Here is a 57,671-nt window from a genome sequence, read left to right as displayed (position 1 = left end):
GCGCGATTCTCATCTTCGTTTCTTATTCCTTATACATGTATCCGAGATATCCGGATGGCGCGCCGGAGCAAACCGAGCTTTTTCGATATTGGGGCTCTTTTGTGCTTATTCTCACTTTGGTGTCCATTATCGCGCACATCATCATCAGCATCGTGTTTAACCTCATCTACCGGATAACGACCAACGAGAAGGAGCCTTCGTTCGAAGATGAATTAGATAAGCTTATTGGGTTAAAGGCGTTCCGCAATTCTTTTTTTGTATTCGTCATCGGCTTTCTTCTTGCCATGGGGTCGCTTGTTATCGAGCAGCCGTCCCAAGTGATGTTCATGACGCTGATCGTCTCCGGATTTATAGCCGAGCTTACCGGCGCGGCAACGAAACTGTACCACTATCGGAAGGGAGTCTGACATGGGCAGAAATCTTGTCGGCAATCACATTCGAAAATTACGGTTCAATCATAACGAAATGACGCAGCAGCAGCTGGCCGACAAGGTCGGCGTAACCAGACAAACGATCGTTGCGTTGGAGAAGGGCAACTACTCCCCTTCTCTCGAGCTGGCATTCCGCATCGCGATCGCCTTCAACATGCCGCTAGAGGAAGTATTCTATTACGGAGAAATGAAAGAGGATTAACAGCAAATCCAAGGAGTGAGGTTATATGAAAGCTCTAGTCGCGACGAAATATGGCGGACCCGATGTTCTTCAGCTCCAAGAAGTGGAGACGCCCGTTCCGAAAGACTATGAAATATTGATCAAGGTGCGCGCGGCAGCCGTAAACGCCGGAGACTGCAGAATGCGAAGCTTTACCGTCCCCCGTATGTTCTGGCTCCCCGCTCGGTTCGCTTTAGGCTTCAGAAAGCCTAGAAACCCGATATTCGGCATGGAGCTGTCCGGAGTAGTTGAAGCTGTCGGCAAAGCCGTTACGCGGTTCAAGAAAGGCGACCGCATATTTGCGTCGACCTCGAATGTGAAATTCGGCGCGCACGCCGAATATAAGTGTATGCCCGAAGACGGGGCCGTCGCGATCAAACCGGATAATGCGACGTTTGAGGAAGCCGCCGCTCTATCGATAGGAGCAACGACCGCGCTTTCCTTTCTTCAAAAAGGACGGATCCAGCCCGGACAAAAAGTGCTGATCAACGGCGCGTCAGGCAGTGTCGGCACATTCGCGGTTCAGCTTGCCAAGCATTTTGGAGCGGAGGTAACCTCGGTATGCAGCGCCTCAAATATCGAATGGGTCAAATCGCTGGGCTCGGATTTCATAATCGATTACGCACAGGAGGATTTCACCGGGAACGGCGAGCGATACGATATCATTTTTGACGCGGTAGGCAAAACAACCTTCTCTCAATGTAAAAACTCTCTGACAAATAAGGGGTATTATCTTCATACAGGCATGGCAGGTTCGCGGCATAACGCGGCGTCGCGTTCCAAGACCAGCGGCAAGACCGTTGTCGGCGGCACCGTCGTTCCGCGAGCGGAGGATCTTTACTTGATCAAAAAGTTAACGGAATCCGGACAATTAAAGCCTGTTATCGACCGGTGCTACCCGTTCAAGCAAGCGGCCGAGGCGCACCGGTATGTGGACCAAGGCCGCAAAAAAGGAAATGTCGTCCTAACCATGCCCTAATTGATCTTCATCCTCATCCAAGCCGGAGGCCGCTCGAAAGAGCGGGTCATCCGGCTTTTCTTGTCCCGCTCCATCCGACGCCTCCCCTGGCCTGCATAAAATTGGGTAATCATAGAATACTAACACTTAACCCGCAGGAAGCATGAATCGAATATGACTGATCCCCCAAGGAATGATTGGATAGTGATGGACAATAACATGCCCCAGGCTGAACCGATTAAGGTCAAGCTTCAGCCCAATATCGATAAGATTCGAAAGGATCTAGGAAACAGCGATGATATCGTGATTCGCGAAATCGCATTCGGTGTCGCGCGCGCCGCGATTATTTATACGGACGGATTAGCGGATAAAAAAATGATTACCGATTTTATTCTGGAGACGCCCGATCAGACAACGGAACGGGATAACCTGCTGGAAGCCTTGAAGGAGCTTGCTCAAAAATTAGGCGACTACAAGGAAATCACAAATTTCCAGGAGATCTATTCCTCGATCTTGTCCGGCGGAACCGTTCTGCTCTTAGACGGCTGCTCGCGCGGCGTTTCAGCAAGCACGCAGGGCTGGAAAGACCGCAGTATTTCCGAGCCGATCTCGCAGGTTGTCGTACGGGGTCCACAAGAAGGCTTTACCGAGACACTCCGCACGAATACGTCAATGATTAGACGGAAAATTAAAAATCCGAACCTCTGGGTGGAGACGAGGCAAATCGGAAAAGTAACCAAAACCGACGTTGCCATCATGTACATAAACGGCATTGTGAACGGAAAAGTCGTCAAGGAGGTCCGGAAACGGCTCGATAAAATCAATATTGACGGCATATTGGAGAGCGGGTATATCGAGGAGTTGATTCAGGACGAGACGTACTCGCCCTTCCCGACAGTCAATAATTCGGAGAGGCCCGACAGCGTCGCGGCGGCTCTGCTTGAAGGACGGGTTGCGATTCTTGTCGACGGGACTCCATTTGTGCTGATCGTCCCTACTCTGTTCATCTCCTTCTTCCAGACGGCAGAGGATTATTATCAGCGCGCCGATATCAGTACGCTTCTGCGCATGATCCGGTTCATCAGCCTCTTTATCGCGATGGTCGGACCGGCGCTGTATATCGGCATTACCACCTTCCATCAGGAGCTGCTTCCGACGCAGCTGCTCATCAGCCTTGCCGCTCAGCGCGAAGGCGTGCCTTTTCCCGCGTTCATCGAAGCGCTGCTGATGGAAATTACGTTCGAAATTTTACGGGAAGCAGGCATACGCATGCCTCGTCCAATCGGACAAGCGGTCTCCATTGTTGGTACGCTTGTTATCGGGCAAGCCGCGGTCGAAGCCGGTATCGTTTCGGCGTCAATGGTTATCGTCGTGGCGATAACCGCGATTTCCAGCTTTGTCATTACGGGCTACAGCATGGCGATATCGGTACGTATGCTCCGATTCGTCATTATGGGACTCGCGGCGGCTTTTGGCGTCTTCGGGATTGTCGTCGCCTTAATCGCGCTGGTCATGCATCTTTGCAGCCTGCGTTCGTTCGGCGTGCCGTATATGAGCCCGTTCGCGCCGTTTATCCCGGACGATCATAAGGATACGATCTTTCGTCTGCCCCACTGGGCGATGACCTCGCGTCCGCGGTTAATCAGTCAGCGAAATATCATCCGCGAACAAATGTCCCGGCCCGCTAAGCCGCAGAAATAATAATTTTCTAAGAAGGTGAGCGCCTCATGATTCGCAAGTTGTCCGCGCTGATCAGCGTCCTCCTGTTACTGGTCCTCTTAACCGGATGCTGGAGCCGCAGAGAATTGAATGAGCTCGGCATAGCCGTTGGAATCGGTGTCGATAAAGCGGACAAGGGCTACCGGGTTACCGTTCAAATCGTGAGTCCCGGCGAGATCGTGTCAGGCAAATCAAGCGGAAACCGCACACCCGTCACGGTATATGAAGCTACAGCAGAAACGATATTTGAGGCCATTCGCAAAATAACGACGAAAAGCTCGAGGGAAGTTTATTTGGCTCATCTTCGCGTTCTGATTATCGGGGAGCAGCTGGCCCGCGAAGGCATGGAGAAAGCGCTCGATCATTTCTCCAGGGATCACGAGGTTCGCACCGATTATTTTGTTATCGTTGCGAAAGACACAACCGCCTCTAATGTATTAAAGGTACTGACGCCCATCGAGAAAATACCGGCAAATAATCTTTATCTGTCTTTAAATTCATCCGAGAAGCTGTGGGCGCCGACGGCAACGATTACGCTGGACGAGCTTATTTCGGATTTTGTAAGCGAGGGCAAAAGTCCTGTGTTAAGCGCCGTTTCCGTCATAGGAGGAAAAGCCGGCCATTCACAGAAAAATATCGAAAATATTTCGCCGACCGGCTACTTGAAATATTCAGGTCTAGCCGTACTTCAAGGAGGCAAGCTGGTCGGCTATCTAAATGAGAAAGAAAGCAAAGGCTACAGCTACATTACGGATCGTGTGCAAAATACGGTCGGTCTCGCCTCCTGTCCGAACGGCGGAAAGCTTGCGTTGGAAGTCATCTCGTCCAAAACAAAGGTAAAGGGCAAAGTCGTGAATGACCAGCCCCAAATCCAAATCGAAGTCAAAACCGAGGAGAACGTAGGCGAGGTCGAATGCGAGCTTGATTTGACAAAACGAGAGACGATCGCAGAGCTCGAGCAGCTGGCGAATCAAAAGGTTGCCTCGATTATTAAGACGACGGTCAAAAAAGTACAGAACGATTATAAGTCGGATATATTCGGCTTCGGAGAAGCGATACACCGGGCGGACCCTGCAGCTTGGAGGCAGCTGAAGGAAAACTGGCACGAGGTTTTTCCGAAGGTGGACGTCATCGTGAATGTGCATACGGAAATACGGCGCATCGGAACGGTAGCCAATTCTTTTCAAAACGAAAGGAAGGAATAGACGCCATGTGGATTGCCGCTGGGATAATCGCCGCAGCCTCCTTTTTCGCCTATCTCGAGGTTCCCTTGCTTATTAAAGCGAAGATGAAAAAGGAGCTGTGGGTATTCTCCATCCTTTTGCTGATCGGTACGATGCTTTCTATCGCGGTTTCCTTCGATATGGTCGTGCCGAATCCGCTGGACCTTATATACCTGATTTTCAAACCGATGAGTCAGGTGCTGGATGCCTGGCTTAAAGGCTAACAAGCAAGCGGAGGAGTTAGCGATGTCAGACACCGTGAAACTATCATTGCGGCAATTTACGATACTCATTCTGCTCTATTCGGTCGGCACGACCATACTCGTTATTCCGGCGCCTCTTGCCGCCGATGCCCGTCAGGATGCTTGGCTCGCCGCTATAGCAGGCTGGCTGCTAGGTTTAGTCGTGGTCGCCCTCTATGTTTCTTTGGCAAGACTTTTTCCCGGCATGACATTTACCGCTTTTCTTGAGCTAACTTTCGGGAAATGGCTTGGGAAGCTGCTGGCTCTGCCTTTTATCTTTTTTTCCTTCATTGGCTCCTCCATCGTTTTATATTATTTGGGGAACTTTATGACGACAGAGATTATGCCGGAGACGCCTATCGAGGCATTCGCCCTCTTATTTGCAGCATTGCTGGTGATGGGATTGCGGCTGGGTCTTGAGGTGCTGGCCCGCACTGCGGAAATTTTATTTCCATGGTTTATTTTATTGTTTACGGTCTTGGCGCTCTTTCTTACTCCGGAAATCGATTCTCAAAAAGTGCTGCCGATCCTTGAGTTCGGCATGAAACCGATCATTTGGCCGGCTTTGAACTTCGCCTGCACAGCTTCTCTGCCGCTATATGTCTTTTTAATGGTGTATCCGGTCTCATTCCAGCATAAGAAGAAGGCCGGAAACGCTTTTTTTACCGGTGTGCTAATTGGAGGAATCTTTGTCGTTATTGTTACTTTCTTGAGCATCACCATCTTGGGAGTCGAGCTTAGCGCGGAAAACCTGTACCCAAGCTACGCGTTGGCAAAAAAAATTAATATCGGAAACTTTATTCAGCGGGTCGAAATCTTAATGGCCGGCATGTGGTTTCTCACGATTTTTTTCAAAGCTGCTTTTTATGCCTACGGTTTTATAACGGGTATCGCGCAGCTTTGCGGCTGTAAGGATTACCGGCCGCTCGTTCTGCCGTGCGGGATGATTATCGTCGCATCATCCTTCGTTGTGTATCCAAGCGTTGCCGCTATGAGCGAATTCGAATCAACCGTCTACATCCCGTTTGCGATAACGGTTGGCTTCTTGCTTCCGCTGCTCATTTACATGGCAGGCTTGGTTAAAAAACGGATCAACCATCAAGAACTTCAAGGAGCTGGAACCGATGATTAACAGCACCAAAATTTCATTACGCCAGTTCACTATTCTGACCATGTTCTATACAATCGGCACGACCATTCTGGTCATCCCTTCTTCCCTGGCGGCTGACGCGAAGCAAAATGCATGGCTCGCCGCTGCCGTGGGCTGGCTGATAGGCTTGCTGATTGTTTACTTGTATATTTCGTTAGGCAAACTTTTTCCCGAACTCACGCTTTTCGGTTTCCTCGAGCGTACGCTTGGCAAATGGTTCGGCAAGCTGGTTTCCCTTGCCTTTATTTTTTTCTTTTTTACTGGCGCTGCTAGCGTCCTTTATTATATGGGAAATTTCATGACAACACAGGTCATGCCCGAAACGCCTCTCGGCGCCTTTGTGCTGCTCTTCGGCGGACTCGTCGTGATGGGCTTGCGTCTTGGGCTTGAGGTGCTTGCGCGCACCTCCGAGATTTTGTTCCCATGGTTTCTCATCCTGTTTACCGTATCCACCTTGTTCGTTTCGCCGGAGATTGACCTTGAAAAGATTAAACCTATTCTGGATGTCGGCATGAAACCAACCTTGAAGGCCGCTCTCTCCTTCCTTGGGACGGCATCCCTCCCGCTCGTGGCGTTCCTCATGTTTTTTCCGGCTAACCTGAATCATACGAAAGGCGCGGGAAAAGCGTTTTTCGTCGGAACTCTGCTTGGAGGAATTGCGATCATCATCGTCACTTTCATGAGCATTTCCGTCTTAGGCGCCGATTTTACAGCTAGAAACATGTACCCAAGCTATGCGCTGGCTAAAAAAATTAACATCGCCAACTTTATTCAACGGGTCGAAATTTTGATGGCCGGCATGTGGTTCATGTCGATCTTTTTCAAAACGACCTTCTACGCTTACGGCTTTATTACGGGGATTGCGCAGCTCTGCGGCTGCAAAGACTATCGTCCCCTTGTTCTGCCTTGCGGGATGATCTTTATCTCGTATTCCATGATTATCTATCCGAACGTTGTGTATATGATGGACTTTGATTCAACCGTGTATATTCCGTATGTAATCACCGTTTGTTTATTGCTGCCGCTGCTGCTTTATGCAACCGGACTGATGCGGAAGAGGATGGAACAGAAGCCGTCTGCCTCCGAATAACATTTTAATCCCTACAAAACCTATAGGAATTAAAAGAAAAAGGATTGACAGTACGACAATGACACCTTAATATGAGGGAGAGAAAGCCGATTGATCCTTAAGGAATAAAAGAAGCAACGTCCACTGGTCAACCAGAGACTTAACAGGTATGCATAAGCAGCCTTGTTAAGTCTCTTTTTTTTCTGCTAAGGGAATGAGGCGCTCTACACTACAAAGCTCACAGAGCGAAAGGGATGGTTAATCTATGAAGCAATTCGCAATACCTAAGCGCAGTCTAGCATTCATCCTTATTGTGCTGGCGTTTGCCGCATTTACTTACGCGGCTGTATCGGCTAAGGACAGCCCGCAAGACAACTCACCGGCAACAAAGCAGCCTTCTGCAGCCACGAGCGAAGCCGCTGTTCCGGTAAACGAACCGTCAGCAGCGAACCTGCAGCAAGCGCAGTCGGATTCCCCCGCTGTGAAGACCGTTTCAGAGAACAGCCAAACGCAAGTTGAATCTTCGGCTGCTCCTGCCGAAATTCAGCCTCAAGCCGCTGCCGGCAATGAAAGCAGCGCCTCCACGGCAGTACCAGCCGAGCAAAGCTCGGTCTCGAATACGGAAACAAAGAAAGCAGCCTCCGCCGCAGCGAAAGAAGCTCCTGCTGCCGAGATAAAGCCAACTGCGGCTCCTAAGGAGACAGCAGCAGCTAAACCAAAGGCAGAAACCAAACCAAACGCTTCCGCCCCAGCGGCTACTGCTCCGGCCTCTGCGCCGAAGGCGGAAGAGACGAAGAAGCCTGAAGCGCCTGCGCCTAGCGCGTCTGAAAGCAAATCGGAGGAGAAAAGCGCCGTAACCTTTACGAAGAAATCGAGCGTTCAGCCAAAGGCCAGCTCTTCCGATTCTGGACCCGCCGCCTCAAGCTCGTCTTCGGAAGCCGCATCCGGCTCGAGCTCTTCCTCGTCTAACTCCGGATCGGCGGCGCCAGCCCCTTCGTCCGGCTCGACGGAGCCGTCCGCCCCTGCCGCTCCGAGCACGTCTGAAGAAGAAATCTGCTAAGCAGATCATTGCCCGTACTCTTACATTTTATAACTGAAAGCGAGGTCAAGCTCTTGATCACGAACATGATTAAAAAGCCTAAACGTTTACTGCCGCTTTTACTAGCGGCAGTATTGACACTTTCCGCATTCGGAGCTGGCGCGAAACAAGCGAGCGCTGCCGCAGTAACGGCCTCGCCTGCAAGCCCTGTCAGCCACTACGATTACTTCAAGGATGCCTATCCGAGCCTGGCGAACGCGGATTCCCATGTTTTCAAAACCGTTACTTACGAGGATCTCGTTCGCCTTTTTGAAAGCCAAGGCACCTTTGCGATTTTAATCGGCGGCGCATGGAGCAATGAGACGCAAGCCGATATCGGCTACATTAACGAGGTCGCCAAGCAGTACGGCGTGACGACCATTTACAACTTCGATACGAAATTGGACGGCAAGGATGTCGAAATTGCCGATAGCGCCAATAAATATTCCCATTACTATGTGGATCTGGTCAACAAGTACCTCCCTAACCTTTCAACGATTTATGACAAGACGGACGGAGACCCTGCGCACCTTGTCAGTTATTCCGCTAACGGAACGCCAGTCGTTGCAAGCAAGCTGCAAGCCCCGTTCTTATTCGTCTATGACAAGGACCATAAAGCGGAGGACGGCGTGACGCCGGCTCCGGTCATCGCATCCTTGGAGAAGCATGGCGCTTCCGAAAGCTTGTCCTATGATGCGTCTTATTTCGCCAATTCTACGCTAATCGATAGCTACAAAACCAAAGTCCAAAACGTCTTAAGCCAAGTTCCAGCCACGGAATATGATACGCTGACCAACTGGGAATTCATCGGGGACGCCTTCAACCAGACGTTCTGGAGCGAAAACCCGACTTATAACCCAAATATCGCGGACGGCAACAAAAAGGTGACGATCTTTACGCAAGGCGTCGACAACTACGACGTGTTCGAGCATGTCACGTACGATCAGCTCATTCGCCTGCTGCAGACGAACGGCAATTACGTCATTCTGTTCGGCGGCTCTTGGTGCCCGAACACGCAAGCCGACATTCGGTTTATCGCGAACCAAGCGAAGTTAAAAGGAATCGATAAAATTTACTTCTTCGACACGAAGCTCACGGCCGGTATCGATGTGGCCAAAACAACGCATCCGCACGGCAACGAGGAGCTTCAAATCCGGACGAACAACCACGATTTAGCCTATCTGTACGGCGATCTGGTGTCCACCTATTTGACCAACATCAAAACCCAAAATAAATCCGCCGCGACGCCTGCCGTCATCTCCTATACGAAGGAAGGCGTCTCGTATACCGCTGACAGACTGCAAGTTCCTTATTTGTTCGCTTATAACAAAGAGAACAAGGACGCGGATGGCGCAGCGGCGCCAATTCTCGGACATATCGAATTGATGTATTCCTGGACCGGCGCTGCCTCGAACGTGGATCCCGCTTATGTATTCGGCGACGGCATCGCAGATGGCTTCAATAACGCGGCTCTTCTAAAAGGTCTGGATGCCCTCTATTCCCGATTGGAAGCCGTTCCGACCGGCCTTGCAGCCGTCAATGCTTCAACCAACAGATCGAATGACGGTCAAATTACGGGAATCAAAAACAAAGCGCTGGAGTATAAGAAGGCAAACGAGCCGGATACCGCTTACCGAAGCGCAGATTCTTCGCTTGACGCGATTACGGGTCTTCCTGCCGGCGCTTATAAGATCCGATACAAAGCAAAGCCAGGCTACCAAGGGCCCGTTACCGCATCCGGCAAGCCTAGAACGCCGGCTGAAGTATTGTATAATGCAGGCCAGTCCGTCGATATCGTCATTGCCGCAACGACAACGGTTCAGGATCCGCCGCCGGTATCCTCCGGTCCTTGGCCTACGACGCCTCCGAAAGTCGAGGATGCGGTGACGACGACGCCTGCTGCCGGCAATACCGATATTTTGAAAGCTAAGGCGTCTTCCGAAACGGACGAGACAACCGGCGAGACCCTTGCCACTCTCCCTAAGGAAACGTTAACGAGTCTCCTAAGTAAAGCAAAGGAATCCGAAAAGGCCGGCAAGTCCGCTGTTATTGAAATTGAAGTCGAGACGGCGGAGAAAACGCATTTGGCTCAGCTTACGATTCCTAAGTTATCCTTCGACGAGATCACGGCAGATACAGACGCTGAGTTAAGCATCTCCTATGCAGGTCTTGGAACCGTAACGTTAAACGCAGCCGCCCTCCAAGCCATCAGTACAGCTGACAGCACGGGAGACGTAAGCATCATCATCGCGAAGAGCGAGCTTACCCCTGAAGGCCAAGAAATTTTAGGAGACCGTCCGGTATATGACTTCACGGTATTTGTCGGCGATGAGCAGGTTTCTTCCTTCAACGGCGGCAGAGCTGATGTCAGCATTCCATATGAGCTGAAGGCTGGAGAAAAGGCTGAGGCCATTATCGTCTATTACGTCAATGACGAGGGCGGACTGGAAACGATTCGCGGACAATACGATGCGTCGAGCGAATCGGTCAACTTCGGAACGCCGCATTTCTCGCAATACATTATCGGCTATAACGCCGTCGCGTTCGATGATGTTCCGGACTCCGCCTGGTTCTCCAAAGCGGTAGGTTATCTGGCTGCGCGCGGCATCACGACAGGCACCGGCGGCTCGAGCTTCAGTCCGGAAGCTCCTCTTACAAGAGGACAGTTCATCGTCCTGCTGCTGAATGCCTATGGCATTGAGGAGGAAATAAGCGGCGCGGATAATTTCGCGGATGCCGGCAACACATACTACACCGGTTACTTAGCGGCCGCGAAGAAGCTTGGCATCGCAACGGGCATCGGCGATAACCGCTTCGCTCCGGAGCAGACGTTGTCCCGCCAGGAGCTGTTCACGCTGCTGTACCGTTCGCTGAAGGCGCTGGAGGAGCTGCCGTCGGAGCAAACGAACGCGGCCATTGATTCTTACAGCGATGCGGCTCATGTCTCGCCATTCGCGCAAGAAGCGGTACAGGCATTTGTCGAAAGCGGCGTGATCGCCGGCAGCAACGGGAAGCTGGATCCATTAGGCGTTACCACGAGAGCGCACGCGGCGCAGATTTTGTATAATGTCCTGTCCAAAAACTAGGAAGGGTTAGATCATCATGGGAGACATCTCCAACAACCTGATTACGGCAATCGAGACCAACTGGTACAGCTTTGTCACATCGCTTTTTGTCTTCTTCCTCCTGCTCACCTTGGCGAAGAAGCGCGTAGGCTTCGGCCTTCGCGTCATTACAAGTATGGCACTGGGTCTCGTGGCGGGCATTCTGTTTCAAAATCTAGAGTTTGAGACAAAAGGAATTACCGTCTTTGGCAGCATCTACGTCAACTTAATCCGAATGCTTGTCATTCCGCTCGTGTTCGTGCTTGTATTGAACAGTATTTCGTCACTGACGAATCTGGACTACTTGCGCAAGATCGGCGTCAAAACGTTCGCTTGGTTCCTCGGCACGACGGGCGTCGCGTCGGTCATCGGGTTGCTGGTCGCATTGGCCTTCAATCCGGGCAGCGGCATCCGGCAAGCCGTGCCGGAGGACTTCGCAGCCCGCGAAATCCCGACATTTACGGACGTCATACTCGAGCTTACGCCTTCGAATCCAATCAGCGATGCGGCCGAAGGCAAAGTCGTTCCGATCCTGATCTTCGCCATCTTCCTTGCGGTGGCGATCGTGAAGCTCGGACAAAAAAATGCCGACACCGTCAAGCCGGTTCGCGATTTAATCCAGTCCTTGACTCAGGTGATGCACCAGGTCGTCAAATTTGTCATTCGCCTGACGCCGTATGGCGTATTCGCCTTAATTGCGGGCATTACGGCAAGGTACGGCTGGGAGACGCTTCAGGAGCTGGGTAACGTCATCCTCTCCTCATACGTCGCGCTCATTTTGCATTTTGTGCTCGTGTTCGGCGGTCTCGTCTTATTGGTGGCTAAGGTGAACCCGATCCGGTTTTTCCGTAAAATCTACCCGATGATCGCGGTTGCCTTTACGACAAGAAGCAGCTATGCGACGCTGCCGATTAACCTTGAAGTGATCACGAAGAGGCTGCATGTATCTCCTCGGATCGCGAGCTTCATCGCACCGCTCGGCGCTTCCGTCAATTTCAACGGCTGCGGCGGCGTCTGGCCGGCGATCGTTGCGGTGTTTACCGCGCAAGTATTCAACATCGAGCTTCAGCTGTCCGACTATATTATCCTTGTTCTCGTCAGCATCATCTCGTCCATTGGGGTGGCAGGCGTGCCCGGTCCGGCTGTCATTTCGACAACTGTCGTGCTGACGGCGCTTGGCCTGCCGCTGGAAGGAATCGGAATCGTGGCCGGCGTGGAAGCCCTCATCGATATGGGCCGCACGACCGTCAATGCTACCGGCACGACCGTTACCTCCCTTCTCGTAGCGAACTCGGAAGGCGAATTCGATCGCGAAGCGTTTAACCGCGACGGCGAAGAGGAAGAGCTTTCGCTTAGTACTGTCTAATGAAAAAGAAGCTGATGCCGGTTTCCCTGCGTCAGCTTCTTTTTTAATGGCGTTCTCTTGCTTTAGTCGGTGAGCATTCGCAGCTCCCCCATTACAATGACGCGAGGTCTAGGGAAGCTGGACCCGTTTCTTAATGCGGCTCAATGACTCTGGGGTCATGCCCAAATAGCTTGCCAGCTGATGCTGCGGTACTCGGTCAAGAAGGTCCGGCCGGCTCTGCAGCATCGACTTGAAGCGCGCTTCCGGCGAGGAGGCGATAAATGCCGCGAATTCCTCCTGCATGTGGCCGAAGCTTTCCTCAATCATTTTGCGCGTCATAAGCTCCAATTGTCTATGTTTGCGGTACATTTCCTCTTCGGTATCCAAGTCGCCAGCAACGAGAACAGCGTCCTCCAGACAGGTGAAGGTATACCCGGACGGCTTGTCATGGCTGAACATCGAAATCGCTTGCTCTTCCGTATAGAAGTTCGACGTAATCTCTCTGCCCTCTTCGTCAACCGAATATTGTCTGACGCATCCCTTCAGCACGAAGTAGCATTTATCCGGAACGTCTCCCTGCCTTAGGAGCACCGTTCCTTTTTTATACGTCTCAACCGCGATCTCATCGAGGACCGCTTGCTGCTCTTCTGCGTTAAGGGTCGTATATCGGGTCAGGTATTTGAGCAAAATGCTTTTCATTTCAGTCCTCCTGTCCGCCCCGGACACATTTAGTTACGCCTCACGCGCTTATTTCGCCTGACTGCCTGCTTCAATCACATTTAGTTACGCCTCACGCGCTTATTTCGCCCGACTGCCTGCTTCAATCACATTTAGTTACGCCTCACGCGCTTATTTCGTCCGACTGCCTGCTTCAAACACTTTTAGTTACACCTCACGCGCTTATTTCGTCCGACTGCCTGCTTCAAACACTTTTAGTTACACCTCACGCGCTTATTTCGCCCGACTGGCGATCCGGACACTTAGGGGCTATTCGGATGAACGTGAAGCCCCCTCATTCGCCAATAAGCCAGCGTTCCGCTTCCTCCCTGCTGCCGAATGTTCTGAAGGCATTGCCTTTATTGGACTCCGCGAGCAGCTCCTTCGCTTTCCCCTTCACCGTATCCGAATTCTCTATGACCAACGCGGCTCTTCTTTGATAATTTACGAACTTCTGAAGAATTTCGCCCGCAACGCCCGACCTCAATTTGAAGAAATCGTCAGACAGCGCATCCGCATGAATGAGTACGAGATCGGTGTCATGCTCATACGTAATTGCAATAAGATCCAGCGCGTCTTGCCCTGTCCCGATCGGCGGCTCTGCAGATGAGCAGTATACCACCTTTTTGTTGTTTTTTTCGATAACTTGAACGTTCAATCCATTCGCCTCCTTCGCGTTTATGCCAAGCCCCTCGCGTATTTGCCTCAGCCACTGCAGTTCGTTCCTATAGTAGGAGCCCATATTTTCATGAATCATCGACCAGAGGTAAGCCTCCCGCTCCGTACGTTTCGGAGAAAAGGAATCTCTGCGCCTTTTTTCTTCATGAGCAGCCAATTGCAGCTGCATTTCCTCCTCATACTTCGATAATAGAGCGTCTAGCTCGGACGTGCTTAATATATCGGCCCATGCGAGCTGAACCAGAAACGTTTTTTTCAATTCAGGAGGCTCAGGGGCGGACTGCACCCATCGTTTCAGCTCGGAGCAGCCAGCGTCCGTTATCGTATAAATTTTTTTGGACGGCGAGCTCTCTTGATGCTGAACCTCGTTTGTTACATAACCGTCGTCGAGAAGCTCGACCAGCGCTTTATAAATTTGATTATTGTTACCCGACCAATGCATAAACGACGAATCCTGAATCATTTTTTTCAAATCATAGCCGGATAAGGATTTATAGCTTAGCAGCCCTAATATTGCAAAATTAATCGACAAAGCCGCTGCCGCCTCCTTTCGTATCATATGTTAATTGTAACATATGATAGTATAAACTCAATTACTTTGCAACAGCAGATAAAAAAAAGAGCAGCGGCTAATGACTCCGCGCTCTTTAAACGTATTGTCGCTATCACTCCTGCAGGGCTTCCTTTGCGGCCGGCTTTCCGGCTTCGATCAATTGCTTGTTGCCAACGAAGAATACGGCCAGAACGACGATAAGCAGACCGGTTCCGACCAGCAGCCATTCAATTTCCACCACATCCGCTAGCGGGCCGAAGATCAGCATGCCGATCGGCATCATCGATGTGGAGATCATGCCAAACACGCCGAATATACGTCCCAGATAGTTCGGGTCCACCTTCTCCTGCAGCATAACTGTCGTCGGCGTATTCGCCATCGGCATTGCAAGGCCGAATAAGGCCATCACGAACAAGTAAATCCAAAAGTTCGGAACGACGCCGAGCACTAAGGTGCATACGCCCATGACAAGATTGGCGAAGGTCATCGTGTGCACTTTGTTGCGGAAGCCGCCCCATGAGGCGATAATCGCTCCGCCAGCCATCATGCCGACCGAAAAGGCGATTTCAATCGCAGTCAATCGCCAATAATCGTCTCCGAAGCTGCGTGTCACCTGCAGCGGCGTTAAAAAAGCGGCCGGCGCCATCAAGACAAAGAAAAACGCGAAGAAGATAAAAAAGGCTTTCAAGAAGCTATGGTTTTTAATATAAGTCAGGCCTTGCTTAAAGTCGTCCAAATAGCTCGTCGATTGCCGATCCGACGCCTTTTGGTGCAAAGGAATTTTCAAGAAGAAGAATAGCGTAAAAATCGCGATCGCTGCTGTAACAACATCAACAAAGAAGATGACTTCGATGGTCGCCATGGTAAGCAAAGTCGCGCTTACAATCGGGGCAACGAACATCATGAGCGCCTGAAGCGTTCCGTTAATTCCGTTTATCTTCGTCAACTTGTCTTCCGGCACAATCTGAGGCAATATAGCCCCGACTGCCGGCGTCTGAATGCCTGCTCCGAGCGCGCGGACGGCGGCTATAACAAATAACAGCCAAGGCTCATCGTAGCCGAGCAAGAAGGTAATGGCCAGAAGCAGTGTAACAATCGCAATCATGGCATCGGCTATCATAATTAAATATTTTCGGTTGAACCGATCCGCCCATACCCCGGCAAACGGCGATAATAGAAAGGTAGGGATGAATCCGCAAACGATAAATAACGTCATCATCAGGCCTGATTGCGTCGTGAGCGTCACATACCACATGATCGCGTATTGGACTAACGCCGAACCAAATAGCGAAACGGTCTGACTGCTTAGAAAGAGAATAATGTCTCTTTTCCAATGCTTAAATTTCATATCCTCGTTTTGTGTCATCTTCTACACCTTTCTATAGTCATTCGATTAGTGGCGGTTACCTATTATCCCATTCTATCCGATATCGATACGATCATGCTTGAACGCCCTCGCCATCCTCTCTTTTCTAAAGTTTCATAAGCTTAATTTAGCATACCTGCGCAAGCAGCGTTTCTTAAGAATTGCTAAATTCGCCATTACCTAATTCGGCAAAAAAAGGACACTGCCCTGGGGCAATGTCCGCTCACTCCTTTGCCGGTTCATCACTCGCTTTCCTTACCCCTTCTCCGAGACGCGGCTCTGCGCCGCTTCACTTCCCAAGCCTCGCTCCATTCCTTAAACTGCAGGTAGTCCTCAGCTACCTGCTGCGAGTACGAAAGCGCTCTGTTCGCTACATATTCGCAGAACGCGTCCGTATCTTTGCCGATCGCCCGAACGATTTCGTCCTCGCTATGATAGTCCAGCAGCCCTCCGTCCACATCCGCATCCGCGCGGGCATGCAATTTGGCCGTAATTTGCCCCATACATTCCGCCGTTCTCACCCAATCCTTCAGCTCCCTCAACTTCTGCGGCTTAAGCTTTTTCTTGTACGGCGATCTTTCCCGCGCGTAGAAATGCCTTCCGTTCAGCGTCAGATAGCCAAGGTACGGGTCGGCCTCATGATGCATAGCCTGCTGGGTCGTAATAACCCGTTTGCCCTGATGGGCGAATTGCTCCCAGAATGCGTCATTATAAGGCATAAAGTACACCGGCACCGGAGCGCGCACTTCTTTAATTTCGATAATAATATCATCAAGCCCCTGATGCTCCGCTCCGCCTTCCATAAGCACGTAATACCGGTCCAGCCCGATCGATGCGGTGCCGGAGCCATGCTTGACCGCAACGTCCTTCATTTGATAATAGGAGATCGGATGCCCCAGCTTGGTGGATAATTGGCCCACATATTCTCTCCAGCCGTTCTCGATGAGCTCCCTCTCTTCATCCGTCGGCTTCTGAATCTCTTCCGACCAGCGGAAGGAGCGCCGCCCTTCCTCCAGCAGCGTTATTTTTTCGATGAAATGGCTCGATGCGAGCTGTTCCGTCTTTCTCAGCAGCTTACGGACGGGCCCTTTCGTAGATTGCTCGTCGAACACGAGAGCTCTAGGGTCTTCTTTGCGCTCGGCGTACCGCTTTATCTGCGCCACATAGGAAGACAGATAGGTGTTCACCGTAGACGATTGCTCTTCGATGGGAACGGCATTTTCGGACATGGCCAAAAAGAGACTGACCGACATGCGCAGCACATCGTATAAATACGATCCCATACATCCTTCGTCGAAATCGTTCACGTCGAATACGATCCGGCCCTTGCCGCTTCGGAACGCTCCGAAGTTCTCGAAATGCAGGTCGCCTTGAATCCATGTGGGCCGCTCCGGATCGGTATGATAAGGCAGCCACTCGTTGCCTAGATCGAAATAAAACAAATAAGCGCTCCCGCGGAAAAACAAATACGCGCTGCCTCTCATCTTTTGGTATTTCAGCATCCGCTTCTCGTCGCTAAGCCCCATGATCTCGCCGTCGAATTCCTCCAGCACCCGCGATAAGGTTAATCCTCTCAATTTGCGCTGCGTATGCTTCACCCGTTCCGTAATATCTTCTTCCAGCCTCATCAATTACACCTCCGGATTCATATAAAGCATAACGGACCACTCCTGCAATTCATTCAAACTTTCCCATATTATAGCATGTGTATCTATTAATTGCCTTGTACCGGCAAAAAAGAGGACGATGACAAGTCACAAAATCATGACCTGTCATTGTCCTCCCTAACTCACGACGCCGTATTTATTTCCGTCCGGATCATACAGCGAAAAACCCCGGATACCGCCGTCAAAGCTCTCGATGGGTCCAATCTCCGCTCCTTTGTCCTTCAGAGAACGATAAGCGCCGTCTACATCTTCGGTATGAATGTTGAAGTATTGCTCGACTTCATAATTATTTTTCGGAAAACGCCGATGCTCAATATCGAATGAACGCACAAGACAAAAAATAATTTTATAGTCGTTCATCATCATGACTGTGGCGTCGGGTTCGTCGCGATGGGTTACCTGAAAGCCCAGCATCTCCTCATACCACTTCGTCGAGCGCTCCAAATCGCTTACCGGCACAAAAATTCCAACACCGTAAAAGGGCGATTTACTCATACGTCTATTCCTCCGATTGTTTGAATAATGGCGACGTCACCGTCAACACATTGCCGTCCGGGTCCTGAAAATAGAACCAGGCGCGTCCTTGAATAAAACGAACGCGATCGATCTTCATGCCGATATTAGACAGATCGCGGTAAGTGCGGAACATCGATTGGAAATCCGCTCTTCTGAATGCTTGAACGAACGCTTCCAGCAACTCTGCGTCCGCTTTAGAGGCTGGCTTCCCTTCCTCACCGTCATCCTTCTCATCAAGCAAATGGAGATGCCTGTCTGCTGCTTTTTTCAGCCTTTTCCGCGCCCGGTGCAATGCGGCTTTCACCGCCGTTGCAGGCTGCCCCAGTGCGTCAGCGGTTTCTGTCGGCGTGAATCCGAATACGTCCGTCAGCACGATGAGCGCCGCCTGCCTCGGCTCAAGCGCGCCCATTAAGAGCTCGAGCGACTCGCGGATGTCATGTCTGCTCCAATCCGTGTAGGATACATGGCCATGTTCGGCCAGAATGTCCGGGACGAAAGCGATTTTTCGCCGCCGGCAATTATCATACCAGGCGTTCGAAGCGATACGGTACATATAGGGCTTGCTCAGCTCCCGCTCCGGCCATCTTCGGAACCTGCGGAACGCTTTGATCATCGTCTCCTGAAATAAATCGTCTCCGTCCCATTCCTTGCCGGCTAATCTTCTGCAATACATCCTTAGCTCCGCTTCATAGGGGAGTATCCTTTCCTGGAAAGCAGCGTAATCGGGCATACTCGTGTCTATCATCCCTCCGATTCTTGTCATTTCTTTACATTACTATAACGTAAAAAATGAATCCGGAGATACGGGGCCCTCACTTTAGCGGACAATTTTTTTTGCAGAGCTTGGAATCATCAAAAAAGACTGCAACAAGCTACGCATGTAACTTGTCACAGCCCTCTTCGCTTTTTCCTAGTTATGGTCCATCGCTTACGCTATTCGTACGCCTCCGTAGGCGCATCAGTGTCGTCATAGACAGCCGACTCTTTCACGGTGACGCCTTTGAACCGGTCACCCCGCTTGCTTGCTGCTCGGGAAGGTTAATTCGTAAGCTTCCCATTCACGAAATACGATTCGAGCCGAATGCCCGAAGCCGGAGCCTCGTTTCCGTATTCGGGAATATGTGGAATATTGACAGGAACTGCACGCAAAGACTTCGCACCTGTTTCAAACGAAAAAAACACATCGCAGGGCATAGAAGCCGCATAACGACGTGTCATCGGGTAATCTGCTATTCGTTTTTTAGGTTAGCGTAGAAAAAGAGTTGTTAGAACCATAGTAATCCGTCCATTCCTTTTCCTGCACTCATCATAGTGTATAAGGAAAATGGCAACAGGAGGATGAATATGGCACAAACAGTGAAGGTAAGCCCGCGGTTCAGAAGGCTATGCACCCAATTCGGGAGAATTTTGGGAGGCGAGTCGGAAATTGAGGAAGGTCCGGTTTGTTTTGTCACGCGCATGACGAATTTAAGGGAGACCATCTTGGGCAGAAGAACACGCTCGCCGTTAGTTCGAATGCAAATGTTTTCGTTCGAGTCTCTTGACAGATCGGGCCGCGCGCTTTGTTTAGGCGAGACAGCCGTTCATCAAAATCAGGTTAATCGATTGATATCTAATCTCCGCAGACACGGGATCAAAGTGACGGCGGTTCATAATCACTGGCTGAACGAAAACCCTCGCTTAATGTATATGCACTGGGAAGCGGTCATGAATCCTGTCGTGTTTGCCAAGAGAACAAAACAATCAATAGCGTTCTTGGGTTAAAAATCAGGAGAGGATGATTTCTTATGGCGCAAGTGAAAGCAAGTCCTCAATTTAGAAGACTGTGTAACCAGTTTTCTTCCATTTTAGGAGGAACAGAGCATGAAATTACCCCGGGTCCGGTTTGTTTTGTCTCGAGAAACAGAAAAATAAAAGCCTCTATTTTAGGAAGACGTACCACTTCTCCTTTGGTCCGCTATCAATTGTTCTCATTCGAATCGCTGGACAAATCCGGACGCGCCCTCTGTCTTGGAGAAACGGCGCTCTTCCAAGGCCAAGTCAACCAACTGCTCTCGAATCTCCGGAGAAACGGGATTAAAGTCACAGCCGTTCATAATCACTGGTTGTTTGAAAACCCTCGACTTATGTATGTTCACTGGGAGTCGATTGATGATCCACTTGCATTCGCAAGGAAAACAAAACGCTCCATCGCTTTCTTGGGCTAGGATTGCTCCTATAACAAAGAAGACCGCACTCCTTCATACATGCGGTCTATTTTTGTTGTTAGCAGGCGAAAGGATTTCCCAAACGATTCTCGTCCAGAGCCATTGCGCCCAGCGATGCACATTATGGTTGTAAGGACGGATGAATCTCGACGACGCTGCTGTCGTAGCTGCTGCCGTTCCATACCGAATAGGACAGCTTGTTGCCTGAAGGGCTCCACGAGGAACCTACAGCGTTCTCGACATCGGCCGCGATACGAGTCGCTTCATCAGATAGAAGATCATGGATGTACAAGCCTTTGACCGCGGCGCCACTGACTTCCGTTTGCATACTGTAGGCGATCATCCGCTGATCCGCCGACCAGGAAATTGCGCCGAGCTCCGCTCCTTCCGCGATCGTCTTCGCGTTCCCGCCGTCCAGATCGCATAGTACAAGCTTCACCCTGGAGCCCTCATACTGCTTCAGCAGTAACTGCTTGCCGTCTGGCGAAGGAATGACGCTGCCCACGGAACCGAGCCCCAGATCTCTGGTCTCCTTCGTATCCAGATCGAGCACCTTCAACGCTTCGTCCGCATTGGAGTTATAGAGGACGCTGCTGCCGAGCTTGGTTACGATAATCAGTGCGCCTTCGTTCAATTCGTCAAGCGCGGCGATGGCGCCACTCGCGGTTGCCATGTAAGCTCCTCCTGCATAAGACGCGCCGATGATGCTGCCATCATCCGCCCATTGCGCGCTCATGGCTCCTCCGATGGGTTCGCCGGCCAGGCCGAACGACTTCAACGTTGCCAGGTTCATGACATAATAAGCGGGATCGCCGAGCGTATACTCCTGGTAGATGAGATGCTTTTTGTCAGGAGACAGACTGGCGCCTCCTAGGAACACGTTCTCCTGTTCCTTCAGCGGCACGAGCTCTCCCGTCTTCAGATTGAACCGGTACAAGCTGCGCGGATAGGAATCTGCCAGCTCCTCCAGCTTCATCTTGGCCAATGCTTTGTTCTCCTTGGATACAATCACAGAGTCCTCATCCAGCCAGCCGAATATTTCCACCTTCTCATACTGCTTGATGTCCCCTAGCGTAATAGCCGGTTCGGCCGCCGGCTCCTTGCTTTCATTATCGATAACCGTGATGGTCCTCCCGGGCTCCCGAATGATTTCGCGGCTACCTCCGTTATCTCCGCTGCATGCGGTGATGGTTAGCAGCAATGCGGGGACGCATGCCATAATGGCTGCCTTTTTTCTGTTCATTGTAATCGCCTCCTGATGCTTACCATACCAGCCAAACGTTGCGATTGAACGAAGAGTTGTTTCCAAGTTGTAAACTAACTTATCGAGATTGACTCGGGAACGCCATTCGGAACGTCGTGCCGCTATCATCCGACTTCACGATGGAGATGCTGCCTCCCTGCGTCTCGGCATACCTCTTCGCCAGAGACAGCCCTAGTCCGGCGCCTCCATGCTCCCTCGATCTGTTTTTATCCACCGTGTAGAACGCTTCGAAAATTTTATCCGCGACTTCCCCCGGAATGCCAATTCCCGTGTCTGATATTTCGATAATGACCTCGTTATCCTTGACGAAGTTGCTTACGCGGATGCAGCCGTCCGTCTTGTTGTATTTGATGGCGTTGTCTAGCAGATTCGCAAGCACGATATTCATATAATCCTTATCGGCTTCCATGTAGGCTTCGCGCAAATCCGTCTCCAGCGCGAGGCCGAATTTGTCCATTTTCCCCTTTAAGCTGTTCAGAGCCGACTCAATCGTGCCCCGTACCTCGATTCTTTGCTTGTTATACTCAAAATCGTATTTCTCCATCGCGGACAATTGCAGCACCTTCTCCACCATTTCGTAGAGCCTCTGCGTCTCACCGGAAATATGGATTTTGGCCGTAGCCAGAAGCTCCTCGTCATCGGGATACATATCCAACAGATCGAGGTAGGCTTTAATGGAAGTCAGCGGCGTCTTGAACTCATGAGTGACATTGCCGATAAATTCCTTCTGCTGCCGATCCAGCTCCGATAGCTTGCGGACCGCGAGCGCAAGCTTCTCCCGCTCCTCGTCTTTGTCCCGCATCGTAGCCTTGAGCCGTTCGCTCATGGCGGCAATACCCGCGCCGAGCTCCCCAATCTCGTCCCTGCGCTTCATAACCGGAACATTGAACTGCCCCTCCCGGATACGCCCTACCGAATCGTTGAGCTTTATAATACTACGAGCGAAGGAGTTGAAAAACAAGTACGCCAAGAGGAAGCTGAGCGCGAATACGCCCGTACCGATGTAGATGAACAATCGCTTGATCTCCTGGTAGAAGGCTTGATGGTCGCGAAGGGAATAATAGAATTGGACGACGCCAATCTGCTTGCCGCCGGCGCTCAGCGGAGTCAAATAATACATGGATTCCCCCTCCACCAAATAAGCGGTCTTGTTCTCCAGCGCATACGCCAGCGTCTGCTTAATGCTGTCGGATGGAGGAAACTCGCCTCCCCTTCCTATGACGGCGCCGCTGCCATCATACAGAACGACTGGCTGCCCGCTAATCAGTTTCAGCTGCTCGCCGAACGCCTCGCCTTTGGTCTTCAGGAATGTCTCGGGAACTTTATTGGATTGCTCCATGATGGACTGAATGAAGTAGACGTTCGCCGTATCGGCCTGCTGGGCGAGGAGTCTCTCCGACTGAGCGCGCTGGTTCCGCTCGATTCCCTGCAAGACTAGCAGGCTGAGTACGAGTACCGCGAGCAATAAATGGCCGGCGAGGAACAGGCTGAATTTCAGCTTTATGCTAATTCTCACCATGGCCTCCGGACGCCCTGTAGCCGATGCCATGGACGGTTTGGATGACGTCGCCATAGCCGGGTCCCAGCTTCTTGCGCAGCCGCTGCACATGAATATCTACCGTGCGCGTACCTCCGTAATAATCCATTCCCCACACCAGATCCAGCAATTGATCTCTCTCGTACACAATTTCGGGATTGGCAGCCAGCAGCGCCATCAATTCGAACTCCTTAGGCGTCAGCTCCAGCTTACGTTCACCCGCCATAACCGTTCTTCTAGCGACGTGCACCCTCACTCCGCCTAGCTGAATCTCATTTGGCTCCTTCTTCATTCCGGCTGCCTTTATTCTTCTAAGCAAGGACTTGAGCCGCGCAAGAAGCTCCCGCATGTCGAAGGGCTTCGTCAAATAGTCGTCTGCTCCAAGCTCCAACCCGAGCACCTTATTCACGATGTCTTCCTTGGCCGTCAGCATGATGACGCCGATTCCGCCCTTGTCCTGCAGCTGCTTAAGCACGTCATAGCCGTCCATGCCGGGCAGCATCACATCGAGAATGACGGCGTCGGGCCGAGTCACGCTAAGGCGCTTCGCAGCGGTATCCCCGCGGTTAATGACCTCCACCTCGTAACCTTCGCGCTTCAAGGCATAGGCGATCGCGTCCGAGATCGCTTTTTCGTCCTCGATGATCATGATCTTTGCTTGCATGGCATTCACACCTGCCCCGTATCGTTATGATATGCTTCTATTATAATGGCTTTTGGTTGGAACAAAAATCCTATTAGGCGACGAGCTGCTGATCCGAAGCACAACGCAAAAAGTACATCGCCACAGGAACGATGTACTCCAGATCCCATATTGCTATGCTGCTAAGCTTTCTCCTCAAATTTCCGTCCTCGGCGAATGTATTCGGCCTATCCGGCATCATAGATTGAGACGATCCAGCCACGGGAAAATCATCGGTGTGCATAGTCGGCCAGATTCTCCAGAAACTCAGCGTCGGGGGTTTTACCTTTCCCCCGTCGCCGCCGAGTAACGTTCTCGAATCACGTTCAAATGATGGAGCTCATGACCGGCGATTATATAAATCCAGGCCCGTGCGGACGATTCGTTGCCGGCTACCACACCCCTTCTCGTCCAAGCCTCGTCGGGAATGCCGCTTAACAAGGTGAGCGTCGCGCGCCGCACGGCCGCATAATCATCCACGATAGCGGTCAGCGGCATTTCATCGAACGACGCGTTGCTCATGAACACATTCTCGTCGTATCCGGCCAGCTGAGTCCGATCCCCTCTGGCAATCCGAAGCGCTCGATAGCCCATAATCCTTTCATTGTCTGTCACATGGCCGAGCACTTGCTTCAGGCTCCATTTTTCGGGAGCGTAACGGTAGCTGCCCCGCTCTTCCGTAAAAGCCGCATACATCTCGGTAGTGATCTTAAGAGATTGCTCCAGCGCTTTGCGAATATCCCCCTCTGGAACCAAATCTACATAACGCTGAAAATGAGCGGCATACTCTTTATTCGAAGGACGAATTAGCATATGATAACCCTTCTTTCTCCATTTTCTATTACTATATCTCACAATCTAGTAGTAATACTACACCTACACCTCGCTGCTATTCATTTTTCCAATTCCGCCTCTCCATTTTATTTGCCGATCTTTCCTTTTCTTTTTCCCGGCGCGCCGCGTAAGCCAGTTCTTTCTCCATTTTGACATAGTTCTGATATCGCTTGATATCGAGCTCGCCGCTTGCAATAGCGCTCTGAATAGCGCATCCAGGCTCGCGCCGATGCTTGCAGTCCCGGTACCGGCAAGCGCCGCTTAGCCTTTCAATGTCTTCGAAAGCCGCGCTCAATCCGTCGTCCGCTGCGTTCAACTGAAGCTCCCGCATGCCGGGCGTATCGATAATGATCCCGCCTTGAGGCAATACAATCAATTCGCGATGGGTTGTCGTGTGCTTGCCGCGCCCGTCTCCAAGCCTGATTTCATTAACCCGCTGCAGCTCCCGGCCGGCCAGGGCATTAATAAGCGTCGATTTGCCGGCGCCGGATGAGCCGATCAGCGCAATCGTAATGCCCTGGACCAAATAAGGGGCTAGCATATGCAGGCCTTGCGTATGAATGGCGCTAATCGTATGGACGGGGACGCCTGGCGCTATCGCTTGCACTTGCGCTGCTTGCCCCTCAGCGTCATCGCTAAGATCCGCTTTGCTCAGCACGATAACCGGATTTGCTCCGCTTTCCCAGGCCAGCAGCAAATAACGTTCCATCCGGCGAAGATTAAAATCTTGATTCAGCGCCATCACAAGAAACACGGTATCGATGTTCGCTGCAACGATCTGTTCTTCCGTTACTGCTCCGGCAACATTACGGGAAAACATGCTTTTTCTCGGCAGAACAGCCTGAATGACGGCGCGCCCCCCTTCTTCCCTCATGACCACCCAATCGCCGACTGCGGGGAGATCCGTTCGCTCCGTTGCCGTGAAGCGCAGTTTTCCTGCCAATTCCCCCAGCACCTCGCCGTTTGCCGAGGCTACATCGTAGAGCTGCCGATGCTCGGTGATTACACGCCCGACCGAATAACCGCGTTCCCGGTAAGGTTCGTACTGCTCTTGCAACAAAGAATTCCAGCCTAATTCGATTAAATCCAAAAAAATCCCTCCCGTTATTATCCTTCATCATTGAGCAATCTCAGGTGCGTCTGCAACGCAAAAAAGCCGCGGCAATTTCATATCGGCGGCTTCGCAATGTCAGGATACACCTAAAAAAGACATGGAAAAGCCCCGGACATATCCCTTCGGTTCCGGGGCGATCAGCTCGTTCATTCGAAAAGCTTAATACGAAGAACTGTGAGGACCGCCTCCTTGAGCCAAAGAAGCATTCATTGTCGTTGCAAACATGGTCATTGTCCTCACTCCTTCCATTTCTTCATAAAGTAACAATAGCATACGGGTCGCTCTTCTCACAGGTAAAAAACAATTATAACCAGCTTTGCTTAGCCCTTGCTTTCGACAAGCTTAGGAGGCGTTTCCTCCCCTTGCCACAGCAGCCGCATTTCCTCGCTTGTTTCCAGCAGCTCGGACAGGCTGCCTTCCGCTTCGATCCGGCCGTCCTTCAAGACGATAATATGGTCGGCCTTCGACAACGCCGCCCGCCGATGGGATACGGCGATACAGGTCATATCGCGCTCCTTGAACAATCCGTCCCATACCTTCTGCTCAGTCTCCACATCAAGCGCGCTGGACAGGTCGTCGAATAGATACAAATCAGCGCCTGTCATCAGCATGCGAGCCGTCGCCGCCCGCTGAATCTGGCCGCCGGACAGCATGACGCCTCTCGGCCCGACGAATGTCTCCAGACCTTTATCCAGATCCTGAATATCTTTATCCATAACGGACAGACGAATCGCGCGTTCAAGAGCCAGCTCGCCGTCATCCTTGCCTACCGCTATATTTTCCTTCAGCGTGTCGCTGAACAAGCGCGGAACCTGCGGCGTGTACGCGGCATACGGCGGCATCAAGAAAGTAGCCGGGTCAACCTTTTGGCCGTTCCAGCGAACGATCCCCTCCTGCTTGGGCAGCAGCCCAAGCAGCGTCCTTACCAGCGTCGATTTGCCCGAGCCTACTCGGCCGGTAATGACGAGGAATTCGCCCCGCTTCAGTCTGAAATGAATATTTTCGATCCCGTTGTCCGAATTTGGATAATGATAAGAGAGGCCGCTTACCTCTAATTCGCGCAGCTTCTCCCGGTCACTCCGCGAGCTCTCAGGCTGGGGAGGCGGTTCCTTATCCAAATACGTTTCCCGGTACTCCATAATACGGTCCTCTTCGCCGGACCTGAACAGCATCCGCATCCGGTCGAAGGATACCTTTAGCCGCTTATGCTGAAACACCATATAACCGAACAAGGAGATACTGTAGCCGATATTCATCAAATAGCTTGAAAATAACGCAAAGTCCCCTACCGTAAATTGACCGGCCTTCATTTCCGACGCGCACATGAGGAGAACAAGCCCGGTGCTAATGCTCAGCACATGCTGGCTGAGCGATTTCATCCATTGCTTGAACAAATCATCCTTCAGCGCTGCCTGACGGCGGCTTTCGTTCAATTGCTCGAAACGTTTGGAGACATGCTCCTCCGCTTGCCCAAGCTTCAACGTCTGTACAGCGCCAAAGGTTTCCGCGATGAAGCTCGTCACTTTCCCTGTCGCCTCGCGGTTCTGCTTCCCGTAGCGGCGGGCGCGGTTCCCAGACAGGTTGTTCATCAGCGTCACCAGTCCGAACGGCAGCAGCGCAACAAGCGTGATCTGCCAGTTGATCGAGGCCATAATACCGACTGACATGACGGCGAACACGAGCATCCCCCAAAAGTCGACCCAGGATTCCACATATTCAACGGATTCATTCACGTCATCCCGAAACCGGCTCATCGCCTCGCCCGGCGACGCCGGCAGATTCCTTCCCGGCCAGCGCATAATGCCGGCCAGCATGTTCGTGCGCAAGATCGCGTGAATATGATAAATATAAGTAATCCACTTGTAGAATGCCGCGAAAAAAACGCCGACTCGGGCAAGCCTGACAACAGCGATGAACACGAGCGGCGCAGCAAGCCACATAAACGCCGAGCCCTCGACAGCGACCCGGTCAAAAAAATGCTGCATGCCAATGCCGATCAGGAGCGGCAGCGAATGAAAGGCGCACCATAACGCCCCATTCACGAGAAACAAGGCCAGTCTGAATCGAAAGAGCCGGCCGATAAACCCGGTGATTGTCATGCAAGCTCCTCCTCTCGTCCGCTTTGCAGCAGTCTGGCATAATGCGATGCCGGATTCGCCGCCAGTTCTTTCCGGCTTCCGAATTCCAATAGCCGGCCGTCGCCAACCACCATAATTTTATCCACCTGCTCCAGGGTAGCAAGGCGATGGGCAATGATGACGCCCGTGCTGTGCTGCATCAGCTGATTCACCCCGGTTTGCAGCAGCGCTTCCGTCGCGGCGTCAAGTCTGGAGGAAGGCTCATCCAGAACGATCAAGCTCGGCTTGGCAAGGAACACCCTTGCAAGCGCGAATAGCTGCGCCTCTCCCGCCGACAGCGACGAGCCGCCCGACGACAATTGCGTATCGAGCCCCTCCGGCTGAGCCAAAATCCAGGAGCCTAAGCCAAGCTGTTCAATCGTCTCCATAATGGACGCGTCGGACACGCTTTCGTTGAACAACGTCAAATTGTCGCGCAGCGTGCCGTCAAACAATTGCACATCCTGCGTCACCATGCCAACCCGGCGGTACAGCGCCGGCAAGGTAAGCTTCATTATATCAACCCCGCCGATACGAATCGTGCCGCTGTCCAGATTATACAGGCGAAGCAGCAATCGGCTCAGACTGGACTTCCCGCTGCCCGTTCGCCCAATAATGCCGAGGCGTTCCCCGGGCTGAAGCGAGAACGATATGTTGCGCAGAACCGGTTTATCCTTGTTGTAGCTGAAGCATACTTGGTCAAATACTAGACTGAGCGCGCCCTCTGGAAGCGACTCAACCTCGCCGTCCATAATTTCCGTGCGCTGCGACAGCAATTCGCGCGAACGAAGCATGCCCGACTTGGCCTTTTGAAACTCCTGCACCTGATCGCCAAGCCTTTCAATCGGATCATTCAGCATTTGCGTATATTGGTAGATCAAATACAGCATGCCGAGGCCAATCTCGCCAAGCATATAGGAACGAACGCCCAGCAGCATTACTGCCGTCACTGCCAGTGTAAACAAGGCGACCGTCACATTAAAGGGCACCACCCGAAGCATCCAGGCTCTTCTCCCTTTCAGAAAGACGGCGCGCATGGAACGGTAGAAGCGATTCATGACGTAAGGGACATGCCCGTTCGCCTGCACATCTTCGATGCCGGCAATCCGCTCTTCGATCAAGCCGAACAGAGCGGCGCTTGCTTCACGATCTTTATTGGAAGACTGGACGCCAACGTTGCGGATGATCATCATCGCAAGAACGGACAATAACGTAAACGCCGTCATCACGGCAGCGATCGGCACATTGACGGTGTACATAAATCCGAGAATGCCGGCCAGCAGCACGAAGCTGCCGACAACTTGCACGATAAACATGGCAAAAAAATTGGAAATGCTGGACACGTCCCCGTCAATGCGCTCGATCATTTCGCCCGGCGTCTTCCGGTTATGGAACCGCATATCGAGCCGCAGGCAATGCTTCAGCAAATCGCCGCGCAGACGGTTTGTCGTGCGCCAGGACACATCGCTTCCCAAGTAAGTGACCGCCACACCCAGCAGCTGATTGACGACGGCAAGCACAAGAAACAAGGCCGCAAGCTCCAGCAGTTCGGCCACTCCTCCGCTCCCCGCCGCCGTATCAATGAACCGCTGTATCACTTGCGGATTCACTAATTGCAGGCCCGTCGTTCCTATCAGCAGGATGAACAGAAGGATAATCCGCCCCTTCACCGGCTTCAAGTAACGCAGCAGCCACAGCGTCGATAATTTCTTCTGCTCATCCCCCATGGCGTCTTCCTCCTTCTTATTAGCAATAATGCTTAGTCTATTTGATAATCGGCTGCGCCGCCAGATAAAAAACAATTATAAACGGAAAAGGTCAATTCGGGTCATTTTCGGGATATAAAAAAGCCTATCATCCTTAAAAAGACGATAGGCTTTAAACCAAGCGATCCTTCCGGAACGCCGTTTATTTAAACAACTTATGCCTTACGCTCCTAATCTGCGTCTTAATCGTGCTTACCGATTTGTTCAGGAGCCTCGCGATTTCATTCCGGCTGTAGCCGCGCTCTTTGAGCTCATGGACTTCCCGTTCCGAGGGAGACAGCTGCATGAACAGGATCTCCTCTCTCATCGCCAAAGCCGCGTCCGAATGGATCGAAGCCTGATCGGCATAGGCGTCTCGGATCGAATGCACGATATCGGGGAAGCTCGATTTATTGATGTAATTCACGGCTCCGCTTTGGAACGCCTTGACGATCACCTCTTTCTCCGTCAATGACGTTAACATAATGACCTTTATTTTTGATTGGGTCGCGATCATAAGCTCCCTGGTCGTCTCGAGTCCGTCTAATTGATTTTCGGTTAAGTTGATATCCATAAGCACGACGTCGATGTCCAGGACGCCCGCCGCCTCCAATGCTTCCCGCTTGGTTGCCGCCGCTTTGACAACCTCGATATCCGTCTCCTTATTCAAGTCAGCAAATAGTCTCTCCCGCCAGAAGCCGTCATCCTCCACCAGCATGACTTTTATTTTGTTGATCATCCGCGCTTCCCCTTTTTAAATACCGACCCGCAGCGCTGCGACACGGTCCGGCATATTCATCGTGCGCACCCTTTTGGCCGGAAACCGGATCTCCATCCGCGTCCCCTTCCCCTGCTCCGTCTCCAGCAGCCGAATGCTTCCTCCATGTTTTTGCATGACGCTATGGCAATAACTTAGGCCAAGTCCGTAGTTCGCCGCTCTTTTTTTCGTCGTAAAAAACGGATCGAACATCCGGGCCGCATTGTCCTGCGATATCCCTGCTCCATTGTCTTTAATCCAAATCACGGCATCCTTCCCCGCTTCCAGCAAGGATACCGTAATCTGGCCGCGGCCAGGCTCCACCGCATCCACGGCGTTAACAAGCAGGTTGTTGAGCACTTCCTTGATGTGAGAATGGTCGCACAGAATAATCGGGTCGCATTGCACTTCTTTATTCACGATAATCCGCTTGTCACGCAGCATCGGCTCTAATGTCATCAGGCTGTATGCCAACACGTCCGTCATACGGTGTTCTTGCTCATGCAGCACGATATCGCCGGTTCTTTCCTTGATCTGGTTCATCATCGTTAAAATATGCTTCGCCACTTGATCCAAATGGTCCAGATCGCCCAGCAATTCTTCCTTTTCGTTATGAACGGCGGAAGCTCTCATCCTGCTGCTGAGGTAGTTAATTTTTTGCACTTCGTTTTTAATCGTGTGATTCAAAATAAGCGCTCCCTGCGTCAGCTTTTTCATGGAGTAATCGATTTTCTGCCGCTCGATTCGGAGCTTAATCCCCATGAAGCCGTATTTCATCCCGTTGTAAATAAAAAAGGCGGCAAACACAAGCGCAATCATGAAGTTGAACTGCCACATATTGTTGCTCGTCATCACCATGCCTTCGCGGCCGATGACCACTCTTTCAATTCCGATGTAGTCCGTCGCGTATAAAGGAAGGATGCAGAGGGTGATCGTCATCGCGGTGCGGAAGCTGTTTTTCTTATGAGAAGCATCCCGTTCGGTTGAATACCTCAGCCAGTAGATCGCGAGCCCCGCTAAAAAATACGCGCCGGAGATGATGCGGAACGTCAAATGTCCGCCGAGCTGCATCTCGGGATACAGCGGCGGAACCGCGGCCACGTAAACGAGGACCGGCACAGAAGTGACGAAACTAATCAAGATTATGGCTTTTCCGCGGAACAATCGGGTAAATACCAGCGAGCACATCAGCAACAGATAGGGCACAAAATGATACTCGACACCCCACGCCGCCATCGAGAACAGCCTTACGAATTCGATATTTTCATTCGAAAAGATTCCCGACATTCGCATCCAAGGCAATACCTGCACGTTCAGAACAACCGAGAGACTTGCCAAGCCCGTAACGAACAAGAAAAAACTGAACAAGCGCGTATGCGGATTTCCCGGATTGTGGACCAGCATCACCGTTCCGATCGTCCACAAGGACAGGAATATGGTGCAATATAAAATAACCATCATCGCAGCCTCCATCAATTAATCCTTTTGACCTAAGACCACGCCAGGGGTGAAAAAAGTTCAACCTTATGCGCATTTCCAAACGCTTTTATAATGAGAGCGAAGTCAGGAGGGATGTAAATCCTTTGACTACATCCAAATCGATGAATGGAGGGAATATGATGAAAAAAGGAAGAATGTTCGTCGCAACGATTCTTGGAATGGCTCTAGTGCTCGGTTCGGCAGTGCCGGCGTTCGCGGTAAAAGCCGAAGCTAAACCGGAGCCGATCGTGGCGGAATCGCAAATCGAAGGCTAATTCTAAAGATCACCCCAAACGGCCTCGTGCCGTTCTGCGGGTGATCTTTATATCCCCATTCACATAAACAAGACGTATATACAGGATAAGTAAAAAGTTTTCCCTGAGCTAGAGGAAGTTTCCCGGTTTTCAGGGAAATTGTCAGGAAGTTGTGACTAAAAAAATACATCGCCCATGGGCGATGCATTCCGGATGATTACATATGACGATGTCGTATGCCTTCTCTCTGTCTTTCCCGAATCCTTTTTATGAGACCTTAAAAGCTGTTTAAGGTTACTTTACAACCGGCCGATTCAAATAAGCAGACAAAAATTTCTCGGTTTTATCAAGAACCTGAGGGCTCCAAAAGCCGGCGCCGTGGTCAGCGCCAGCTACTTTATAAAACAAAACCCGCTGTCCATTCTCCTTTAGCGCCTTATACATTTCTATACTCTGATTCACGTGAACGACTTGATCGCTGTCTCCATGCATAATAAGAAACGGCGGAAGCTCTTTACTCAAATCTTGATGAATGGGACTGGCCTTCTTCGCCAATTCAATATGATCCTTTACCTTGCCTCCAATGAACAAACCTTCGGGAGAATCGGCAGCATCGTGATCTAGAATATCATTATACTTGCCTAATGTAAGCAAATCCGTAACGCCGTAATAGTCGACTACTGCGTTTACAGCATCCGACTGCTCGCGATAAATTCCGTTATTGTAATCGCCAATCGTAAGCCCCGTCATTAAGGAAAGATGTCCGCCTGACGAGTCGCCCCATACCGCTACACGTTTCGGATCGACCCCATATTCATCTGCATGCTTGCGCATAAATCGGATCGCGCATTTCACATCTTCAACGGCAGCCGGGAACTGTGCAATGTCAGTATCTCTAATTTCAACACTGGCTATCACATATCCCTTTGCCGCAATAAGAGAAAGGTCTGGTATCCTAGCATACACATCCTGTTTTCTCCAGGCGGAGCCTTGTACAAAGATAACAAGCGGAAATTTATGCCCTTCCCGGCTCGGCATGATGATTTGCAGTCTTCTTTCAATTTCGCCATAGCTGGCATACACGACATCGGGACGATAGGTACACGAATAAAAATTTCCTGCTTCAGCAAAATTCCCATACAAAACCTGTGTTCCTTCCGGCATTTCATTTGCCGCAATATCCGCTGCTCTCTTATCCACGATATGCCTCCCTTTGGATGGATAACTTCATTAATACCGATTTACTTCATGCACCGTACTATACTGGTGGAACGGATTGCTGTGTACATCTCGTTTAATACCGCAATCCCAATAAGAAGATGACCATGAATCCATTATGGATTCCTTGTTGCATCCAAAATTCCTTTCTCTTGATTATACAATTTTTCTGCGAGCCTTCTGCAACCAGATTCGACATTCAGACTCTTTGTGAAGCCTTATAAAATACGTCACTATGCATATGCTGAACTCTTTCCCAATTGGCGGGATTGGTTGTGTCTAGGGTGCGGTGCTCCAAAATGGCCTGGTACAGTGTTGTCTTCTCTTCCAAATGGGCAACGTGCTGTTTGGCTTCTTCGAGCTTGGCGAGCGCAGCTTCTTTATGCTCCATCATGAGCGTGTAGCGTTGCGGAATGGTGGAATCCCCCTCGAGACACAAATCGATATACATTTTAATGACATCGATCGGCATTCCGGATTGCTTGAGGCATTTGATGCCATGCAGCCAGTTAATGGATTCTTCATCGAATAATCGAATGTTGTTCTCATTGCGCTGTAAGCTTGGCACCAGACCTTTATCCGTGTAGAAGCGCACGGTGTGCTCGGTGAGGCCCGTGATATGAGCGGCTTCTTTGACCGTATACATGTTAGAATCCCCCTTGAAAAAAAAGAATAACTGCCTCTTGCCTTCGTGTAACACGAAGGCACTATGCTTATTGTAATGCAACTGTGCTGTAACCGGAACTCCCGCTCCACCCCCAATTTCCGGGATACGCACCGGTTGCTCACATATATTTGAACAATAGGAGGAATCGCAATGCAAACTGTAACTTTGAACAATGGTGTAGAAATGCCGATCCTAGGCTTCGGCGTCTACCAGATTCCCGATGCTGAAGAGTGCGAGAACGCGGTGTACGAGGCACTGTCGGCCGGTTACCGATTGATCGACACCGCCGCAGGTTACCTTAACGAGGAAGCGGTCGGACGCGCGATCAAGCGCAGTGGCGTACCGCGTGAGGAGCTGTTCATTACGACCAAGATTTGGGTTCAGGATGCCGGCTACGAGAGTGCCAAGCTTGCGTTCGCCAAATCCTTGAAGAAGCTGCAGCTCGACTATCTCGACCTGTACTTGATTCACCAGCCGTTCGGCGATTACTACGGCACTTGGCGCGCGATGGAAGAGCTGTACCGTGAAGGCAAAATCAAGGCGATCGGGGTCAGCAACTTCATGCCGGATCGTCTTATGGACCTCATTGTGCATAACGAGATCGTGCCCGCCATCAACCAGATTGAAACGCACCCGTTCTACCAGCAGACAGAGAGCGCTGCCTTCTTGAAAGAGCAGGGCGTGCAGCACCAATCTTGGGCGCCGTTCGCCGAAGGACGGAACAATATGTTCTTCAACGAAGTGCTGACCTCGATCGCGGAGAACCACAACAAGTCTGTCGCCCAGATCGTATTGCGCTGGCTTGTTCAACGAGAAGTTGTTGTCATTCCAAAGTCGGTACGCAAAGAACGGATCGTCGAAAACTTCAACATTTTCGATTTTGAGCTGAGTGCGGACGATATGAGGCAAATTTCCGCACTCGATACGCGGGAGAGTCTATTCTTATCGTACCGCGATCCGGAAGTTGCCAAGATGATGGGTAACTGGAGAGTCGAACTGTAACCCTTGGTCCGGTTTCTGGCAATCTTAAACTCTAATTATGGACAAAAAAATACATCGCCACGGCTCATAAGCCGCAAGGCGATGTATTCATATTATACAAAACTTTACTGATGCGATCTGCCGCGGCTATCCATTCGAATAAGCAAATCCGAGCCTTCCTTATAAGCGTAAACGTTATCGGCGTCTTTCCCTTCCCCAAGCATTGAATGTATGGTAAAAGTACCGCTAGTGTCATCGTATTGTATGATATCGTCTTGGTTGGCTTTCAAAGTTTCCCGTACGCTTGACCATAAGAGCTGTCCGCCCTGTTCTTTAAAAATATAGATTTGGTTTTGTTTACGGGTAACAACCACAGCTTCTTCCCTCCCGTCGCCATCCAAGTCGCGTTCATAACTGGCAGCCTCAAGACTCATGTAAGAATAAACCTGGCCGTCCGAGTCTTTTCTTATATACCAGACGCATGATTCGCCATCCGTTCTACAATTGGCTCCTTCGATCTTCAACACTTCTTGTCCGAACAATCGCGTCATGCTGATCTGCAAATCATACAAATGCCCGTAGCCATAATGGTACAGATTTACCGGCCGGGACGATTCGTTTAAAATAAACCCAAAATAATCCACGTCCCCATTCGTTTCATGTGGGGTCACCGAATCGGGCTTTAGGGTATAGCGCAGTGCCATTCCAAAGCCGTCTATCGGCTTTTCATCAATTAATTGAATATCGCTATACGGGATCTGCGCAATGTGTCCGTTTATCTTATTTCTTAAGGGGTTATATTTATTGGATAACCCCGGTAGAATGTCTGGATCTGTTAAATTACTAGTGTCCCCCATTTCCCAATTTGGCGCAATTATGGGTTGGAATACGACAGGCATCCCCGTCTCATCCTTCAAGCCAGAAGCACCCTTGCCGATAAAGTCGAATGGCCCGTTTATCGCAAAAATGGCTGAAAGGATGCTCAAGGCCACTGCCCCTGCGAGAAACTTCCATTGCCGAGAGAAGGAGCCGGGACGTCGATCTAATGTATCTATAACTTGCCGTTTCATATCACTGGAGAAAATCTCCTCCGCGAACAGTCCTTGCTTTACTTTGCTTTCCCAATCAACAGGTCGATCGTTCATGGCTCTATATCCCTCCATTTACTGTTCACGATTTTACGCGCCCTATGCAGCCTCGACTTTACCGTGCCTTCCGACACGTTTATTAGTTTTGCGATCTCGGCCATTGTCAGTTCGTGTTCGAGCGTCAAAAGCAGAACTTCTCGCAGCTTATTCGGCAAACACATGATAATGACTCTTAGATCACGGACGGATTGTTCCGTAAAATAATTCATTTCCGCCGACTGCTCGTTCTTTTGCGGCCTCACCCAGCCGAACAGAACGATGCGACGCATATAGCTGGACTTCATTTCGTTTATAGCCAAGTTTCTTGTAATTGAAAATAACCATGTCTTTAGAGAAGACTGACCCCTGAATGTGCCAACGCTATGAAACACTTTAAGAAATACTTCTTGGGCAATATCCTTGGCCTGCTCCCTGTTTTTGGTTATGGCATAAGCGTATCTCGTGACATCATCGCCATATGTAGTCATCAGTCGATATAACTCCGTCTTGTCCATACGATCCACATTTACCAAGTATTGAAATTCTATGTGGGATTCCATATATTCACCTCCATCCTATTAGACAAGAGTCGGCTGCGAATCGTTCACTGTTTTTAGTAATTAATTGTCCAAAATTTTCTAATCCGTTCTATTGCCCCATTGATTCCATAGCAAAAAAATACATCGCCAGGGCGTATAAGCCAATTGGCGATGTATTTGATGCTGCATACTGCTATATGTTGTACCGACTTTACTCTTCCCCCGTCGCAACCGGATTCTCGCTATACGAGATCCAATCGCTCCAGCTGTAGATTTCATCCTGAAAACAATACAGAATCGGTCTTCGAATCTACTCTCCGTTTTCAAAAAATTCTTTAATGGATTCGTAAAAATTATCATCTGTTATATATTGGCGATCATTTATAGTATTGGTTGAGAAGCTCAGTTTGTTTTCCCCACTCTCAAACAACTTTACACTATACCGAAATCCATCTCTTTTCTCTTGCTCCTGATCGATTCTAAACGTTACGTCCTTAATACTTTCTAACCACTCCGAAATATTTTCTTTATTTTTAAAACTCTTACGCTCACCACTACTCCCATTTGTAATTTCTACTTGATCAACATTTTGAATTTCTCCGGGATAGAATTCGCTCAATTTTTTGGAGGTAGTATTGTTTGATTGTGAACAAGCAGATATCAGCAACAGAATCAAGATGGAAACTACGTGAAAACATTTCATTCATTCAACTCCTCATCTATTCATTCCGTCCTTTACAAGATCCAACGCTACTTCCGTCAACTGTTCGCGCGTTATTTCCCCTGAAGACGACAATTCATAATAGATACTTTGATCGCTCTCTCCTTCAGCCCACACGATTCGATGTGTATTACTTTCTTCTGACTGAATATAGAAAGCTTCGATCCCGTTCAAGCTGACTTTAATCATTTCCAAATCAATTAATTTCGTATACATTATCCGTCCACGTTCGCCGAGTGTGCCGTTAATCGCTATTCGATTCCCTGCTGCATTAACATAAGTCGCATAGTAACCGATCTTTTCCCCAAGCGGGATCTGTTGATAGCTGATGTTATCATAGGCGGATGCCTCCCCCCAGCTCTGATCGGCCGGAAAGTGCAAATCGTGCATCAGAGATCCATTCTGGTATTCCCAACCATTACCGATCTCGCGTTGCGGGACAACGGTACCCGCTGCCTGAGCAAATTGATCATAATTCGTATATTGGCGTTCATTAGCCAAACCGATATACTGATCCCTTTCCCGAATATAAAATACAGCAGCCTCCCCCTCTGCAAGCATATCGCGCAGCATCTTTGTATCAATTTCACGATCCGGCTCATCTCCAGGCAAATAATTCCGATACTCAAATACAACCGAACCATTCGGGGTAAATAACTGCCAAGATGAAGCTGCATAACCAAAGCCGCATGCCAATATTACTACGACGGTAATAACAGGAACATACCAAATTCTGCTGTGCTTGGACTGACCATTTGAGCGGCTAACGACATTTTCCCCGCGTAAGCTCGTCATCACCCGCTCGGTCACATCAATCCGAGGCAACTGCTCGCCTAATAAAGTCAGATTCGGCTGAACGTTCAACTCTTTCTTTTCCTTCATTCACATATCCCTCCTCATCCAGTTCGGACCAAATCCGTTTTAGTTTCATCTTGGCTCGCTCCACTTTCTTTCTCAATGCAACACGTGAGTAATCAAAATATTGTTCAATTTCGTTATATGACCTGCCTTCGATAACTTTTAGAACTAGCAACGATCGTTCCTCAGCCGTCAGCCGTTGCAGCGCAAGCGCGCTCTGCAAACGCACCTCTCTTCTCCTGACTGTCGCATACCCGTCATCCTCACTATTTTGACGCAGCGGACCAAGCAGTCTTTCCACCCACACTGTCCTATGCCGTTTTTTAAGCAAATTCAAGCAATGATAATAGGCAATTTTATACAGCCACGCCGAGAAAGATTGACTGTATGTATATTGCAGAAGCTTCTCGTATCCTTTGATGAATATGTCTTGCACCGCATCTTCCGCCTCTTCCCGATGCATCAGCAAATGGTAACAGTATACATACAGTCGCTGCTGATATCGTTGAATGACAATTGCATACTTGTCTAGTTCCCCACCTTGAATGGCGCGAACCAGCTCCTCCTCGTAATGACTGGATTCCGCACTCCGCTCCTGTGTCAATTCTAGGTCCAATAACTCTCCTCCTCTCCTACATTCTTATCTATTTAACAGCCCAATTAATGATTTGTGACACCTTATTGCATGTATAAAACTGCGAAGTTATAATAAAACTAAAGAAGGAGCCGTGCGTCAACACGACTCCTTGGCACGATAGACCGCTTCAAAGGCGGTCGGCTTCGGATTTGAGATCAGAAATAGACCGCAATCCTTGCAGTGGGGCGGTCTATTTCTTTTGGTTAAACGCTACGACCATAGCAACAACCAGCGTAAGCAGCGCTACAATAAGCGCCCCAAAACCAATCATCAACGTCAAAGCGTCTTTAACCTCCATGGGCATCCCTCCCTTCTTCGAGAGGTAGCCGACCGTCCTTGCAAGCCGTTCTATGTGCTTGTCTAATTATAGCATAATTTGTAAGAAACAGAGCGGTGAAATTCTAATTTCCGACTCTTTGTACAAAAGGTTGTTGATTCGATGTTGATTGGTCCTCGAGAGGCTTCTTGTTGTTGATTCACTAGGAAGAACCACTACAATAACAACTCTTTTCAGCCGAGCAAGCGCTCGGTCTAGGGCTTTCTGCAAGCACTTCAGAGAACGATTGTTGACTCCTTGTTGACTTCGAGGCATAAAAAAAAACATCGCCAGGGCGTACAAGCCGCAAGGCGATGTATATATCAAGTTGATACTACTATTCGTCTTCCGCCTTCTCCTCATCCCCCACCGCAACCGGATTCTCGCAATACGAAATCCAATCGCTCCAAACTCAGAGTCAGATTTTCACTGAGCCAACTCGAATCGGGAACATCAGCATTGTCACGCCGTTTATTTTTCCTTTTTCGGGACTATCATGCGAATACAGTAATAGCCGCGAACGACTCCGCATGTTCTTCGTTATCAAGCGTACGCAGTGATCAATTTTCCTGCAAATATAATAGCCTTCCATCCCGCGGCTATGGTGAATGTTCTTGGAGCTCCTGCCACCCCGTCCCTCCGCGTCATATTCAAACTCCAAAATAAAGGTCTAATATCAATGATGCGCATAAAAACGGCCAACTCTTGAGTGATTCATTCAGGGGGGTGAAGGGATTTCAAAGCACCGGAGAGGATTTTGCATGAGGATTCTATAAAAAGAGGAGTCGAATGTATGAAGGCAATTAAATATACAACCTGCTATTCGCAGTCTGTATCCTTGGCTATACTGCTTACGCTCAGATCAACGAAAACATATTTGAAACTACGGGAACCTACCTCACTTTATTATTGGTCAAAGCGACATTGGTCGATTTGTATTTGGGTGTATTTTTTATTTTATGCTGGATTTATTTTCGGGAAAGAAGCCTCGTCAAGGTGCTTCTGCTCGCACCTTTGGCCTTTGTATTTGGAAATGCCGTGATTTTTCTCTATATCTTCTTTTCCATCCGCAAATACGATTACGATAATAAAAAGTGGCTGACCGGTGAAAAACAGCAACGTCAGTAACGTTGATTCCCTGTTAATTGCCATATTGTTTGTTAAAAATTGTTGACTTACTTGAAAGTACAAATGTTAAGGGCCGGGTAGTCACCGATTGAGGTGGCTTCCCGGCCCTTCTATTGTATGCTCGGCGTGTGATAACGCGCTCGGTTTGTCATGTGCTGTACATGCTATCATGAGTTGCTTGTTGACTTCGTGTTGACTCGGAACGCTTTAGAGGCATGTAAAGACTATTTGTCTGAAGGCACTCTATACAAGGAGACGAAATACTGCTATGCCTTGCTCGGGCTTTCTTCATCTCCTTTAGCAACCGGATTCTCGCTATACGAAATCCAATCGCTCCAGCTCCCCGCATACAACCGCACCTTCGTAAAGCCCGCTTCCTGCAGCGCAATCACGTTAGGCGTCGCGGTGACGCCCGAGCCGCAGTAGACGATGATCTCGCGGTCGCGATCCAGGTCGGCGAAGCGGTCGGCTTGCGCGGCGGCGTCTTTCCAAGAGCCGCTGTCGGTCAAGCCGTCCTTCCAGAAGCGGTTAATCGCGCCGGGAATATGGCCGGCTACTTTATCGAGCGGCTCGACCTCGCCGCGGTAGCGCGGCGCTTCGCGCGAATCGATCAGCGTGATGCCAGCATCACCTAGCCGCTCCTTCACCTCGTCCATCTCCGCCAGCATCGTATGCTGGACGTTCGCCAGGAATCGCGCCGGGACAAGCTCCTTCTGTTCGGAGGAGACCGGGAATCCTGCACCCGCCCATGCCGTGAAGCCTTCGTCCAGCACGTATACCTGCTCGTGGCCCAAATATTTCAGGAGCCACCACAACCGCGAGGCCATCGCCCCGCCTTGGTCGTCATAGGCGACAACGCGCGATTCGTTGCCGATGCCGACTCGGCTCAGCGCAACCGTCAGGTCGAAAATATCCGGCAGCGGATGCCGGCCGCCATGCCCCTGCTCGTGAAGCGGAGCCGACAAGTCCTTCTCCAAATCAAGATAGACGGCGCCGGGAATATGCGAAGCCTCGTACAGCTCGCGCCCTGCATCCGGCTTGCCCATCAGAAACCGGCAATCGACGATCACAACGTCCGGCTCATCCAACCGCTCCAATAGCCATTTCTGTGATACGATGTTATTCATTTCATCATTCCGCCTTCCTGTTTCCCATTCATGTGTCCTATTATAACGGAAAACAGCCCGTCGGAGAAATCAGGAAAGCGGCCGCCGCTCCTACTCTTTCACGCTTCCTAGCTGCAACCCGGCGACGAAATGCCGCTGCAGGAACGGGTACACAATCAAAATAGGTACCGAAGCCACGATCGTGATGGCGGCTCGGATCGACAGCGGCGTAACCATCGTTGCGAGATCCCTGGCTGCCGTAGACGACATGTTCGGATTGGCGTTGGAATTCATTGACGAAGACAACAGCTTCATGAGCTCGTATTGGAGCGTGCTAAGCTCCTGCCTGGACGATGCAAAAATAAACGTATCAAACCATGAATTCCATTGACCCACGGCCGTGAACAGCGATATCGTCGCAAGCACGGGCGCGCAGAGAGGCAGAATGATGCTCATGAACACCTTAAAGTCGCTCGCGCCGTCCATTTTTGCCGATTCGACCAAGCTTTCCGGCAGCGTATATATATAAGTTCGGACGACGAGCATGTTGAACGCGCTTATCAGCCCCGCCCCGGCTCCAGGGAAAAGAATGTACACAAGGAAGTTATTCAACAGGTGCAAATCCTTGATCAGAAAATAGGAAGGGATGAGTCCGGCGCTGAAGTACATCGTAAGCACGAAAATCAGCGTGACTGGCTTGCGGAACATGTATTCCTTGCGGCTGATCGTATACGCCAGCATAGCTGTCAAGAAGACGCTTACCGCCGTGCCGATTACGGTCCTGGCTACCGATACCCAGAACGCATCGAACACTTTCCCGGTCAGGAAGACCGCTTCGTAGTTTTTGAGCGTCCAAACCCGCGGCCAAATGTAGATGCCGCCGCGCGTCGTATCGACACCCGAGTTGAATGAAATCGCCAGCGTGTTAAGAAACGGATATAACGTGACGACCACGACGAACAACATGATCAAATAGTTGAACGTATGGAACAGTAACGGCTCCGCCTTTATTTTTTTTCTAACCGTTTGCATGGGAGCCCTCCTTATATGAGCCGCTCTTCGCCGAGACGCTTGGCGATGATATTCGCGCAGTAGAGCAGCACAATGCTGACGACGGTTTTAAAGATGCCGGCCGCGACGCCGAGCGAGTAATTCCCGATCCGAAGGCCGTACTTCAGAACGAAAATATCGATCGTCTCCGACCAGTCGAGCACTTGTCCGTTGCCAAGGAAATATTGAATGTCGAAGCCGCCGCCATTCAAAATCCAGCCCACGTTCATGATCAGCAGGATGACGATTACCGGACGAATGCCGGGCAGCGTTACGTTCCAAATTTTACGAAAGCGACCTGCGCCGTCCACCTCCGCCGCTTCATACAAGGACGGATCGACGGAAGCGATGGCCGCCAAATAAATGATCGTGTTCCAGCCCACTTCTTTCCAGATGTTGGTGAGCCCGACGATTCCCCAAAAGTACTTGCCTTCGCCTAACCAAAGAATCGGTTCATTGATAATATGAAGCTTCATGAGAACGACGTTCACGATGCCGCCTTCGGTGGATAATGCCATGGAGACAAGTCCGGTTACGATGATCCAAGATAGAAAGTGCGGGAGATACGAGACCGTCTGGATCAACCGCTTAATGCCAGTTTGTTTAATTTCGTTCAGCAGCAGCGCTAAGCCGATCGCCGTAACGAAACCAAGGATGAGCGAAATAAGGCTCATGGCGATCGTATTGCGCAGAACCCGGATGAAGCTGTCATCCGTGAACAGAAACCGGAACTGCTCAAGCCCAACCCAAGTCTGCTCGAGGATGGGGAAGCCCGGTTTGTAGCTCTGGAATGCCATCAACCAGCCCCAAATAGGACCGTAGGCAAAAAGAAGGATGTACAGCACCATCGGAATGGACATCAGAATGAGCTGCCGCTGGCGGATCATGCGGCTCCAGAACGAGTTCGTCCGCCGGGCAGACTGGGGTGTGACTTCAACCTTATGGACCGTTTGCTGCGGCATCGGTTCCGCCTCCTGTCTCTAACGAGCGGAAGGCCGGAGCTTTAGCTCCAACCTCCCGCTCCCTTTCGATTAATTACTGCTCCAATTGTCTACGCGCCACTTCAGTTGCTCATTGACCCGGTCCAGATAGGCCTTCGTATTGACTTTGCCCATTTCCGCCACATATTCGGACCAGACATTTTCGAATTCATCCGGCTTGCTCAAAATCGCTTTCGGCAAATATTTGAAGTCCAAATCCTTCATCTTCTGGTTAGCGACTTTGGCCTCGGAACCTTCGATAAGGTCAATGTTCCAAGCCGGATACGAGACGCGGTTCTCCGGCGGCGACGAGAAGAAGTCGGTCCATGTTTTGAAGCCGTAGGCAGTCAACAGCTCTTTGTCAATGTCCTTCAAGTTCGCGAAAAATTCGTCAGGCTGGTTGCCCGGACCGTCGGCGTTACCGTCTGGATAGTTGCCTTCCAGTTTAGGAAGCTGGCCATAGAGCGCCTCCGCTTTGTTTGCTTGCTTCCAGGTGACGTCCTCCTGTTGCTTGCGCATTTCCGGCGTGCGATAGTACAGGCCGTTGTCGCCGACAAGGTAGTCCTCGCCTTCAACACCCCAGGAGAATCGCTTCTGCCACTCTTCCGTCATCAGCGTGTCGAGGAACTTGATGATCTTCACCGGATCCTCGGCGTTGACCGTAATTCCGAAGCCGTTGCCCAGGTTGATTACAGGCCGATCCAAGTAGTAATCGGTTATGCTCCCGTCATATACAAGCGGGAAACCGACGTACGTGCGATCGACTTTGCCTTGCGAAACGAGTGAATCATGAGCTTGCCCAAAGTTCCAGCGTTGGTCGAACATGCCGAGCACGCGGCCGCTGGACAGCTTCGCCAGATACTGGTCATAGTTCTGCGCGAACGCTTCTTTATCCATCAAGCCTTTGGCATTAATTTCGTTCAGCTTATTGTAGTACGGCTTCGCAGTATCCGTAGCGGAGAATAACGTCGCGACGTTCGTATTCGGGTCGACGAGGACGCCGCCGTCGTTCGGATGCCCGGCCAAATGCTGCGGCGCGTTGCGCAAACCCCAGTCGCGCCAATCGAAAGCGAGTGCCGTGAAACCGATCGTCGGTTGGCCATCGATCTCAGGGTACTTGGCCGCATAGTCTTCGATCAGCTTAAAGTAGTCATCCAGCGTCTTGAGCTTCGGATAGCCGTATTCTTTAAGAATCGCCTTCTGGATATAGAATGCCGGTCCCATATAATCTGTCGGCTTGAATTCGCCTTGATAAACGCCATAGTTAGGCAGCCAGTAGATGTGACCGTCTTCCGGGTCTTTCAATTGGTTCCAAACTTTGCCGTAGTGCTTCTTCAAGTTCGGCGCATGCTCCTCGATCAGGTCCTCCAGCGGAATCATCGCCTTCGCCGCCGTCAGCTTTGTATTCGCTGTGATCATATCCGGGTAGTCGCCGCCGGCAATCATAACGCCAAGCTTCTGCTCGATATCGCCGACCAGATATTCTTCCTTCAGCGTGACGCCGAGCTTCTCTTTAATTTCCTTGTAGATTCTATTGTCTTCCGTCGGAATCGGCCCCGTTGAAGCCGTGAACAAGGAGATGGTGAAAGGCTCCACCTTCTCTTCAGACGATGAATTGCTCGCGCCCGGCGATGCCGAAGGCGATGAATTGCTTCCATTGTTGTCGTTCTTGGAGCAAGCTGACACTACAACACTAAGTGCCAGAATGAGCATTAGCAGCACTAAGGCCGCTTTCCTAGTACGAACCCCCATGTATAATCCTCCTTAGCGGATGTGACGCAAGATAAGCGCGCTTTCATCTTGCTGATTAAATGGTAACGCTTTCTTAAACGCAGTGACAATTCACGGATTAAATGGGGACCCCCCTGAAAAATCGGTTTTATAAGCGGTTACAAGCTCGATGCTTACTTTTCCGAGGCCCGGTATTCTGCCGGCTTCATCCCTATCCGCCGTTCGAAATGCTGCAGAAAATGGCGGTAATGCGCATATCCGGCCTGCTCTGCAATAACGCAAGTCGGCTCGGTTGTGCTGCGAAGCTTCTCGCACGCTTCGGCGATCCTCAAATCGTGCATCCGGTCGAGTAAGCCGCTGCCGAATTTGTCTTGATAAGCCTTCCCCAGATAAACGGGATTCAAATAAAAGCGCGCCGCTATATCTCGGATTGTGAGCGGACTGCGATAATTCTCGCGGACGTAACGGTCAATCTCATGCATCGTACAGCATGCCCTGCTTTCCCGAATGGATTGCATGGCGCCAATCGCTTGCTCCACAAACGAGAGAATGCGCAAGCGCACGGCTGCTTCCACGGTATCGGTTTCGAATGGATCGGGAACCGGACCAGGATGAAGCAAAGAAGCCGGTTCCCCGCCCGATTCGCGAATCAGCTTGGCGCATTGGACGCTTAGGGAGCCTGCGAACAATTCAGCCCATTCGAACGAATGTCCTTCTAATTCCCGAAACAAACGGTCGATTACGCCGGCTGCGCGTACGCGGTCCGTATCCTCGATCGCTTGCAGGACGTCCTTCAGCAGGTGCGCCGCTATTAGCGGCAGAGAAGCGTCTTCACCGCCATCGTCACCCTTCCGCCGGGCTGCGCGGCGGGAATCCAGCCGCGTGCGAATCTGCGTCAGCACCTCTGCGGCTTCCTCTTCGATAATCGGCTTCAGCAAGTAATAATGGACGCCAAGCTGCATGGCGCGTTTGGCGAGCGCAAATTCGCCATAGGCGCTAAGCACGACGAATTCGGATGAGGCTTCCCCTCCGCGCTCGCCGCTCAATTGCTTGATGAGCTCCAAGCCGTCCATCTCGGGCATCCGGATATCCGTCACGATGACATCCGGCATCAGCTCGCGCGCCGCCGCCAGCGCTTCAACGCCATTCTCGCAAGCGCCGCAGACGCGAAAGCCGAGCTGTTCCCAATTTACGAATAGCTGCAGTCCTTCAAGCGCCAGCGGCTCGTCATCCACCAGCAGCACCGTATACATGCTTTTTCCCCTCCTCATCTGCAGACCAAGCCGGGATGCGGAACCCGATTCGCGTGCCTTCGTTCGGACGGCTGTCGATGTAGAAATCGACTCGCTCCCCGTAATGGAGCCGAAGCCGCTTATACACGTTGCGCATCCCCACGTTTTCATCCGAATCGAGGCTTTCGTTCATCATTCTTCGGATTTCATTCACCCGCTCTTCATCCATGCCTTTGCCGTTATCTTCAACCTGAACATGCAAATAGGTATCTGTTCGCCAAGCCTCAATCCGGATCACGCGCTGTCCTTTGACCGCCTGGAGCCCATGCTTGCACGCGTTCTCGACAAGCGGCTGAATACACATCCTTGGCACCAGGCAGCTTGCCGCATCTTCGTTAATATCGAACTGGTAACCGAAGCGGTCGGCGAACCGGAACTTCTCGATTTTCAAATACATCTCCGTAAAATGAAGCTCATCCTGCAGCGTGACGGGTACGTCCGACCAGCTAAGCATCCGGCGCAGCAATTGGGATAAATTGCGGATAATATCGGTCACCTCCGTATAGCCGTTCTTCACGCTGACGACAAGCATGGCGTTTAACGTATTGAACAGAAAATGCGGGTTGACCTGGCTTTGCAGCAGCTTCATTTCGGCGCGGATCCGCTCCAGCTCCATATCCTTCTGCTGGATTTCCAGCTTATAGACATCGTTGATAAGCGACTCGATCTGAGCGGCCATCCGGTTGTAGCTGCGGATCAGCCCGCCGATCTCGTCCTTGCCTTCGCGCAGCACGATCAAATCGAACTTCTCGTTTTTTGCTTTCTCCATATGGCGGGATAGACGGCGAATCCGGTAATTATACGAGCGCAGCATGATGAAGATGAGCGAAGTCGGCACCAGCGTGCTTAGAGCGGCCAGCACCCAGATAAAGCGGATGGAGCTCTGCATAGCCGACTGGAAAAGCTCCTCTTCCGCAAGTCCGACAAGCGACCAGCCTTGAATGTAAGAGGGCTTGCCGAGCGGAGTTCGAAAGACCAGCCCGCTGTCCTCGCCGCTGTCCGCCGGGGAAGCCGGCATCATGTATCGGGAAGAAGGCAGCAGCACCCGGTCCAGGGGATCGAGCATGCTGATCGTCAAATACGGCTTCTCCCCCTCGAGAATTTCTTCGAAGCTGCTGACTTTAAGATCGATGCGCAAATACTTGGCGTAGCGTCCGTACAAAGGGTAATCGTTCAATTTACGCACGATGCTGAAATAGACCTTGCTTGCCTGCGCATTCATCGGATCGACACTTTTGTACATTAGAACTTGAACCGCCGATGAGGAGCTTGACACCGACTCGAACCAAGGGCTGCGCTTCGCAGCATCGTTCAAAATAAAATAATTGCTCCCGCTTACAATCGTCGGATTTTCCGTAAAAACCGATATATTCTCAACGTACGTGTAAGCCGACATGAACGGCCGCATTTTGCCGGTCAGCACCCCATTGAAGCTTTCATAGAAATCGACAATGTCGGTATATTCCTTGTCCAGCAGCTCATATAAAGTACGGTCCGTCGCGATGGAGTGGCTAAGCTTCACCCCGCCTTCGATCATATCCATCGCCTTCTTGGTTGAACGTTCAATCGCGATCTGAAGGTTGTTCTGCTCGCGGGATTGAATGTTCTCCGACATCTGCCGAAAAAAGAGAACGTTAATCGAGAGGATCGGCACTAGAACGCAAAGCAGATAGATGAGCGTAAACTTCCATTTGAGGGGGATGTTGTTGACGAAGCTGAGCAAGCTGAACAGCTTACGCATGCGGGTGCCTCCTTTAAAATGAACCGTTCTTGTACTGTGATGGGGTCATGCCTAGCCATTGCTTGAATTTCGCGGCGAATTGCTCGGGATCCTCGTAGCCGACTCTGCGGGCTACATCGGCAATTTTCAAATCGGTCCGCCGCAGAAGCTTGCGGGCTGCCTCGACCCGGGTGCGATGAACGTAGTCAAGGAAAGACATACCCGTCTGCTTCTTGAATAACTGGCCTAGATACGCGGGCTGAAAATGGAGCATTCCGGCTATCGTCTGCAGCTGAAGCGGCTCGTTGTAGCGTTCTCTAATAATCCGGGCCACCTCCCATGCGGGACCGGACTCTATCCGCTGCCGTGCCAGCTGTTCCGATGCCCTGCAGGCGAACGCCGTCAAGACACCAGGCCAGCGGTCCGCTCCGTCCGGCAGAATCGGAGGCGAGAGGCTATGTTCGCCGCTTGGAGAAGATTCTGCCCCCTCTCCCTCGAACACCTTCCAGGTCACTTCCAGCAGCACGTTTGACAAAAAGGCCTTGCCGGCCTCCGCATCGCCTCCGAACGATAGCTCCAGCTGGCGGCAAAGACTTCCAGCCGCGTCTTCAATCGCCGCCCCGTCGCCCGATTGGATCGCCGTCAACAGCCGATCCTCCGCATCTAACAGAGAGTCATCGGCGACAGGGATCGTCCAAGACTCTTTCAGCAGAGGCAGCTTAGCTGGCAAACTTGCGTCAACGTCTTCTTCCGACCATTTGCTGCGCAGCTTCCCGAGCGAAGCGTGAATCTCCTCGACGTCGATCGGCTTCAGCCAATAATCCAGCACCCCGAAGGTCAGCGCCTTCTGGGCAAAGGAGAAATCGTCATGTCCGCTCAAAATGACGAAACGGCACCCCATATGAAGCACCTTCGTGCAGTGCTCGATCAGCTGCAGCCCATCCATGACCGGCATGCTGATATCCGTCACGACGAGATCGGGCTTCAGCCGCTTGATTTGTTCCAGCGCTTCCTCCCCATCGAGCGCTTCGCCGCAAACCCGAAAGCCGTGACTCTCCCAATCGACCATGAAACCTAAGCCTTCCAGAACGAGCGGTTCGTCGTCTACTATGAGAACGGTAAAGATCGGGACCCTCTCCCTTTCTTGAAAAGTATTTTTATTATAGCAGGAAAGTGAATACGGTTTTATATGAAAATATTCAAATATTTGTATGCCTTGAGCAAAAAGAAAGCTGGCGTCACTGTCCAGGACAAATGACACCAGCATGTTCATGGTTAAAAGGGCCGCTTCCTATATCCAAGCTTCATTCGCATAACCCCGCTGCTCCCAGTATCCGATATGCTCGCCTTCGATCAGCTCGATCCGGTTCAGCCACTTCACCGATTTATAGGCATACATCTTCGGCATTATAAGCCGTACGGGTCCGCCAAGATCGCTCGGAATCGGCTTGCCGTCATGCATCACGGCAACCATCGCATCATCCTTCGCCAGCTGCTCCAGCGTGATGCCGCTCGTGTAAACGCCGTCGCCGGAATAGAAAATCGCCGAAGCCGCCTTGCTCCGCACGCCGGCAAGCTCCAGCAAGTCCTTTACAGGGATGCCTTCCCATGTGTTCTTATAGACCGACCAGCCCGTCACGCAGTGGAAGTCGCTTACCTGCACCGAGCGCTTCAGCTTCACGAACGCCTCCCAGTCCCACTGCTGCGGATTGTCGACGAGACCGTCTATGCGAAAGGACCAATTGGCATTGGTGAATGAAGGTATCGCCGTCACGGTATAGACCCGAAAATGACCCTGCGCTCCGCCTCCTATGGGAGGCAGCGAGTTCGGCAGCGGCTGCGGCTCGGGAACAAGCGCGTTCGCGTTAGTTTCAAGGAGCCGGTCGATGCTTGCCCCTCCCCCGATACCGCCGAATGACTGCCCCAGCCACTTCAAGAAGGATGGCCCCACCGTGACGGCTAAGCCGGCGCCGATCGCCCCCCGTATAAAAGCTCGCCTCGTATACACCGGCTGCGGCGCTGCGGGGTGAAGCTCCTCCGCCCCTTTTTTCCCGGACTGCACCGTTCTCCGTTTCGGATCCTTCAGCCATTTGGCTCTCGTAATGGAATGATAGATGATATAAGGCAGACCGATCCAAGTCAGCAAGTCATGCACAGCTAATGCCGCATTAGAAACCTTCGGTCCGACAAGCTTAAATTGCCAAAGAAGAATACCGGATAAGAACCATCCAAGAAGGAATGCAAGCACGACGTAAACATTGAACTTCTGCCGAGGCTTGCCCTTCAGCGCCTTCCAATGCTTGCCCGCCAGCACCAAATAATAGAGGATCGGCAAGATAGACGCGACGCCAACCGCAATATGCAGCCACTTCAACCAAACCCTGCCTTCGCCAAGCACGCCCCGCCAGAAGCCGCCTAGCAGCACGAGCCCCGTTACAGCAAGCACGACGACGATCCAGCCGTTCCAAGCATGAAGGGCAACCAGCTTTTTCCCGTACCCTTTGCGAAGCCTCGCAAGCCATTCCCCCACACCCCACGCCCCCTCTTATGTCAAGTAACTAAATTATACCATCAAGGAGAGAGCGCTTCCTTAAAAAATCCCGGCACATTACATATTCGAATTCCTTGTTCTGCGGTGAATAACATAGACAATCGCTGCGATAACCGGCGGGTACAGCGCCGACCAGCCCAGGAACGGATAGAGGCAAAGCGTGCTCGCCAATGAGGTTAGCGCAGCGGCCTTTCCTAGCTTGCTTCCCTTCAGAAGACGAACCCCTGCGAGGCATCCGGCGATATACGTGGCGACAAAGGTTGCGTTCGGCCATTGAATCAGCTGCGCCAATGAAACCGTGCCGCTATACAATAGGCTAAGCGTCACCAGGCTTCCCGCGGCAATGAACAGCAGCCCCCCGACCGGCGTCCCGAACCGCCGGCTCACGGCTCCGAACGCGCGCGGAGCGGCGCCTTCCTTGGCGAGCGTGTACGCGATTCGCGCTGCCGCGCTCGCGTAAGCGTTATGCGCGGCGAAGCAAATGAACAGTGCGGCAATCGCGACGACCCAGCCGCCGGCCTCCCCTAACGACAGCTGCACCATTAGGCTTAACGATGCGGCTGAAGCGGTGCCTCCGTAGCTGCCGGTCGCGATGGTGAAATAAGCGACGGCGAAATACAGCGCCGCTACAATGCCGGCGCTCCACAGCACGCCGCGAATGGCGTCCTTCTCCGGATCAACGAATTCCGAGGACAGATGGGTAACCGCCTCCCAGCCGATAAAGCACCAGAAGAGCAAGCCCGCAGCCCGGGCGACGCTTAACCACCCATGCGGCGCAAACGGCGTGAAATGCTCCGCGGAATGATGAGGAACCGCAGCGAAGACCGCAAGCAGCAGAATGGCGAGGATCATCGCAATAACCGCCGTCTGCACCTTCCCGGCCAGCTTTAGGCCGAATAGATTTAAAATAATCGGAAGCATGACAAGAACGAATGCAACGGCATAGACTTGGTCATGGCCGAAACGCAGCAGCACCCCGATATATTGAGCGCCTGTAACCGCAAGGACAGGTCCTCCGAGAGGCACGGACAATAGGAAGAACCACCCTACCAGATTGCCATACTGAGGGCCGAACGCCAGCTTGGCGAAATGCGACACGCCGCCAGCGCTTGGATATTTGGAAGCAAGCAGCCCCATCGTGACCGCCATCGGCACGACTAGAATAGACATGATGAGCCATGCCAATATGGAGGCGGGACCTGCCGCCTCGGCCGCCATTCCGGGGATGAGAAGAATACCCGATCCGATCACGGATCCGATATAAAGCGCAATGATTTGCGGAAGCTTTAATACTTTGCGCAAACCTGCGGACGATACAGCTGCTTCGGACATCGAAATTGCTCCTTGCTATGATGGAATTTCATGTTCTGTTATTCACCATACCGGAAATCTGTCCCTTGTCATAGGGTCAGTTTCAAATAAACTCATAGGGACAGATAACTAACTGTACCGTGACACTTTTGTAATCCGGCTATCGCAACTTATTCGCTCCCCCTGTAAAATAGGTAACATCTTACATGCCTATAGTTAAGAAAACCAACGCTTAAAGGAGAGCTATCTATGCTGACCAAAGCTGAAATAAAAGCATATTTACACCGTCTAGGCCTATCCGACATCGAGCCCCCCACATTGTCTTATTTGTTCCGGCTGCACCGGGCCCACGTCGAGCGAATTCCGTGGCAGACCGTCGATATTTTCGCCGGCAATCCGGCTCCCATCGACCCGCGCCATTCCGTGCAGCTTATCATGAGCGGACGCAGCGGCTATTGCTTCCATCTGAACGGCGCGTTCAGCACGCTGCTCCGCTCGCTCGGGTACAAGGTGAATTGGCACAGAGCCGGCGTTCAGCCGCTGGGCGAGTCGCCTCGTGTAAATGGCTTTCATCTAGGGCTCACGGTGATTCTGCAGAATGACTTGCAGGAGGAAGAGGTATGGATCGTTGACGCGGGTCTCGGCGACATGCCTTACGAGCCGGTTCCTTTATCGCCCGGCGTCTACCGCCAGGGCGCATATACGTACGGCGTAGCGGAATCGGAAGTTGCGAAGCGGGGCTGGCGGCTGGTTCATGATCCCCAGTCCGTTTTCGTCGGTGTCGATGTCGAAGCAGCGATTGTTAACGATATTAATGCTTTTGTCCCTAACCACGAGCACTATAGCAAGTCTCCCGAGTCCCCGTGGATCCATACGTTTCTCGTTCGTCATCGACATGAATCCGGAGGCAATGAGCTGCGCGGCTGCATATGGAGCAAGCGGGAGGCTGATCGCATCCAAAAGGTCGAGCTGCAGACCGAGGCCGAATGGCTGGACGCGCTCGGTGACGTCTTCGGCGAGCGCCTCGTCGCGTATGACAAATCCGAGCGGCATGCAATCTGGCTGAAGACCCGGAGGCTTCACGAGGAATGGAAGCGCGCCCGTGAAGCCGCGCAATGAGCAAAGCCTGTAAACAGCACAAGGAGCGCTCCCTTGAAGAAAGCGCTCCTTGTCTCCCTGCGTTACTCTGCCGGAACTCTTCTCTACTCTCAGTCCCAACGCGTCAGTACAATCGGTCCTACCTTTGTAATCGCCACCGTATGCTCGAATTGCGCGGCCCATGAGCCGTCTACCGTTCGCGCCGTCCATCCGTCATTTCCGACGTAGACGTCAGGGCGGCCCGTCGTCACGATCGGCTCGATCGTAATGACCATCCCTTCCTCCAGACGCACGCCCTGGCCCGGGGGGCCGACATGCTCGACCTGGGGGAACTCGTGCATCTTCCGTCCTATCCCATGTCCGACGAACATCCGAACGACGCCGTAGCCTTCCCGTTCGGCCCTCCTCTGAACCGCATAGCCGATATCTCCGATGTAATTGCCGGGCTGCGCCATCTTAATGCCTTCGAGCATCGCTTGCTTCGCCACATGCAGAAGCCGCTCCGTAGCGGCTGTTGATTTGCCGACTATATACGTCCAGGCCGAATCGGCCTTCCAACCGTTTATATCCGCCACCATGTCGATCGTGACGATGTCGCCCGACTCTAACGGCTCCGAATCCGGAAAGCCGTGGCAGACCACGTCATTCACTGACGCACAAGTTGCATACGGATATCCCTTATACCCCTTTTGCGCCGGAGTCGCCCCCCGGTCCAGCATAAAGCGCTCGACGAAGCGGTCAATCTCTCGCGTCGTCACCCCCGGCGCGAGACGCATGGACAATGCTTTGTGGCATGCCGCTACGACTCGCCCTGCCTTGCGGATCCCCCTAATGTGCTCCCGCGTCTTCAACTCAACAGCCATTTGCGATACCTCCTTCTTAGTCGTGGGTCGGAAAAGGGGTGTATATGCTTACCCTATTCCGCAAAAGGAAATCTCATTACCGCAAAATGTGGCGTTTTATCGAATCCGGCGTTATTCCTGCCGCGCCAGTACAATCTCTATCCCCCGCTACTCCTATCAACCATCCCGCTACACCTTCTGCAGCTTCTCCAGCTCCTTGTTTTTGTCCTTAAAGCGGTCGTTGTGGGAAGACACATAAGCGTACGGCGACGCTTCCGGATCCATATAAACCTTGGCGCTGTTCAGCGCCAGCACGGCATCCGTGAACGCGCCGGCAATGAGTCCAACCTTGCTCTCGTGGCCGACAAAATCTCCCGCTCCGAACACGCCCGGGATGTTCGTTTCCATCTTCGGGCTGACGTTCGCCTTCCATTCGCCCATATCGAACCCCCAGTTCCGAATCGGACCGAAATCGGAGCGCATGCCGTGGCTGACGATAACCGCGTCTACCTCTACCATGCTTTCCTCGCCCGTCTCTACATGCTGAATCGAGACTTGAGAGATGTTTTTTCCGTCCGCGCTGTGCAGCGCTTTCACCGTATACGGTGTCCGCACGTCCGCGGAATGTTTCATCGCCGTAACGTTCCGCTCAAGCCCCCCGAAGCTGTCGCGACGATGCACGACGGTCACGCTGCTTGCCACATGCACGAGTTCATTCGCCCAATCCACCGCGGAGTCGCCCCCTCCCGAGATGAGCACGCGCTTGCCGCGGAAGCTTCCCAAATCCTGAACCGTATAGTACAAGTTCGTTACCTCGTAGCGGTCGGCCCCTTCGATCTCCAGCTTCGCCAGCTTGCGGATGCCGTAGCCGCATGCCATAATGACCGCCTTCGTATGATGCTTCGCCCCGCTGGCCGCCGTTAGAAGGAACGTGCCGTCCTCCCGCTTATCTAGTCCAACAATCTGCTCGTTCATTACGATTGTCGGATCGAACGTCATGCCCTGCTGAATAATTTGCTCGAGCAGCTTCTCGGCGCGAATCGGCGTCACGCCGCCGACATCCCAGACGATCTTCTCCGGATACAGCAGCATTCTGCCGCCCAGTTGGTCCTGCGCTTCGATCAGCTTTGTTTTCAGCTCGCGCATCCCGCTGTAGAACGCGGTATATAATCCGGCCGGCCCTCCTCCGATAATCGTCACATCATACAACTCCAGCTGTTCCCCCATCGTCTCCATATCCAATATCCTCCCCATACGCCGCTTTTTTTGATAACGATTCTCATTATCTATAACTATACACGAAGTGAGACCAATTCTCAATTAACATTAAAAAAAGAATGCCCGCGCACGATGCGCCGGACATTCTCCTCACCAGCCTATTCCAAAGCTTCCAACACGGCATTGACGCCGTAGATGTTGCCGATCGGGCCATAGCCGAGCGCAAGCTGGCCGTTAATCGCGTACACTTGCTTGTTTTGTACCGCCTTCAGCTGGCTCCAAACCTCGCTTTTCTCCCACTCGTCCGTCAGCGCGGAAAGCGATTTGTCCTCGTAATTGAAGTATCCCAGAAACAAATGGTCGGGATTTAGGGCGACAAGTCCCTCAAGCGACAGCTCCGCGCCTTCTCCCTGCGCGTCGCCTTCCGGTGCTTGCAGTCCCATGCCTTCATAATAGGGCTTCAAGTAATTGGCGCCTTGCAGCCAAACCGCATTATCCCTTACCTGCAGAAACGCAACGCTGCCCTTCACATCCGCCAGCTTTTCCTTCGCTTCCTGCACCTTCGCGTTATAGTCCGCGATGTACTTCTCCGCCACTTCTTCCTGTCCCAAAATATGGCCGAACTCTGTTACAAGCGCCTGCCAGTTGCTCCATACATCCGTTACCGCCTCGTCGATGACAACCGTCGTGGCGATCTTCTCCAGCTGCTCGGCAATTTCGCCGTTCACGCTGCTGCCGGCGATGATCAGATCCGGACCGTATGCAAGCAGTCCCTCCATGTGGACCGTCGTATTTTCGCCTACGATCTCAAGCTCTTTGACCTTGTCGACATACGGCTTGTAGCTCTCGGAATGAAGCACCGACTGAGCCTCCGTGAACGGAAGCGCGATGCCGACGGATTCCAGATTGAACAGCAGCAGGGAATCTCCGTAGCCCCAGTGCACAACCGCAACCTTCTTCGGTTGTTCAGCAATCGTGATATCCCCGTTCGCCGCTTTGATCGTGCGGGGAAATTTCGGCGCGGCCTCCCCTTGCTGTCCGTTATTCGCTGCCCCGTTCTGTTCCGCCGCCGCGCTAGCTTCCGGCGATGCGGAAGGCTGTGTATTCGTTCCGCCGTTGCCGACGTTATTACCGCATGCGGATAATAGAATCACCAAGCATATGGCGCTTATCAACGTAACGAATGAATGTTTTTTCATGGTAGTCCTCACTCTTCCCTCTTGTGTATTCGATAACGATTCTCATTACCATTTACACAATATCACCGCTTGGCTCCCAAGAGAATAGAGAGTTTCCCGATGTTAGGATGGACAATTTCTTCTGGCCTGCAATCCAAGCTTGCTTGGGGCAACGCCTTTATATTTTTTGAACAGCCTGCTGAAATAGTAGGGGTCCGCGTACCCGACGCTTCTTGCAACCGCCGAAACGGAGAATTGGCCTGTCATCAGCCATTCCTGCGCCCGGTTCATCCGGTATGAGATCAAATAATCGATCGGCGCGGTGCCCGTATATTTTTGGAACAGATATGAAAAATATTTCGGCTTCAGCTTATACCTCTCGGATAGTCCCGCCAGCGTCAAGCCTTCCATGTAATGCGCCTGAATATAAACGATCGCGTCTTCCACAACGGTGTAGCTCTCCCCGCTTAGCTGGCGCCTGCCCGCGTGAATGACCGTGACTACCAGTTGGTAGAACAATGCTTTTTTCTCGAGCTCGCCCATATAATCGGGCTCGGCCGCCGCTGAAGAGAGCTTCCCCAGCAGCCGAATCAGCTCCGGCTCCAGCTGGACGGAAAGCTTCGCCACATCCCTCTTGTCGATGCCTTCCCGATCGGGCAAATAATGGACCAAGCAATACTCGAAGCCGCCTCCGCCTACCGCGATTTCGAGCCGCCTCTCCGCGCCTCCGAGGAGGACAGTGCCCGGGGAGACGGCGTAGCGCTCCACGCCATCGAATACAAACTCGGCCTCGCCTCTTAAGGCCACGACCAAAGCGCATTTTGTCGTTGGATTGTCGACGTGCCCGCTATAAATATGGTTTGCTTCCAGCGCCGTCTGATATACGCCGTATACGGTAACCGGCACATTCGCGAATTGTTTCGCCAGCTGTTCGTACCGATTTGCCATCCCCGCATCCCTCCGTTTTCGCTGCCTATGCTTTGGACCTGGCCATCAAATAAAGGAAATACGGCGCGCCGATAACCGCAACGACGATACCGGTCGGAACCTCTCCCGCATGCAGGATGACGCGTCCAACCGTATCCGCGATAAGGACCAGAAGCGCCCCCGTTAACGCGGTGACAGGCATAAGATAGCGGTGCCTAGGCCCGACCAGCCGGCGCGCAAGATGTGGACCGATTAGACCGACGAAGCCGATGCCCCCGCTAACTGCGACGCTGGCTCCCGCAAGCGCCACGCTCGCCGCGATCAGCAGAAGCTGCTCCCGCTTAACGGGAGCGCCAAGACCTGTAGCCGTCGTCTCTCCCAAATTCAGCACGTCCAGCGTGCGGGCTTTATAGAGCACGTAGGGGATTAATAGCACGATCCATGGCAGC

General features: G+C 51.7%; 53 protein-coding genes (2 of these 53 only partly in view). 16 read left to right on the top strand and 37 right to left on the bottom strand.

All coding sequences use genetic code 11. The features are described 5' to 3' along the window. The 11 genes from D3P08_RS01780 to D3P08_RS01730 form a co-directional block, all read left to right on the top strand. Nucleotides 1-407: the 3' portion of a hypothetical protein gene (locus D3P08_RS01780; RefSeq protein WP_119597698.1), read on the top strand. Its footprint begins 40 nt before the window's first position; the window shows 407 of its 447 coding nt (coding positions 41-447); the start codon falls outside the window, past its left edge; it ends in the stop codon at nt 405-407. A 1-nt stretch (nt 408) separates the two neighbouring features. Further along, nucleotides 409-633: a helix-turn-helix transcriptional regulator gene (locus tag D3P08_RS01775; RefSeq protein WP_119597697.1), complete on the top strand. Its 225-nt coding sequence runs from the start codon at nt 409-411 to the stop codon at nt 631-633. Between the two features lie 25 nt (nt 634-658). After that, nucleotides 659-1,630 carry an NAD(P)-dependent alcohol dehydrogenase gene (locus D3P08_RS01770; protein WP_119597696.1) on the top strand — a complete coding sequence of 324 codons (972 nt, stop codon included), beginning with the start codon at nt 659-661 and terminating at the stop codon, nt 1,628-1,630. Between the two features lie 186 nt (nt 1,631-1,816). Continuing rightward, complete coding sequence (locus tag D3P08_RS01765; protein WP_240647254.1) at nt 1,817-3,310, top strand: spore germination protein; 1,494 nt, start codon at nt 1,817-1,819, stop codon at nt 3,308-3,310. 26 nt (nt 3,311-3,336) lie between these two features. After that, nucleotides 3,337-4,533, top strand: coding sequence for a Ger(x)C family spore germination protein (locus D3P08_RS01760; RefSeq protein WP_119597695.1), 1,197 nt, complete (start codon nt 3,337-3,339; stop codon nt 4,531-4,533). 5 nt (nt 4,534-4,538) lie between these two features. Then, nucleotides 4,539-4,775, top strand: a complete 237-nt coding sequence (locus tag D3P08_RS01755; protein WP_119597694.1) for a hypothetical protein — start codon at nt 4,539-4,541, stop codon at nt 4,773-4,775. Between the two features lie 22 nt (nt 4,776-4,797). Continuing rightward, nucleotides 4,798-5,925, top strand: a complete 1,128-nt coding sequence (locus tag D3P08_RS01750; protein WP_162848332.1) for a GerAB/ArcD/ProY family transporter — start codon at nt 4,798-4,800, stop codon at nt 5,923-5,925. Further along, the gene (locus D3P08_RS01745; protein WP_119597692.1) at nt 5,918-7,033 is read left to right on the top strand and encodes a GerAB/ArcD/ProY family transporter; all 1,116 of its coding nucleotides are present in this window, start codon (nt 5,918-5,920) and stop codon (nt 7,031-7,033) included. The genes D3P08_RS01750 and D3P08_RS01745 overlap by 8 nt, the downstream gene beginning before the upstream one ends. Before the next feature lie 244 nt (nt 7,034-7,277). Next, on the top strand, nt 7,278-8,072 hold the full coding sequence (locus tag D3P08_RS01740) for a hypothetical protein (protein WP_119597691.1): 795 nt from the start codon (nt 7,278-7,280) through the stop codon (nt 8,070-8,072). 53 nt (nt 8,073-8,125) lie between these two features. Further along, nucleotides 8,126-11,176 carry an S-layer homology domain-containing protein gene (locus D3P08_RS01735; RefSeq protein WP_119597690.1) on the top strand — a complete coding sequence of 1,017 codons (3,051 nt, stop codon included), beginning with the start codon at nt 8,126-8,128 and terminating at the stop codon, nt 11,174-11,176. 16 nt (nt 11,177-11,192) lie between these two features. Beyond that, a complete protein-coding gene (locus D3P08_RS01730) occupies nt 11,193-12,560 on the top strand; it encodes a dicarboxylate/amino acid:cation symporter (protein ID WP_206098906.1) in 1,368 nt (455 codons plus the stop codon). 108 nt (nt 12,561-12,668) lie between these two features. Here D3P08_RS01730 and D3P08_RS01725 read toward each other — a convergent pair whose 3' ends face one another. The 6 genes from D3P08_RS01725 to D3P08_RS01700 form a co-directional block, all read right to left on the bottom strand. Next, a complete protein-coding gene (locus D3P08_RS01725; RefSeq protein WP_119597689.1) occupies nt 12,669-13,238 on the bottom strand; it encodes a Crp/Fnr family transcriptional regulator in 570 nt (189 codons plus the stop codon). Nucleotides 13,239-13,551: 313 nt separating this feature from the next. Further along, nucleotides 13,552-14,466: a PadR family transcriptional regulator gene (locus D3P08_RS01720; protein ID WP_119597688.1), complete on the bottom strand. Its 915-nt coding sequence runs from the start codon at nt 14,464-14,466 to the stop codon at nt 13,552-13,554. Between the two features lie 133 nt (nt 14,467-14,599). Then, nucleotides 14,600-15,853, bottom strand: coding sequence for an MFS transporter (locus tag D3P08_RS01715; protein WP_119597687.1), 1,254 nt, complete (start codon nt 15,851-15,853; stop codon nt 14,600-14,602). A 242-nt stretch (nt 15,854-16,095) separates the two neighbouring features. Then, nucleotides 16,096-17,481: a DUF2252 domain-containing protein gene (locus D3P08_RS01710; RefSeq protein WP_119597686.1), complete on the bottom strand. Its 1,386-nt coding sequence runs from the start codon at nt 17,479-17,481 to the stop codon at nt 16,096-16,098. Nucleotides 17,482-17,637: 156 nt separating this feature from the next. Further along, nucleotides 17,638-18,015, bottom strand: coding sequence for a VOC family protein (locus D3P08_RS01705; protein ID WP_119597685.1), 378 nt, complete (start codon nt 18,013-18,015; stop codon nt 17,638-17,640). 4 nt (nt 18,016-18,019) lie between these two features. Then, nucleotides 18,020-18,766 (bottom strand): sigma-70 family RNA polymerase sigma factor, encoded by a 747-nt coding sequence (locus D3P08_RS01700; protein ID WP_276311111.1) that lies wholly within the window; start codon nt 18,764-18,766, stop codon nt 18,020-18,022. A 614-nt stretch (nt 18,767-19,380) separates the two neighbouring features. Between D3P08_RS01700 and D3P08_RS01690 the strand changes: the two genes are divergently transcribed. After that, the gene (locus D3P08_RS01690) at nt 19,381-19,800 is read left to right on the top strand and encodes a DUF1259 domain-containing protein (RefSeq protein WP_119597682.1); all 420 of its coding nucleotides are present in this window, start codon (nt 19,381-19,383) and stop codon (nt 19,798-19,800) included. A 23-nt stretch (nt 19,801-19,823) separates the two neighbouring features. Continuing rightward, entirely contained in the window at nt 19,824-20,243 is a 420-nt protein-coding gene (locus D3P08_RS01685) for a DUF1259 domain-containing protein (protein ID WP_119597681.1), read from the top strand. Between the two features lie 121 nt (nt 20,244-20,364). On the opposite strand, the gene D3P08_RS01680 is transcribed toward D3P08_RS01685, so the two are convergent. The 9 genes from D3P08_RS01680 to D3P08_RS01635 form a co-directional block, all read right to left on the bottom strand. After that, complete coding sequence (locus tag D3P08_RS01680; RefSeq protein ID WP_119597680.1) at nt 20,365-21,486, bottom strand: TolB family protein; 1,122 nt, start codon at nt 21,484-21,486, stop codon at nt 20,365-20,367. 79 nt (nt 21,487-21,565) lie between these two features. Continuing rightward, nucleotides 21,566-23,023, bottom strand: coding sequence for a sensor histidine kinase (locus D3P08_RS01675; protein WP_162848330.1), 1,458 nt, complete (start codon nt 23,021-23,023; stop codon nt 21,566-21,568). Further along, entirely contained in the window at nt 23,013-23,708 is a 696-nt protein-coding gene (locus tag D3P08_RS01670) for a response regulator transcription factor (protein ID WP_119597993.1), read from the bottom strand. Before D3P08_RS01670 ends, D3P08_RS01675 begins: the two co-directional genes overlap by 11 nt. A gap of 300 nt (nt 23,709-24,008) precedes the next feature. Continuing rightward, nucleotides 24,009-24,539 carry a DinB family protein gene (locus D3P08_RS01660; RefSeq protein WP_119597677.1) on the bottom strand — a complete coding sequence of 177 codons (531 nt, stop codon included), beginning with the start codon at nt 24,537-24,539 and terminating at the stop codon, nt 24,009-24,011. 76 nt (nt 24,540-24,615) lie between these two features. Next, nucleotides 24,616-25,650 carry a ribosome small subunit-dependent GTPase A gene (gene rsgA, locus D3P08_RS01655; RefSeq protein WP_119597676.1) on the bottom strand — a complete coding sequence of 345 codons (1,035 nt, stop codon included), beginning with the start codon at nt 25,648-25,650 and terminating at the stop codon, nt 24,616-24,618. A 344-nt stretch (nt 25,651-25,994) separates the two neighbouring features. Continuing rightward, complete coding sequence (locus D3P08_RS01650; protein WP_119597675.1) at nt 25,995-27,773, bottom strand: ABC transporter ATP-binding protein; 1,779 nt, start codon at nt 27,771-27,773, stop codon at nt 25,995-25,997. Continuing rightward, nucleotides 27,770-29,518, bottom strand: coding sequence for an ABC transporter ATP-binding protein (locus D3P08_RS01645; RefSeq protein WP_119597674.1), 1,749 nt, complete (start codon nt 29,516-29,518; stop codon nt 27,770-27,772). The genes D3P08_RS01650 and D3P08_RS01645 overlap by 4 nt, the downstream gene beginning before the upstream one ends. A 181-nt stretch (nt 29,519-29,699) precedes the next feature. After that, on the bottom strand, nt 29,700-30,275 hold the full coding sequence (locus tag D3P08_RS01640) for a response regulator transcription factor (RefSeq protein ID WP_119597673.1): 576 nt from the start codon (nt 30,273-30,275) through the stop codon (nt 29,700-29,702). A gap of 15 nt (nt 30,276-30,290) precedes the next feature. Further along, nucleotides 30,291-31,754: a sensor histidine kinase gene (locus D3P08_RS01635; RefSeq protein WP_162848329.1), complete on the bottom strand. Its 1,464-nt coding sequence runs from the start codon at nt 31,752-31,754 to the stop codon at nt 30,291-30,293. A 122-nt stretch (nt 31,755-31,876) separates the two neighbouring features. Here D3P08_RS01635 and D3P08_RS27175 point away from each other — a divergent pair, with 122 nt between their 5' ends. Continuing rightward, complete coding sequence (locus tag D3P08_RS27175; protein ID WP_162848328.1) at nt 31,877-32,047, top strand: hypothetical protein; 171 nt, start codon at nt 31,877-31,879, stop codon at nt 32,045-32,047. A 273-nt stretch (nt 32,048-32,320) separates the two neighbouring features. Here D3P08_RS27175 and D3P08_RS01630 read toward each other — a convergent pair whose 3' ends face one another. Together D3P08_RS01630 and D3P08_RS01625 are read right to left on the bottom strand one after the other, a co-directional pair. Continuing rightward, on the bottom strand, nt 32,321-33,226 hold the full coding sequence (locus D3P08_RS01630) for an alpha/beta hydrolase (protein WP_119597671.1): 906 nt from the start codon (nt 33,224-33,226) through the stop codon (nt 32,321-32,323). 217 nt (nt 33,227-33,443) lie between these two features. Then, nucleotides 33,444-33,890 (bottom strand): MerR family transcriptional regulator, encoded by a 447-nt coding sequence (locus D3P08_RS01625; RefSeq protein ID WP_119597670.1) that lies wholly within the window; start codon nt 33,888-33,890, stop codon nt 33,444-33,446. A 171-nt stretch (nt 33,891-34,061) separates the two neighbouring features. Here D3P08_RS01625 and D3P08_RS01620 point away from each other — a divergent pair, with 171 nt between their 5' ends. After that, nucleotides 34,062-34,913 (top strand): aldo/keto reductase, encoded by an 852-nt coding sequence (locus tag D3P08_RS01620; RefSeq protein WP_119597669.1) that lies wholly within the window; start codon nt 34,062-34,064, stop codon nt 34,911-34,913. Nucleotides 34,914-35,017: 104 nt separating this feature from the next. On the opposite strand, the gene D3P08_RS01615 is transcribed toward D3P08_RS01620, so the two are convergent. From D3P08_RS01615 to D3P08_RS01540, 15 genes are all read right to left on the bottom strand, one after another. Next, on the bottom strand, nt 35,018-36,037 hold the full coding sequence (locus tag D3P08_RS01615) for a hypothetical protein (RefSeq protein WP_119597668.1): 1,020 nt from the start codon (nt 36,035-36,037) through the stop codon (nt 35,018-35,020). Further along, a complete protein-coding gene (locus D3P08_RS01610) occupies nt 36,034-36,507 on the bottom strand; it encodes an RNA polymerase sigma factor (protein WP_240647253.1) in 474 nt (157 codons plus the stop codon). Before D3P08_RS01610 ends, D3P08_RS01615 begins: the two co-directional genes overlap by 4 nt. 361 nt (nt 36,508-36,868) lie before the next feature. Further along, on the bottom strand, nt 36,869-37,261 hold the full coding sequence (locus tag D3P08_RS01605) for a hypothetical protein (protein ID WP_119597667.1): 393 nt from the start codon (nt 37,259-37,261) through the stop codon (nt 36,869-36,871). Nucleotides 37,262-37,273: 12 nt separating this feature from the next. Continuing rightward, nucleotides 37,274-38,161: a hypothetical protein gene (locus tag D3P08_RS01600; RefSeq protein ID WP_119597666.1), complete on the bottom strand. Its 888-nt coding sequence runs from the start codon at nt 38,159-38,161 to the stop codon at nt 37,274-37,276. Then, nucleotides 38,091-38,753 (bottom strand): RNA polymerase sigma factor, encoded by a 663-nt coding sequence (locus D3P08_RS01595; RefSeq protein ID WP_119597665.1) that lies wholly within the window; start codon nt 38,751-38,753, stop codon nt 38,091-38,093. The genes D3P08_RS01600 and D3P08_RS01595 overlap by 71 nt, the downstream gene beginning before the upstream one ends. A gap of 211 nt (nt 38,754-38,964) precedes the next feature. Further along, nucleotides 38,965-39,072, bottom strand: coding sequence for a putative holin-like toxin (locus D3P08_RS01590; RefSeq protein WP_240647193.1), 108 nt, complete (start codon nt 39,070-39,072; stop codon nt 38,965-38,967). Nucleotides 39,073-40,484: 1,412 nt separating this feature from the next. Further along, a complete protein-coding gene (locus D3P08_RS01580; RefSeq protein ID WP_119597662.1) occupies nt 40,485-41,345 on the bottom strand; it encodes a sulfurtransferase in 861 nt (286 codons plus the stop codon). Nucleotides 41,346-41,435: 90 nt separating this feature from the next. Continuing rightward, on the bottom strand, nt 41,436-42,356 hold the full coding sequence (locus D3P08_RS01575) for a carbohydrate ABC transporter permease (protein WP_119597661.1): 921 nt from the start codon (nt 42,354-42,356) through the stop codon (nt 41,436-41,438). Nucleotides 42,357-42,367: 11 nt separating this feature from the next. After that, nucleotides 42,368-43,336: an ABC transporter permease gene (locus D3P08_RS01570; RefSeq protein WP_119597660.1), complete on the bottom strand. Its 969-nt coding sequence runs from the start codon at nt 43,334-43,336 to the stop codon at nt 42,368-42,370. 69 nt (nt 43,337-43,405) lie between these two features. After that, a complete protein-coding gene (locus D3P08_RS01565) occupies nt 43,406-45,106 on the bottom strand; it encodes an ABC transporter substrate-binding protein (RefSeq protein WP_119597659.1) in 1,701 nt (566 codons plus the stop codon). A 152-nt stretch (nt 45,107-45,258) separates the two neighbouring features. After that, nucleotides 45,259-46,338: a response regulator transcription factor gene (locus tag D3P08_RS01560; protein ID WP_162848327.1), complete on the bottom strand. Its 1,080-nt coding sequence runs from the start codon at nt 46,336-46,338 to the stop codon at nt 45,259-45,261. Beyond that, on the bottom strand, nt 46,313-48,118 hold the full coding sequence (locus D3P08_RS01555) for a sensor histidine kinase (protein ID WP_119597657.1): 1,806 nt from the start codon (nt 48,116-48,118) through the stop codon (nt 46,313-46,315). Before D3P08_RS01555 ends, D3P08_RS01560 begins: the two co-directional genes overlap by 26 nt. A gap of 13 nt (nt 48,119-48,131) precedes the next feature. After that, nucleotides 48,132-49,364, bottom strand: a complete 1,233-nt coding sequence (locus D3P08_RS01550; protein WP_276311108.1) for a response regulator transcription factor — start codon at nt 49,362-49,364, stop codon at nt 48,132-48,134. Between the two features lie 24 nt (nt 49,365-49,388). Beyond that, complete coding sequence (locus D3P08_RS01545; RefSeq protein ID WP_119597655.1) at nt 49,389-50,627, bottom strand: molybdopterin-dependent oxidoreductase; 1,239 nt, start codon at nt 50,625-50,627, stop codon at nt 49,389-49,391. Between the two features lie 78 nt (nt 50,628-50,705). Beyond that, nucleotides 50,706-51,980: an APC family permease gene (locus D3P08_RS01540; protein ID WP_119597654.1), complete on the bottom strand. Its 1,275-nt coding sequence runs from the start codon at nt 51,978-51,980 to the stop codon at nt 50,706-50,708. A gap of 228 nt (nt 51,981-52,208) precedes the next feature. On the opposite strand from D3P08_RS01540, the gene D3P08_RS01535 reads away from it, so the two are divergent. After that, nucleotides 52,209-53,078 carry an arylamine N-acetyltransferase family protein gene (locus D3P08_RS01535; RefSeq protein ID WP_119597653.1) on the top strand — a complete coding sequence of 290 codons (870 nt, stop codon included), beginning with the start codon at nt 52,209-52,211 and terminating at the stop codon, nt 53,076-53,078. Nucleotides 53,079-53,167: 89 nt separating this feature from the next. Here the strand turns inward: D3P08_RS01535 and map are convergent, their stop codons facing one another. From map to D3P08_RS01510, 5 genes are all read right to left on the bottom strand, one after another. Further along, nucleotides 53,168-53,920, bottom strand: a complete 753-nt coding sequence (map, locus tag D3P08_RS01530) for a type I methionyl aminopeptidase (protein WP_119597652.1) — start codon at nt 53,918-53,920, stop codon at nt 53,168-53,170. A 168-nt stretch (nt 53,921-54,088) separates the two neighbouring features. Continuing rightward, complete coding sequence (locus tag D3P08_RS01525; RefSeq protein WP_119597991.1) at nt 54,089-55,126, bottom strand: NAD(P)/FAD-dependent oxidoreductase; 1,038 nt, start codon at nt 55,124-55,126, stop codon at nt 54,089-54,091. A gap of 149 nt (nt 55,127-55,275) precedes the next feature. Next, on the bottom strand, nt 55,276-56,316 hold the full coding sequence (locus D3P08_RS01520; RefSeq protein WP_119597651.1) for an ABC transporter substrate-binding protein: 1,041 nt from the start codon (nt 56,314-56,316) through the stop codon (nt 55,276-55,278). A 102-nt stretch (nt 56,317-56,418) separates the two neighbouring features. After that, entirely contained in the window at nt 56,419-57,243 is an 825-nt protein-coding gene (locus D3P08_RS01515; protein ID WP_119597650.1) for an AraC family transcriptional regulator, read from the bottom strand. A 25-nt stretch (nt 57,244-57,268) separates the two neighbouring features. Beyond that, on the bottom strand, nt 57,269-57,671 hold the final stretch of the coding sequence (locus D3P08_RS01510; RefSeq protein WP_119597649.1) for a FecCD family ABC transporter permease. 632 nt of this gene lie beyond the right edge of the window; the window shows 403 of its 1,035 coding nt (coding positions 633-1,035); its start codon lies beyond the right edge, outside the window; it ends in the stop codon at nt 57,269-57,271.

Source organism: Paenibacillus nanensis, assembly GCF_003583765.1.
Classification (GTDB): Bacteria; Bacillota; Bacilli; order Paenibacillales; family Paenibacillaceae; genus Pristimantibacillus; species Pristimantibacillus nanensis.
This window is presented reverse-complemented; position numbering and strand designations above follow the sequence as displayed.

Bases quoted from the DNA above. Each gene is read 5' to 3' on its own strand.
- D3P08_RS01775 (WP_119597697.1), top strand. From the start codon at position 409: ATGGGCAGAAATCTTGTCGGCAATCACATTCGAAAATTACGGTTCAAT.
- D3P08_RS01770 (WP_119597696.1), top strand. From the start codon at position 659: ATGAAAGCTCTAGTCGCGACGAAATATGGCGGACCCGATGTTCTTCAG.
- D3P08_RS01765 (WP_240647254.1), top strand. From the start codon at position 1,817: ATGGACAATAACATGCCCCAGGCTGAACCGATTAAGGTCAAGCTTCAG.
- D3P08_RS01760 (WP_119597695.1), top strand. From the start codon at position 3,337: ATGATTCGCAAGTTGTCCGCGCTGATCAGCGTCCTCCTGTTACTGGTC.
- D3P08_RS01755 (WP_119597694.1), top strand. From the start codon at position 4,539: ATGTGGATTGCCGCTGGGATAATCGCCGCAGCCTCCTTTTTCGCCTAT.
- D3P08_RS01750 (WP_162848332.1), top strand. From the start codon at position 4,798: ATGTCAGACACCGTGAAACTATCATTGCGGCAATTTACGATACTCATT.
- D3P08_RS01745 (WP_119597692.1), top strand. From the start codon at position 5,918: ATGATTAACAGCACCAAAATTTCATTACGCCAGTTCACTATTCTGACC.
- D3P08_RS01740 (WP_119597691.1), top strand. From the start codon at position 7,278: ATGAAGCAATTCGCAATACCTAAGCGCAGTCTAGCATTCATCCTTATT.
- D3P08_RS01730 (WP_206098906.1), top strand. From the start codon at position 11,193: ATGGGAGACATCTCCAACAACCTGATTACGGCAATCGAGACCAACTGG.
- D3P08_RS01725 (WP_119597689.1), bottom strand. From the start codon at position 13,238: ATGAAAAGCATTTTGCTCAAATACCTGACCCGATATACGACCCTTAAC.
- D3P08_RS01715 (WP_119597687.1), bottom strand. From the start codon at position 15,853: ATGACACAAAACGAGGATATGAAATTTAAGCATTGGAAAAGAGACATT.
- D3P08_RS01710 (WP_119597686.1), bottom strand. From the start codon at position 17,481: ATGAGGCTGGAAGAAGATATTACGGAACGGGTGAAGCATACGCAGCGC.
- D3P08_RS01705 (WP_119597685.1), bottom strand. From the start codon at position 18,015: ATGAGTAAATCGCCCTTTTACGGTGTTGGAATTTTTGTGCCGGTAAGC.
- D3P08_RS01700 (WP_276311111.1), bottom strand. From the start codon at position 18,766: ATGCCCGATTACGCTGCTTTCCAGGAAAGGATACTCCCCTATGAAGCG.
- D3P08_RS01690 (WP_119597682.1), top strand. From the start codon at position 19,381: ATGGCACAAACAGTGAAGGTAAGCCCGCGGTTCAGAAGGCTATGCACC.
- D3P08_RS01685 (WP_119597681.1), top strand. From the start codon at position 19,824: ATGGCGCAAGTGAAAGCAAGTCCTCAATTTAGAAGACTGTGTAACCAG.
- D3P08_RS01680 (WP_119597680.1), bottom strand. From the start codon at position 21,486: ATGAACAGAAAAAAGGCAGCCATTATGGCATGCGTCCCCGCATTGCTG.
- D3P08_RS01670 (WP_119597993.1), bottom strand. From the start codon at position 23,708: ATGCAAGCAAAGATCATGATCATCGAGGACGAAAAAGCGATCTCGGAC.
- D3P08_RS01660 (WP_119597677.1), bottom strand. From the start codon at position 24,539: ATGCTAATTCGTCCTTCGAATAAAGAGTATGCCGCTCATTTTCAGCGT.
- D3P08_RS01650 (WP_119597675.1), bottom strand. From the start codon at position 27,773: ATGACAATCACCGGGTTTATCGGCCGGCTCTTTCGATTCAGACTGGCC.
- D3P08_RS01645 (WP_119597674.1), bottom strand. From the start codon at position 29,518: ATGGGGGATGAGCAGAAGAAATTATCGACGCTGTGGCTGCTGCGTTAC.
- D3P08_RS01640 (WP_119597673.1), bottom strand. From the start codon at position 30,275: ATGATCAACAAAATAAAAGTCATGCTGGTGGAGGATGACGGCTTCTGG.
- D3P08_RS01635 (WP_162848329.1), bottom strand. From the start codon at position 31,754: ATGATGGTTATTTTATATTGCACCATATTCCTGTCCTTGTGGACGATC.
- D3P08_RS01625 (WP_119597670.1), bottom strand. From the start codon at position 33,890: ATGTATACGGTCAAAGAAGCCGCTCATATCACGGGCCTCACCGAGCAC.
- D3P08_RS01620 (WP_119597669.1), top strand. From the start codon at position 34,062: ATGCAAACTGTAACTTTGAACAATGGTGTAGAAATGCCGATCCTAGGC.
- D3P08_RS01615 (WP_119597668.1), bottom strand. From the start codon at position 36,037: ATGAACGATCGACCTGTTGATTGGGAAAGCAAAGTAAAGCAAGGACTG.
- D3P08_RS01610 (WP_240647253.1), bottom strand. From the start codon at position 36,507: ATGACTACATATGGCGATGATGTCACGAGATACGCTTATGCCATAACC.
- D3P08_RS01605 (WP_119597667.1), bottom strand. From the start codon at position 37,261: ATGAAATGTTTTCACGTAGTTTCCATCTTGATTCTGTTGCTGATATCT.
- D3P08_RS01600 (WP_119597666.1), bottom strand. From the start codon at position 38,161: ATGAAGGAAAAGAAAGAGTTGAACGTTCAGCCGAATCTGACTTTATTA.
- D3P08_RS01590 (WP_240647193.1), bottom strand. From the start codon at position 39,072: ATGGAGGTTAAAGACGCTTTGACGTTGATGATTGGTTTTGGGGCGCTT.
- D3P08_RS01580 (WP_119597662.1), bottom strand. From the start codon at position 41,345: ATGAATAACATCGTATCACAGAAATGGCTATTGGAGCGGTTGGATGAG.
- D3P08_RS01575 (WP_119597661.1), bottom strand. From the start codon at position 42,356: ATGCAAACGGTTAGAAAAAAAATAAAGGCGGAGCCGTTACTGTTCCAT.
- D3P08_RS01570 (WP_119597660.1), bottom strand. From the start codon at position 43,336: ATGCCGCAGCAAACGGTCCATAAGGTTGAAGTCACACCCCAGTCTGCC.
- D3P08_RS01565 (WP_119597659.1), bottom strand. From the start codon at position 45,106: ATGGGGGTTCGTACTAGGAAAGCGGCCTTAGTGCTGCTAATGCTCATT.
- D3P08_RS01560 (WP_162848327.1), bottom strand. From the start codon at position 46,338: ATGTATACGGTGCTGCTGGTGGATGACGAGCCGCTGGCGCTTGAAGGA.
- D3P08_RS01555 (WP_119597657.1), bottom strand. From the start codon at position 48,118: ATGCGTAAGCTGTTCAGCTTGCTCAGCTTCGTCAACAACATCCCCCTC.
- D3P08_RS01550 (WP_276311108.1), bottom strand. From the start codon at position 49,364: ATGCTGGTGTCATTTGTCCTGGACAGTGACGCCAGCTTTCTTTTTGCT.
- D3P08_RS01540 (WP_119597654.1), bottom strand. From the start codon at position 51,980: ATGTCCGAAGCAGCTGTATCGTCCGCAGGTTTGCGCAAAGTATTAAAG.
- D3P08_RS01535 (WP_119597653.1), top strand. From the start codon at position 52,209: ATGCTGACCAAAGCTGAAATAAAAGCATATTTACACCGTCTAGGCCTA.
- map (WP_119597652.1), bottom strand. From the start codon at position 53,920: ATGGCTGTTGAGTTGAAGACGCGGGAGCACATTAGGGGGATCCGCAAG.
- D3P08_RS01525 (WP_119597991.1), bottom strand. From the start codon at position 55,126: ATGGGGGAACAGCTGGAGTTGTATGATGTGACGATTATCGGAGGAGGG.
- D3P08_RS01520 (WP_119597651.1), bottom strand. From the start codon at position 56,316: ATGAAAAAACATTCATTCGTTACGTTGATAAGCGCCATATGCTTGGTG.
- D3P08_RS01515 (WP_119597650.1), bottom strand. From the start codon at position 57,243: ATGGCAAATCGGTACGAACAGCTGGCGAAACAATTCGCGAATGTGCCG.